Origin of the sequence: Sphaerotilus uruguayifluvii (assembly GCF_013294065.1) — a bacterium.
GTDB lineage: Bacteria > Pseudomonadota > Gammaproteobacteria > Burkholderiales > Burkholderiaceae_C > Sphaerotilus > Sphaerotilus uruguayifluvii.
In genome coordinates this window covers 57,335-113,392 of the sequence record NZ_JABSNM010000004.1, presented here as the reverse complement: position 1 = coordinate 113,392, position 56,058 = coordinate 57,335, and the positions used below count along the sequence as shown (strand labels likewise).

General features: G+C 72.8%; 48 protein-coding genes (2 of these 48 only partly in view). 28 read left to right on the top strand and 20 right to left on the bottom strand.

All coding sequences use genetic code 11. The annotated features are described in order from the left end of the window. The 4 genes in view from wecB to HNQ01_RS05995 are tightly spaced (at most 16 nt apart) and all read right to left on the bottom strand, a layout consistent with a single transcriptional unit that may run on beyond the window. Positions 1-345, bottom strand: partial view of a non-hydrolyzing UDP-N-acetylglucosamine 2-epimerase gene (gene wecB / locus HNQ01_RS06010; RefSeq protein ID WP_286180519.1) — the start only. The gene continues 852 nt to the left of window position 1, outside the view; 345 of the gene's 1,197 nt are visible here — the first part of the coding sequence; it begins with the start codon at positions 343-345; its stop codon lies beyond the left edge, outside the window. A gap of 16 nt (positions 346-361) precedes the next feature. After that, positions 362-2,359 (bottom strand): polysaccharide deacetylase family protein, encoded by a 1,998-nt coding sequence (locus HNQ01_RS06005; protein ID WP_173804466.1) that lies wholly within the window; start codon positions 2,357-2,359, stop codon positions 362-364. Beyond that, positions 2,356-3,963, bottom strand: coding sequence for a bactofilin family protein (locus HNQ01_RS06000; protein ID WP_173804465.1), 1,608 nt, complete (start codon positions 3,961-3,963; stop codon positions 2,356-2,358). Before HNQ01_RS06000 ends, HNQ01_RS06005 begins: the two co-directional genes overlap by 4 nt. After that, the gene (locus tag HNQ01_RS05995; protein ID WP_286180518.1) at positions 3,960-5,414 is read right to left on the bottom strand and encodes a glycosyltransferase family 2 protein; all 1,455 of its coding nucleotides are present in this window, start codon (positions 5,412-5,414) and stop codon (positions 3,960-3,962) included. The genes HNQ01_RS06000 and HNQ01_RS05995 overlap by 4 nt, the downstream gene beginning before the upstream one ends. 299 nt (positions 5,415-5,713) lie before the next feature. Here HNQ01_RS05995 and HNQ01_RS22560 point away from each other — a divergent pair, with 299 nt between their 5' ends. Further along, positions 5,714-8,071: a putative bifunctional diguanylate cyclase/phosphodiesterase gene (locus tag HNQ01_RS22560; protein WP_173804463.1), complete on the top strand. Its 2,358-nt coding sequence runs from the start codon at positions 5,714-5,716 to the stop codon at positions 8,069-8,071. Positions 8,072-8,320: 249 nt separating this feature from the next. Further along, positions 8,321-8,953 (top strand): hypothetical protein, encoded by a 633-nt coding sequence (locus HNQ01_RS05985; protein ID WP_173804462.1) that lies wholly within the window; start codon positions 8,321-8,323, stop codon positions 8,951-8,953. Here the strand turns inward: HNQ01_RS05985 and HNQ01_RS05980 are convergent. After that, positions 8,936-9,298 (bottom strand): carboxymuconolactone decarboxylase family protein, encoded by a 363-nt coding sequence (locus HNQ01_RS05980; RefSeq protein WP_173804461.1) that lies wholly within the window; start codon positions 9,296-9,298, stop codon positions 8,936-8,938. The genes HNQ01_RS05985 and HNQ01_RS05980 overlap by 18 nt on opposite strands. Before the next feature lie 210 nt (positions 9,299-9,508). On the opposite strand from HNQ01_RS05980, the gene HNQ01_RS05975 reads away from it, so the two are divergent. Further along, entirely contained in the window at positions 9,509-11,926 is a 2,418-nt protein-coding gene (locus tag HNQ01_RS05975) for a YgiQ family radical SAM protein (RefSeq protein ID WP_173804460.1), read from the top strand. A gap of 37 nt (positions 11,927-11,963) precedes the next feature. Here the strand turns inward: HNQ01_RS05975 and HNQ01_RS22350 are convergent, their stop codons facing one another. Beyond that, entirely contained in the window at positions 11,964-13,061 is a 1,098-nt protein-coding gene (locus HNQ01_RS22350) for a hypothetical protein (RefSeq protein ID WP_173804459.1), read from the bottom strand. 119 nt (positions 13,062-13,180) lie between these two features. Here HNQ01_RS22350 and HNQ01_RS05965 point away from each other — a divergent pair, with 119 nt between their 5' ends. The 4 genes from HNQ01_RS05965 to minE all read left to right on the top strand — a co-directional run bounded on the left by HNQ01_RS05965 (position 13,181) and on the right by minE (position 17,147). Then, the gene (locus HNQ01_RS05965) at positions 13,181-15,094 is read left to right on the top strand and encodes an ABC transporter ATP-binding protein (RefSeq protein ID WP_353621640.1); all 1,914 of its coding nucleotides are present in this window, start codon (positions 13,181-13,183) and stop codon (positions 15,092-15,094) included. A 94-nt stretch (positions 15,095-15,188) separates the two neighbouring features. Further along, positions 15,189-16,001: a septum site-determining protein MinC gene (minC, locus tag HNQ01_RS05960; protein ID WP_173804457.1), complete on the top strand. Its 813-nt coding sequence runs from the start codon at positions 15,189-15,191 to the stop codon at positions 15,999-16,001. 62 nt (positions 16,002-16,063) lie between these two features. Next, on the top strand, positions 16,064-16,879 hold the full coding sequence (gene minD / locus HNQ01_RS05955) for a septum site-determining protein MinD (protein ID WP_173804456.1): 816 nt from the start codon (positions 16,064-16,066) through the stop codon (positions 16,877-16,879). Between the two features lie 4 nt (positions 16,880-16,883). Further along, positions 16,884-17,147: a cell division topological specificity factor MinE gene (minE, locus tag HNQ01_RS05950; RefSeq protein WP_037482075.1), complete on the top strand. Its 264-nt coding sequence runs from the start codon at positions 16,884-16,886 to the stop codon at positions 17,145-17,147. Here the strand turns inward: minE and HNQ01_RS05945 are convergent. After that, positions 17,138-18,547, bottom strand: a complete 1,410-nt coding sequence (locus HNQ01_RS05945) for a CapA family protein (protein WP_286180517.1) — start codon at positions 18,545-18,547, stop codon at positions 17,138-17,140. The genes minE and HNQ01_RS05945 overlap by 10 nt on opposite strands. 86 nt (positions 18,548-18,633) lie before the next feature. On the opposite strand from HNQ01_RS05945, the gene HNQ01_RS05940 reads away from it, so the two are divergent. Together HNQ01_RS05940 and bamE are read left to right on the top strand one after the other, a co-directional pair. Next, on the top strand, positions 18,634-18,936 hold the full coding sequence (locus HNQ01_RS05940) for a hypothetical protein (RefSeq protein WP_173804455.1): 303 nt from the start codon (positions 18,634-18,636) through the stop codon (positions 18,934-18,936). Beyond that, on the top strand, positions 18,933-19,439 hold the full coding sequence (bamE, locus tag HNQ01_RS05935; RefSeq protein ID WP_173804454.1) for an outer membrane protein assembly factor BamE: 507 nt from the start codon (positions 18,933-18,935) through the stop codon (positions 19,437-19,439). Before HNQ01_RS05940 ends, bamE begins: the two co-directional genes overlap by 4 nt. Before the next feature lie 39 nt (positions 19,440-19,478). Here bamE and HNQ01_RS05930 read toward each other — a convergent pair whose 3' ends face one another. Then, on the bottom strand, positions 19,479-21,839 hold the full coding sequence (locus HNQ01_RS05930; RefSeq protein WP_173804453.1) for a transglycosylase domain-containing protein: 2,361 nt from the start codon (positions 21,837-21,839) through the stop codon (positions 19,479-19,481). A 78-nt stretch (positions 21,840-21,917) separates the two neighbouring features. Here HNQ01_RS05930 and HNQ01_RS05925 point away from each other — a divergent pair, with 78 nt between their 5' ends. Next, the gene (locus HNQ01_RS05925) at positions 21,918-23,096 is read left to right on the top strand and encodes a DNA alkylation repair protein (protein WP_286180516.1); all 1,179 of its coding nucleotides are present in this window, start codon (positions 21,918-21,920) and stop codon (positions 23,094-23,096) included. A gap of 15 nt (positions 23,097-23,111) precedes the next feature. Here HNQ01_RS05925 and HNQ01_RS05920 read toward each other — a convergent pair whose 3' ends face one another. From HNQ01_RS05920 to HNQ01_RS05905, 4 genes are all read right to left on the bottom strand, one after another. Beyond that, a complete protein-coding gene (locus HNQ01_RS05920; RefSeq protein ID WP_173804451.1) occupies positions 23,112-23,498 on the bottom strand; it encodes an ArsC family reductase in 387 nt (128 codons plus the stop codon). An 11-nt stretch (positions 23,499-23,509) separates the two neighbouring features. Next, positions 23,510-24,388, bottom strand: a complete 879-nt coding sequence (queF, locus tag HNQ01_RS05915) for an NADPH-dependent 7-cyano-7-deazaguanine reductase QueF (RefSeq protein ID WP_173804450.1) — start codon at positions 24,386-24,388, stop codon at positions 23,510-23,512. Positions 24,389-24,441: 53 nt separating this feature from the next. After that, positions 24,442-25,647, bottom strand: coding sequence for a glycosyltransferase family protein (locus HNQ01_RS05910; RefSeq protein ID WP_173804449.1), 1,206 nt, complete (start codon positions 25,645-25,647; stop codon positions 24,442-24,444). Positions 25,648-25,816: 169 nt separating this feature from the next. Further along, positions 25,817-27,457: an ABC transporter permease gene (locus HNQ01_RS05905; protein WP_173804448.1), complete on the bottom strand. Its 1,641-nt coding sequence runs from the start codon at positions 27,455-27,457 to the stop codon at positions 25,817-25,819. Positions 27,458-27,556: 99 nt separating this feature from the next. On the opposite strand from HNQ01_RS05905, the gene HNQ01_RS05900 reads away from it, so the two are divergent. The 6 genes from HNQ01_RS05900 to HNQ01_RS05875 all read left to right on the top strand — a co-directional run bounded on the left by HNQ01_RS05900 (position 27,557) and on the right by HNQ01_RS05875 (position 34,053). Continuing rightward, on the top strand, positions 27,557-28,582 hold the full coding sequence (locus tag HNQ01_RS05900; protein WP_173804447.1) for an ABC transporter ATP-binding protein: 1,026 nt from the start codon (positions 27,557-27,559) through the stop codon (positions 28,580-28,582). A 108-nt stretch (positions 28,583-28,690) separates the two neighbouring features. Continuing rightward, the gene (locus HNQ01_RS05895) at positions 28,691-30,142 is read left to right on the top strand and encodes a S41 family peptidase (RefSeq protein ID WP_173804446.1); all 1,452 of its coding nucleotides are present in this window, start codon (positions 28,691-28,693) and stop codon (positions 30,140-30,142) included. Between the two features lie 17 nt (positions 30,143-30,159). Then, positions 30,160-30,936, top strand: a complete 777-nt coding sequence (locus HNQ01_RS05890) for a HesA/MoeB/ThiF family protein (protein ID WP_173804445.1) — start codon at positions 30,160-30,162, stop codon at positions 30,934-30,936. Between the two features lie 22 nt (positions 30,937-30,958). Then, positions 30,959-31,864: an LOG family protein gene (locus tag HNQ01_RS05885; protein ID WP_173804444.1), complete on the top strand. Its 906-nt coding sequence runs from the start codon at positions 30,959-30,961 to the stop codon at positions 31,862-31,864. After that, positions 31,861-32,802, top strand: a complete 942-nt coding sequence (gene rocF / locus HNQ01_RS05880; protein ID WP_173804443.1) for an arginase — start codon at positions 31,861-31,863, stop codon at positions 32,800-32,802. Before HNQ01_RS05885 ends, rocF begins: the two co-directional genes overlap by 4 nt. A 33-nt stretch (positions 32,803-32,835) precedes the next feature. Further along, positions 32,836-34,053, top strand: coding sequence for a GNAT family N-acetyltransferase (locus tag HNQ01_RS05875; protein WP_173804442.1), 1,218 nt, complete (start codon positions 32,836-32,838; stop codon positions 34,051-34,053). Positions 34,054-34,069: 16 nt separating this feature from the next. Here the strand turns inward: HNQ01_RS05875 and HNQ01_RS05870 are convergent, their stop codons facing one another. From HNQ01_RS05870 to HNQ01_RS05860, 3 genes are all read right to left on the bottom strand, one after another. After that, entirely contained in the window at positions 34,070-35,104 is a 1,035-nt protein-coding gene (locus tag HNQ01_RS05870) for a glycosyltransferase family 2 protein (protein WP_173804441.1), read from the bottom strand. Positions 35,105-35,341: 237 nt separating this feature from the next. Then, positions 35,342-36,886 (bottom strand): oligosaccharide flippase family protein, encoded by a 1,545-nt coding sequence (locus HNQ01_RS05865; protein ID WP_173804440.1) that lies wholly within the window; start codon positions 36,884-36,886, stop codon positions 35,342-35,344. Positions 36,887-36,986: 100 nt separating this feature from the next. Next, positions 36,987-37,970 carry a polysaccharide deacetylase family protein gene (locus HNQ01_RS05860; RefSeq protein WP_217427420.1) on the bottom strand — a complete coding sequence of 328 codons (984 nt, stop codon included), beginning with the start codon at positions 37,968-37,970 and terminating at the stop codon, positions 36,987-36,989. Positions 37,971-38,322: 352 nt separating this feature from the next. Here HNQ01_RS05860 and HNQ01_RS05855 point away from each other — a divergent pair, with 352 nt between their 5' ends. Genes HNQ01_RS05855 through HNQ01_RS05840 form a run of 4 tightly spaced genes read left to right on the top strand, consistent with a single transcriptional unit; the run spans position 38,323 to position 42,497 of the window. After that, a complete protein-coding gene (locus HNQ01_RS05855; protein ID WP_173804439.1) occupies positions 38,323-39,693 on the top strand; it encodes a glycosyltransferase family 2 protein in 1,371 nt (456 codons plus the stop codon). 52 nt (positions 39,694-39,745) lie between these two features. Beyond that, positions 39,746-40,354, top strand: a complete 609-nt coding sequence (locus tag HNQ01_RS05850; protein WP_173804438.1) for a Spy/CpxP family protein refolding chaperone — start codon at positions 39,746-39,748, stop codon at positions 40,352-40,354. Positions 40,355-40,395: 41 nt separating this feature from the next. Continuing rightward, positions 40,396-41,115 carry a response regulator transcription factor gene (locus HNQ01_RS05845; RefSeq protein ID WP_173804437.1) on the top strand — a complete coding sequence of 240 codons (720 nt, stop codon included), beginning with the start codon at positions 40,396-40,398 and terminating at the stop codon, positions 41,113-41,115. Continuing rightward, positions 41,112-42,497, top strand: a complete 1,386-nt coding sequence (locus HNQ01_RS05840) for a sensor histidine kinase (protein WP_173804436.1) — start codon at positions 41,112-41,114, stop codon at positions 42,495-42,497. The genes HNQ01_RS05845 and HNQ01_RS05840 overlap by 4 nt, the downstream gene beginning before the upstream one ends. Before the next feature lie 288 nt (positions 42,498-42,785). Here the strand turns inward: HNQ01_RS05840 and HNQ01_RS05835 are convergent, their stop codons facing one another. Then, positions 42,786-43,559, bottom strand: coding sequence for a winged helix-turn-helix domain-containing protein (locus HNQ01_RS05835; RefSeq protein WP_173804435.1), 774 nt, complete (start codon positions 43,557-43,559; stop codon positions 42,786-42,788). Positions 43,560-43,715: 156 nt separating this feature from the next. Here HNQ01_RS05835 and HNQ01_RS05830 point away from each other — a divergent pair, with 156 nt between their 5' ends. Continuing rightward, positions 43,716-44,432, top strand: coding sequence for a UPF0149 family protein (locus tag HNQ01_RS05830; protein WP_173804434.1), 717 nt, complete (start codon positions 43,716-43,718; stop codon positions 44,430-44,432). Here the strand turns inward: HNQ01_RS05830 and HNQ01_RS05825 are convergent. Together HNQ01_RS05825 and HNQ01_RS05820 are read right to left on the bottom strand one after the other, a co-directional pair. After that, complete coding sequence (locus HNQ01_RS05825; RefSeq protein ID WP_173804433.1) at positions 44,407-45,465, bottom strand: acyltransferase family protein; 1,059 nt, start codon at positions 45,463-45,465, stop codon at positions 44,407-44,409. The genes HNQ01_RS05830 and HNQ01_RS05825 overlap by 26 nt on opposite strands. Before the next feature lie 55 nt (positions 45,466-45,520). Continuing rightward, positions 45,521-46,801: a class I SAM-dependent methyltransferase gene (locus HNQ01_RS05820; protein ID WP_173804432.1), complete on the bottom strand. Its 1,281-nt coding sequence runs from the start codon at positions 46,799-46,801 to the stop codon at positions 45,521-45,523. Between the two features lie 141 nt (positions 46,802-46,942). Between HNQ01_RS05820 and HNQ01_RS05815 the strand changes: the two genes are divergently transcribed. The 4 genes from HNQ01_RS05815 to HNQ01_RS05800 all read left to right on the top strand — a co-directional run bounded on the left by HNQ01_RS05815 (position 46,943) and on the right by HNQ01_RS05800 (position 50,919). Further along, positions 46,943-47,803 (top strand): CsgG/HfaB family protein, encoded by an 861-nt coding sequence (locus HNQ01_RS05815; RefSeq protein WP_286180514.1) that lies wholly within the window; start codon positions 46,943-46,945, stop codon positions 47,801-47,803. Further along, positions 47,800-48,285: a hypothetical protein gene (locus HNQ01_RS05810; RefSeq protein WP_173804431.1), complete on the top strand. Its 486-nt coding sequence runs from the start codon at positions 47,800-47,802 to the stop codon at positions 48,283-48,285. Before HNQ01_RS05815 ends, HNQ01_RS05810 begins: the two co-directional genes overlap by 4 nt. A gap of 116 nt (positions 48,286-48,401) precedes the next feature. Next, complete coding sequence (locus HNQ01_RS05805; protein WP_173804430.1) at positions 48,402-50,249, top strand: putative nucleotidyltransferase substrate binding domain-containing protein; 1,848 nt, start codon at positions 48,402-48,404, stop codon at positions 50,247-50,249. Positions 50,250-50,262: 13 nt separating this feature from the next. Further along, positions 50,263-50,919 (top strand): 3'-5' exonuclease, encoded by a 657-nt coding sequence (locus HNQ01_RS05800; protein WP_173804429.1) that lies wholly within the window; start codon positions 50,263-50,265, stop codon positions 50,917-50,919. A 16-nt stretch (positions 50,920-50,935) separates the two neighbouring features. Here HNQ01_RS05800 and HNQ01_RS05795 read toward each other — a convergent pair whose 3' ends face one another. Then, a complete protein-coding gene (locus tag HNQ01_RS05795) occupies positions 50,936-51,937 on the bottom strand; it encodes a Bug family tripartite tricarboxylate transporter substrate binding protein (RefSeq protein WP_173804428.1) in 1,002 nt (333 codons plus the stop codon). Between the two features lie 124 nt (positions 51,938-52,061). On the opposite strand from HNQ01_RS05795, the gene HNQ01_RS05790 reads away from it, so the two are divergent. The 3 genes from HNQ01_RS05790 to HNQ01_RS05780 are packed head-to-tail and all read left to right on the top strand — an operon-like array spanning position 52,062 to position 55,115. Further along, complete coding sequence (locus HNQ01_RS05790) at positions 52,062-52,751, top strand: response regulator (protein ID WP_173804427.1); 690 nt, start codon at positions 52,062-52,064, stop codon at positions 52,749-52,751. Next, the gene (locus HNQ01_RS05785) at positions 52,738-54,141 is read left to right on the top strand and encodes a sensor histidine kinase (RefSeq protein WP_353621639.1); all 1,404 of its coding nucleotides are present in this window, start codon (positions 52,738-52,740) and stop codon (positions 54,139-54,141) included. Before HNQ01_RS05790 ends, HNQ01_RS05785 begins: the two co-directional genes overlap by 14 nt. Next, a complete protein-coding gene (locus HNQ01_RS05780) occupies positions 54,138-55,115 on the top strand; it encodes a tripartite tricarboxylate transporter substrate-binding protein (protein ID WP_173804426.1) in 978 nt (325 codons plus the stop codon). The genes HNQ01_RS05785 and HNQ01_RS05780 overlap by 4 nt, the downstream gene beginning before the upstream one ends. A 115-nt stretch (positions 55,116-55,230) precedes the next feature. Here the strand turns inward: HNQ01_RS05780 and HNQ01_RS05775 are convergent, their stop codons facing one another. After that, positions 55,231-56,058, bottom strand: partial view of a cation acetate symporter gene (locus tag HNQ01_RS05775; RefSeq protein WP_173804425.1) — the 3' end only. Its footprint extends 987 nt past the window's final position; only the last 828 of its 1,815 coding nucleotides appear in the window; the start codon falls outside the window, past its right edge — the gene reads right to left on this strand; the stop codon is at positions 55,231-55,233.

Below are 56,058 nucleotides of genomic sequence, written 5' to 3'. Positions count from 1 at the left end.
GTAGAAGGCCGCCTGCGCCGAGGCCAGCGTGCTGGTGGTGTCGCCATGCACCAGCACCGCGGCCGGGCGGGTGCGCTCGAACACGGCGGCCAGCCCCTCGAGCAGCAGCGCGTTCAGGTGCGAGAGCTCGCCGCTGCGGCGCTCCAGCGTGACCTCGTGCTCCGGCTCGATGCCGAAGAACTCGTAGAGCGGCTGCGCCATCTCGCGGTGCTGGCCGGTGTGCACCCAGGCCACCGGCAGGCCGCGGCGGCGCAGCTCGGCATGCAGCGGCGCCATCTTGATGATCTCGGGACGGGTGCCGACGGAGATGAGGATCGGTGCGGTCATGTCGTGGGGGTCTTTCATCGTGGGATCGGGGACGTCAGGTCGGCGTGCTCGCGGCGGAGGCCGGGGAGGGCGCCGAGGAGGGTGTCAGGGTCGGTGTCGGGGCGGGCGCGGTGGCGTCGGGCCCCGGATCCGCGGGCAGGGCCGGCACGACCGCCTCGGGCGCGAGCCGCAGCTGCAGCGCGATGCCGCGGCCGGCACGCACCCGCCAGGCGGCGCCCTGGCGCTCGATCTGCGCGCTGCCGCTGAGCAGCACCGGCGGCTGCGGGAAGCGCGCCACCGGCAGCAGCCAGGTCATGCCCTCGAGGGATTCGGGGTGGCGCGCCTGCAGCAGCCACTGCGAGCCCTCGGCACGCACCGACCAGACGGTGTGCAGCCGGCGGTTGGCGAAGCGGCTGTACTGGTCCATCGTCGTCCAGCGCAGCCGGCCGGCCTCGGTCAGCGCGCGGCTGTGCGCCAGCCATTCGCGGAAGGCCTGCGGGTACATCACCAGCCCGAAGGGGTGGAAATAGACCAGCCTGAGCGTGCCCTGGTCGGCGCAGAAGTCCGACACCTCGTCGAGCCAGTCGGCGACGACCTGCTCGGGCGCGCCGCTGGCGCGTGCCTCCTCGAACGAGGCGTGGATGCCGAAGCTCAGCACCGGATAGCTCCAGATGTCGGGCCGCGGGCGCAGGCCGTCCTGGAAGCTGCGCGTCGGCGCCATGCCGGTGTCGCCGGTGAAGTAGTAGGAGCGGATCTCGCGCTGGCGCAGCCAGCCCGTCACCCAGGCCGGGTGGTTGCCCACCGGCGCGGAGTACTCGCGCACCGGCCGGCCCGAGACCTGCGACAGCAGCAGCGAGTTGCGGTCGATCATCGCGGCGGCGGCCTCGCGCTCGATCGTGCCGACATGGGTGCCGAACCAGTTGTGGATCCAGCCGCCGTGGCTGCCGATCTCGTGGCCCTGCGCGGCCAGGCGCCGCACCCAGTCCTGCGCCTGCGGGTTGCCGGCCAGGTCCATGCCGCGGCCGTCGCCGGGCTGGTCGACGTCCGGGCCGACCGTCAGGTGGATCGAGAACGGGCCCAGGCCGCGCTCGAAGGCGCCGAGCTCGGCGGCGCGCTCGAGCGCCGGCAGCGCCTTGCGGTCGTCGATGTGCCAGTTCATCACCACCGCACCGATGCCGTCGGGCATCGGCGAGAGCTGCGGCAGCCCGGCCAGGTCGCGCGCGAAATGCTGCAGGAAGCCGCTGAGCAGCATGCCGTCGGTGGCCAGCTTGAGCCGGGTCAGCGGCAGGTTGACGAACAGCACCTGCCCGGCGCCGACGCGGCGCTCGCCGGCGACCAGGCTGCCGTCGGGCGCGCGCATCAGCACCGCGCCGTCATAGGCACCGCGGGTCACGAAGCTGGCGTAGCGCATGCGCCCGTAGCGGTAGCCCGCCAGCACCGGCAGCAGCTCGCCGTCGGGGCCGGGATCGGGGCGGTGGCGGCTGTAGGGCAGGTCGCCCGCGCCGCGCACCAGCTTGCCCGGCGGCAGGCCGAGCAGGCCGATGCGCTGGGGCGGCACCTGCACCTCGGCCTCGCGCAGCATGCCGGTGCCGAGCTCGCGGTACAGCGCGTAGTCCACGCCGGCCAGGTCCGACAGCCGCGAGCGCTCGTCGCTGTAGCGGCCGTCGACGTCCTGCAGGCCCGCGTCATGCACCAGCATCAGTCGGTCGCCGGCGCGCACCCGCTCGCGCAGCGTCTGCACCAGCGCGTCGCCGAGGCGGCGGTGCAGCGTGTCGGGCAGGATCAGCGCGTCGCCGCGGCCGCCGTCGCGCTGGCGCATCAGCGCCGAGGCGCGGATCGGCTCGAGCGGCAGGCCGAGCTCCTCGGCCGCGTTCTGCCAGACCGCCTGCGGGGCCGGATCGTCCTCCGGGGCATCGGGCAGCACCAGCAGCAGCCGCGGCAGCGCCGGGCCGCCCGGCGCCGGATCGCGCAGGAACCAGGCCGCGGCCGCGGTCGCCGCGACCAGCACCAGCACGGTGGCGGCCTGGCGCCAGTTCAGTCGGGGCGCGCTCATGCCGAGGCCCTCCCGGGCAGCGGCGCCAGCGGCGTGCGCTCGTCGAGCGTGTCCGTGCCGTCGTCGTCCAGCGCGGTGCGCTCGTGTGCCGCGCCCTCGGTCTCGACCTGCAGCATCGCCGGCGCGTCGCCGCTGCGTCCGGCCCAGACGGTGCCGTGAACCACCACGCCGAGCGCGACCTCGACATGCGGCGCGCAGACGGTGGCCGGCCGCCCGGGCGCACCGACGATGCAGCCCGGGCCGAGCACCACCGCCGTCTCCGACATCACCGAGCCGCCGACATGGCTGCCCGCGCCCAGCACGATCTCGCCCGGCGCCACCAGCGTGCCCTCGACGCGCGCGCCGGCGCCGAGCGCCAGGTCGCCGTAGGCCTTCAGGCTGCCGTGAACGAGGCTGCGTGCGCCGATCTCCAGGTCGCCCTGGCAGACCAGGTCGCCGTCGTGGTGGCTGCGCGGCGGCAGCGCCAGCGAGCCGGTGGCCAGGCCGCGCCGGGCGATGCTGTCCCAGCGCACCGGCTCGTCGTAGCCGATCACCACCGGACCCGGCGGCGAGGTGTCGATGCCGACGCGCTGGCTGCCGGCCCAGACGGTGCCGTGCACCACCACGCCCTTGCCGATGTCGACCCGGGGCGCGCGCACCGTCGCGTGCATGCCGGGGCGGCCGACCACGCTGCCGGCGCCCAGCACGATCGCGCTCTCGGAGATCAGCGAGCCCTGCACCTCGGCGCCGGCGGCCAGGTAGATCTCGCCGGCCGCGGCCAGGCCGCCGGCCAGCACCGCGCCGGCGCCGATCTGGATCGTGCCGCTGGCGCGCAGCCGGCCCTGGCCGCGGCAGCCCTCGCCGATCGAGACATGGCCGTCGCAGTCGATGTCGCCGTCCCAGTGGCGCAGCGCCGCGGCGACCAGCATGCCCTCGACGCGCGCGGGCTGTCCGGGCGCTCCGGCGCGCAGCCCGTCGCCGGGGCCGAGCGCGGCGGGCAGGCCGTCGCGGTCGGCGGGCTGGCGCGCGTCGACCGCTCCGGCGAAGCGGATCACCGGCGCGTGCAGCAGCGAGAAGCTGACCTCGCGGCCCAGCAGCAGCGACTGCGTCGCGCTGGTGCGCCCGGCCAGCACCGCGCGGTCGCCGACGACCACCCGGCCGCCATGCGCCCAGCGCAGCACCCGCACCCGCTCGGGCAGCAGCAGCGCGGTGTGCGCCCGCAGCGCGCGATAGGTGTGGCCGGCGGCCGCCTGCATCGTGCCGGCGCAGGAGATCTCCGCCAGGCCATGCAGCCGCTCGGGCAGCCGGCAGTCGCCGTCGCTGTGCCAGATGCGCCGGCTGCGGCCGCTGCGCACCTCGCGCTCGTCGAGCGGCCAGGGGGCGTGCGCCGCCGTCTCGGGCAGGTGCACCAGCGGCACGCCGCCGAGCTCGATCAGGCCGCGCTCGATCGCGTCGTCGAGCCGTGCGCCGAAGCGCCGGGCCATGTAGTCGGGCTCGAGCGCGTCGGCCTCGTCGATCGGCAGCGGCGTGACGTCGCTCGGGCGGCGCCATTCCTGCAGCGCCGGCAGCAGCGGCAGGACGATGACCAGCAGCGTCAGCGCCACGAGCAGCAGGGTGATCTTCATCGCGGAGCTCCTGTCGGGCCGGCGGTCTCGGCGCCGGCGGCCGCGCGCGGCGAGGCGGCGCGGTAGCGCGCCGTCTTGTCCCATTTCAGCTGCGGCGTGCCGAGCCGGTCGAGCACGACCTGCTCGAGCACGCCGCGCGAGATCGCCACCGCGCTGACGATGAAGCCGAGCCAGTTGAAGGCCAGCAGCCGCACCCGGTTGCCCGAGCGGTCCATGTGCGTGGCCGCGGCGATCTCGTAGAAGGCGGCGAAGTTGCCCAGCGCGCCCTGGGCCATGAAGCCCATCACCAGCAGCGCCGGCGCGCTCCACTCGATCGAGACGGTGAAGTACATCAGCAGGCTCACCAGCCAGCCCAGCAGCAGCACCGGCGCCATCATGTACACGCCCAGCAGCAGCGCGCCGTCGATGCGCTCGCGCCAGCTCAGGTCGGTCTGCGCCAGGCAGCCCGCGGTGTGGCGCCACATCGCCTGGTTGTGGCCCTTGGCCCAGCGCTTGATCTGGCGCGTGCGCACCGCCCAGTTCTGCGGCACCTCCTCGTAGCACTCGGCGCGGTTCTGGTAGATGGTCTTCCAGCCGCCCAGCAGCAGCCGGTAGGTCAGGTCGGTGTCCTCGGCCAGCACGTCGTCGTGCCAGCCGCCGACCGAGCGCAGCGCCGCCAGCCGGATGCCGCCCACCGTGCCGCCGTACTGCGGCACCAGCCCGAGGTTCATGCGCGCCTGCTGGTCGACCTGGTAGCCGCCGGAGCGCTCCAGGTCCAGCAGCCGGGTCAGCAGGTTGGCGCCGCAGTTCTGCGGCACCACCCGGCCCATCACCGCGCCGACCTCCGGGTCGAAGAAGGGCGCCATCAGCCGCCGGATCAGCCCGCGCGAGGGCAGGTAGTCGGCGTCGAAGACGATGATGAAGTCGGTGTCCACCGTCTCGGTGGCGTCCTTCAGCGCCGCGGCCTTGCCCGGCTTGCCGTCGGTGCGGTGGAAGGGACGGATGCGGCCGGGATAGCGCTCGACGACCTCGTCGATGATCTCGCGGGTGCGGTCCTTCGAGCGGTCGTTGACCGGCACGACCAGCATGCGCTCGGCCGGATAGTCCACGCCCATCAGGTTGACCAGGCAGTCCTCGATGACCGCCTCCTCGTTGTGCGCGGCCACGAAGATCGTCACCCGCGGCCAGTCGGCGCTGACCAGGCTGGCGTAGGGGTGGCGCTGGCGGCCGAACATGCGGTTCAGCGTGAAGCCGTAGTGGCGCACCGTGTAGACGGCCATCATCGCGACGATCAGCAGCATCAGCGCCAGCAGCGTCCAGCCCCAGGCCGGGCCGAGCAGGCTGCCGACCGACAGCGACCAGCCTTCCCCGGCGGCCCGGGCGGGCGGAAGCGCGGCCAGCAGCAGGGCGGCGGCGGCGAAAGGTCGACGTGGCCGGCACGCACGAGGGGCCGGAGCGCGGGTGTGGGTCATCATCGGGACGGCAGGGCCGGTGTGTCCGGCTCGGATCGGAGGTCGGGTGGCGTCGCCCGGCGGGGCCGTGCGAAGGTTTCTGTTTGTAAGAATAAGCTCAAAAGAGTATCAGTTTGTTATCACTCTCCGGCTGTTAAGGCTCCGCAGGCGACCGAAGCTGAAAGACAGGGGGGCAATGCCGTCCATATCGCCGGATCGGCGTGGGGTCTTGAGCCTGGGGTCAGGGGGAGCCGGGGCGGGCGCAGGGCCTCTGGTGCGCTGCGGTTTCAGTTCGGGCGAGGCCGGCCGACAATCCAGCGGTGAGTCGCCCTCTGCCGTCCGATGTCCCGTCCGTCCTCCCGCTGTCGCGCCTGTCCGGCGCAGGGGTGATGCCGCTGCTGGTGCTGCTGTGCGGCGCGGCGCTGTCGCTGGGGGCGTGGTGGACGCTGGCACGGGCGCGCCAGGCGGCCGACGAGCGTCATCTGGAGGCCGATCTGCGGGTGCACCACGAGCGCCTGCTGCGTGATGCCGAGCGCCTGATGATGGTCGCGAGCAGCTTCCAGGGCCTCTACCTGGCCAGCCAGGAGGTCTCCGGCCGCGAGTTCGCCGCCCATTTCGACATCCTGCGCATCCAGGCGACGATGCCCGAGGTGCTGGCGGTGCGCTACGAGCCGGTCCTGCCGGTCGATCCCGGCCGGCCGGGCCTGCGCTACGGGCCGGCGCTGCACGAGCGTCCGGCCGGGCTGCAGGCGCTGCCCGGCACCCCCGACGAGGCGACCGAGGCCCCGGCGCGGCAGGTCGCGCGCGACCTCGACCTGGTGCGGCTGGAGCCGCCGGCGGCGCGGCCGGACGGTCGGGTGCTGCTGCATGTCGAGGCGCCGGTCTACGGCGGCGGCGAGGGCGATCCGGGCACGCCCGAGCTGCGCCGGCGCCTGCATGTCGGGCGCGTCCATGTCGTGGCCGATGCGCAGCGGCTGCTGGGCTTTCGGCCGCTGCCGTCGCCGGCCGGCGCCGACCTGCTGCGCCTGGACGATCTCGGACCGGCGGGCACGCCGCCGCAGGCGCCGCAGCGCCTCGCGCAGGCCGGCGAGGCCGTCGGGGCGCGGCGGCTGCTCGGAGAGAAGATGATCGAGGTCGGACAGCGGCGCTGGCGGCTGGGCCTGGAGCGCGGTCTGGCGCCGGCCGGCCTGGCCGGGGCGCCGCTGCTGGCCGGGCTGGCCGGCCTGCTGCTGACGCTGGTGGCCGCGCGCCTGGTCCAGCGGCTGCAGCAGCGTGCCGACCGCAGCGAGGCCGAATGTCGCCGGCTCGGCGAGATCGGCCAGCATGCCGCCGCGACGATGCAGCGCATCGCCCGCCACGACGCGCTGACCGGCCTGCCCAACCGCGAGGCCTTCCAGGAGCATCTGGCCGAGCGGCTGGGCTGCTGGGCCGGCCCGGACGAGCAGTCCGGCCTGCTGGCGCTGCTGCTGCTCGACCTGGACCGCTTCCAGACCATCAATGCCACGCTCGGGCTGGAGGCGGGCGACCAGGTGCTGCTGCAGGTCGGCGAGCGCCTGCGCGAGCAGGGCGGGGGGCGCGCGCTGATCGCCCGGCTCGGCGGCGACGAGTTCGCGCTGCTGCTGGAGGGCCTGCCCGACGAGGCCAGCGTCGAGGCGCTGGCGCAGCAGCTGCTGCACGCGCTGTCGCAGCCGCTGCAGGTCGACGGGCATGCGCTGCGGCCCGGCGCCAGCATCGGCATCGCCTGCATCGCCAGCGGCGCGCCGGCGGCCGCGCTCGACGATCCGGCGCTGATGACCCGCGCCGACGCGGCGCTGCACCAGGCCAAGCGCGACGGCGGCGCCCAGCACCGCATGCACCGCACCGCCGCCCCCTCGGCCGAGGATGCGGACCTGCTGCAGCTCGAGGCCGATCTGCACCATGCGCTGGCCCGCGGCGAGCTCGAGCTGCATTTCCAGCCCCAGTTCGACGCGCGCACGCTGAGCGTGGTCGGCGCCGAGGCGCTGCTGCGCTGGCGCCATCCGGTGCACGGCATGGTGCGCCCGGACCGCTTCATCCCGCTGGCCGAGGCGTCCGGCCTGATCGTGCCGATCGGTCGCTGGGTGCTCGACGAGGCCTGCCGCCAGGCGCAGCAGTGGTCGGCGCTGGCCGGGCGCGAGATCGACGTCGCGGTCAATGTCTCGGCCCGGCAGATGATCGACGACCACCTGCCCGGCGAGGTGGCCGAGGCGCTGCGGCGCCATGGCCTGGCGCCGCGGCGCCTCGAGCTCGAGATCACCGAGGGCATCGCGGTGCGCGACGTCGACCAGGCCCGCGGGCTGCTCGAGCGGCTGCATGCGCTGGGCGTCGGCGTCGCGATCGACGACTTCGGCGTCGGGCATTCCAGCCTGGCCTATCTGCGCGACCTGCCGGTGCGGCGCTTCAAGATCGATCGCGGCTTCCTGCGCGGCGTGCCGGCCGATGCCGGCGGCGCGCGGCTGGTCGCCGCGATGGTGTCGATGGCGCGGGGGCTGGAGGTCGGCGTCGTCGCCGAGGGCGTCGAGCGCATCGAGCAGCTCGACTTCCTGGTCGAGCAGGGCTGCGAGGTGGTGCAGGGCTTCCTGCTCGGGCGCCCGCTGCCGGCCGACGACTTCCTCCATCGCCTGCTCGACGATGCCTTCGGGCACCGCGGCCGCTCCTGAGCGGACGTGTCATGGACACGTCGGAGTTGCGACAGATCGTCATTCCCTGAAACGAGGGGTGACGGCCGTGCATTTTTCCTGATCAGGCGGGACCGCGTGCACTGCAACCCCCTCATTCAAGGGGTGATCGGAAAGAATCCACGCCAATTTTGCCGGTACGGTTCATCCCAGGGGAACACGGCACCTGCCCCGATCGAGAGCTCCTCCGATGAGCCTGCAGGTGCCTGCGCAACGACCTGAGGACCGATCATGACGAGCACGAAGACAAGCAAGAAGATGGCGCTGGCGGCGATGCTGCTGGCCTCGGCCCTGGCGCTGCCGGCCCTCGCGCAGACCCGCCATGCCGCGACGATCACGCTCGACGGCAACTGGTACCTGCAGGCCGGACAGGTGCTGAACCAGTCCTCCGACGGCATCGCGCTGACCGGATTCTGGTATTCGATGGGCGCGCCGCAGGCCGGCAGCGCGGTGTGGGAGCGCTACGAGAGCGGCAGCCAGGCGCTGGATCCACTGGCCGGCTCCGACACGCACTACTCGACCGCCTACTGGGGCGGCCTGAACCTGGATCCGGGCCGGATGCTGCGCTTCGGCGGGCTGGACCTGGACCGCGTCGAGACCACCGCGCCGCTGTCGATCGACAACCAGTCGATCGACAGCGGGGGCGGCTCGCTGGCGCATGCCTATGTCGAGGTGATGTTCAGCGACGGGCTGCGCGGCCGGGTCGCGCTGGCGCAATGGTCCTGGGAGCGCACCCAGGTGCTGACGATCGACGTGCCGGCCGCACCGGTGCCCGAGCCGGCGCCGGCGGCGATGCTGGGCGCCGGCGTGCTGGCGCTGGCCGCCGGCGCGCGCCGGCGTGCCGCCTCAGGCGCTGGCGACTGAGGTCGGCGCGAACTGCTCCCAGGCCTGCAGCGCCTCGGCGCAGTACATCAGCGACGGCCCGCCGCCCATGTAGACCGCCACGCCGAGCATTTCCTCGAACTCGGCGCGCGTGGTGCCCAGGCGGATCAGCGCCTTGACGTGGAAGCCGATGCAGCCGGCGCAGCGCTGGCTGACCGCGATCGCGGTGGCGATCAGCTCCTTGTGCTTCTCCGACAGCGCGCCGTCGGCCATCGAGGCCGCGGCCATCGCGCCGAAGCCCTGCATCGTGCCCTTCTGGTTCTGGCGGAAGCCGGCGAGCTGGCGGCTGATGTCGCGGGTGAGGTCGGGATAGTGGGTCTCGGACATGGCGGGCGGGGAACCGGCGCGGCGGTTTCTGGGGTTGATATACCTGTCATGGTATGTGGAGGGCGTTGACCGGCCTTGATGACGGTCAAGGCGGTCGAATCCGTCGCCGCCTGTGGCCTTCGGCGATGCGGCTGGCGGTGCGGGCCGGACTGCGGCGACAATGGAGGGTTTCCCCTTCGCCCCGCCAGATCCGCCGAGAGGGCCCGACCCGTGACCGCCTCCACCCTGACCGCGCCGCCCAGCCCCCCGAAGCTGCTGAACCAGTACCGTCCGTACTGGCCGAAACGCTTCGGCACCGCGCCCTTCCTGCCGATGAGCCGCGCCGAGATGGACCAGCTCGGCTGGGATTCCTGCGACGTCATCATCGTGACGGGCGATGCCTATGTCGACCATCCGAGCTTCGGCATGGCGGTGATCGGCCGCACGCTCGAGGCCCAGGGATTCCGCGTCGGCATCATCGCGCAGCCCGACTGGAACTCGGCCGAGCCCTTCCGGGCGCTGGGCCGCCCGAACCTGTTCTTCGGCGTCGCCGCCGGGAACATGGATTCGATGATCAACCACTACACCGCCGACCGGAAGATCCGCTCGGACGACGCCTACACGCCCGGCGGCGTGGCGGGCAAGCGCCCGGACCGCGCCACGCTGGTCTACACCCAGCGCTGCCGCGAGGCCTTCAAGGACGTGCCGGTGATCGCCGGCGGCATCGAGGCGTCCTTGCGCCGCATCGCGCACTACGACTACTGGCAGGACAAGGTGCGCCGCTCGATCCTGGTCGACGCCAAGGCCGACCTGCTGCTCTACGGCAACGCCGAGCGCGCCATCGTCGAGATCGCGCACCGCCTGGCCGCGCGCGAGCCGGTCGAGCGCATCACCGACGTGCGCGGCACCGCCTTCCTGCGCCGCACCGACGACCCCAGTGCCGCCGGCTGGTTCGAGCTGGACTCGACCGAGGTCGACCGCCCGGGCCGCATCGACGCCTTCATCAACCCGTACCAGACCACCGAGGAGCAGGCGGCCGAGCAGGGCACGACCTGCGCGAAGGAGTCCGGCGGGGTTCCGGCGGCCGACGGCGCGCAGCCGATCCGCATCGTGCCGTCGGCGCGGGCGCTGTCGGGCCGCATCCAGCTGCCGCCGCGCGAGCGCACCGTGATCCGGCTGCCGTCCTACGAGCAGGTCAAGTCCGACCCGGTGCTCTACGCCCACGCCAGCCGGGTGCTGCACCTGGAGACCAACCCCGGCAATGCCCGCGCGCTGGTGCAGCGCCACGGCGAGCGCGACGTCTGGATCAACCCGCCGCCGATCCCGCTGACGATGGCCGAGATGGACCAGGTCTTCGACCTGCCCTACGCGCGCAGCCCGCACCCGAGCTATGCCGACGAGACGGGCGGCCATGACGGCGCGACCAAGATCCCGGCCTGGGAGATGATCCGCTTCTCGGTCAACATCATGCGCGGCTGCTTCGGCGGCTGCACCTTCTGCTCGATCACCGAGCACGAGGGCCGCATCATCCAGAGCCGCTCGGAGGACTCGATCATCCGCGAGGTCGAGGAGATCCGCGACAAGGTCAAGGGCTTCACCGGCGTGGTGTCCGACCTCGGCGGCCCGACGGCCAACATGTACCGGCTGGGCTGCTGGTCGCCGCAGATCGAGGCGGCGTGCCGCAAGCCGTCCTGCGTCTACCCGGACATCTGCACCAACCTGCGCACCGACCACGCGCCGCTGATCCGCATCTACAAGCGCGCGCGCAACCTCAAGGGCATCAAGAAGATCCTGATCGGCTCGGGGCTGCGCTACGACCTGGCGGTGAAGTCGCCCGAGTACATCCGCGAGCTGGTGACGCACCACGTCGGCGGCTACCTGAAGATCGCGCCCGAGCACACCGAGAGCGGGCCGCTGTCGAAGATGATGAAGCCGGGCATCGGCACCTACGACCGCTTCAAGGCGCTGTTCGAGAAGTTCAGCGAGGAGGCGGGCAAGAAGCAGTTCCTGATCCCGTACTTCATCGCCGCCCACCCCGGCACCCGCGACGAGGACATGATGAACCTCGCGCTGTGGCTGAAGGAGAACGGCTTCCGCGCCGACCAGGTGCAGACCTTCTACCCGAGCCCGATGGCCACCGCGACGGCGATGTACCACTCCGGCCTGAACCCGCTCAAGGGCATCAGCCGCGACGCCGCGCGCGCCGAGAATGTCGACATCGTGCGCGGCGAGCGCCGTCGCCGGCTGCACAAGGCCTTCCTGCGCTACCACGACCCGAACAACTGGCCGCTGCTGCGCGAGGCGCTGAAGGAGATGGGCCGCGCCGACCTGATCGGCAACGGCAAGCATCACCTGATCCCGACCTTCCAGCCCGCCACCGACGGCAGCTACCAGAGCGCGCGGCGCAAGAACTCGACACCGGTCGGCGTCAAGGCGGCGCCGAACCGGCCGGTGGCCAAGGCGGGCGCGAAGAGCGGCGCCGCGCCGTCGGGGCCGAAGATCCTCGTGCCGGGCAGCCGGGGACAGGCTGCGCCCGCGGCCAAGGCGGTCAAGGCGGCCAAGGCCGCGCCGAAGCCCGGCACGATCCTGACCCAGCACACCGGCCTGCCGCCGCGTGCCACCGGCGCGGCCAAGCGCCGGCCGCGCTGAGATCGCCGGGCCTTGCCGGCCGCCCGGTCCGCGACGTTCAGCCCTTGACCAGTCCGGTCATCGTCACCACGTCGAAGTGGCTGCCCTTGACCGTCTTCAGCTCGGTGACGAGGCGGCTGTTGTTCCAGCGCTCGTCGGGCGCGCCGCTCAGGTAGAAGGCGCTGCCGTGGTCGGCGACGAGCATGCCGTAGGTCTTCAGCGCGGTCAGGATGGCCTTGGCCTCGTTGCTGAAGGTGGTCGGGATCACGAAGGTCGACTTCAGGCGCAGCCGCGCGCCCATCGGCGGCAGCGCGGTGCTGGTGCTGCTGGAGGCCCAGTGCGTCGCCGGCGGCACATAGGCCTTGCGGGTCTTCGGCACGGTGAAGCGCAGAGCGTGGCGGATGCCGCCGGCGCCGCGGCTGGCCTCGTCGTAGCGCACCAGGCCCGGCAGGATCGGCAGGCCGGCGGCGCAGGCGCTGGTCCAGCCGGCCTTGGCGGCCGGGCGGATCGTCAGGCTGTCGAGGCTGAAGACCGCGCCGCAGTCGGCCGACCAGCTGCCGTCGGCATTGGGAAAGGCGCGGTAGAGCTCGTACAGGCGGTTGTTGTCGCGGTCGACGACGATGACATGGCGGTCGCCGTCGCTGGCCGAGCCGCCCTCGATCGGCGCGGTGCGCGGCACGGGGTAGGGGCCCGGCTCGCTTTCCTCGGGCGTCGAGGTGAAGCGGATCGTCACCCTGGCCTGGCTGCCCGAGACCACCACGTAGGGAATGCCGATCGGGCCGCCGTCCCAGAGCCCCGCGCCGAAGTCCGGGCGCAGGCTGGCGGTGCTGCCGATGCTGGCGATGATCGCCGCCGAGTTCGGGTCGATGCTGGCGCTGGTGATCGCGGTGTTGAGCGCATGTCCGGCCGGAAAGGCGATCGCGCCGTTCAGCGAGGCGTTGTTGCCGAGCGTGGCGCCGCGCAGGTTGCCGTAGACCGGCGTGACGGTGGTCTGCGCCTCGGCGCGGGCCGGCCACAGGCCGGGCGCGCTGCCCAGCGCGGCCAGCGCCACCAGCAGCTGGCGCCGCTGCGAGGCGGTGTGCGTCAGGGCTTCGACAGGGCCGACGGCGATCGGGGCATCGGTCGGGGCGACGGAGGTGGGGGCGGTGTTCTTCATCATGGAAATCATTGTTCCGGCACCCGCCGCAAGTGTCTGTGTTCATGGCGTCGGGGCCGGTAAGGACCGTTTCCCGGTCGCACAATCCGCCACTGGCGCGTATCAGAGAGAACCAAGACGTGTTTTTCGTTTTTCGGGCCGTCTTCCAGGCCTTCGAGCGGCTGGTCGACCCGTTTCCTGCCGAGGAGATCGCTCCGCCGCGGCCCCGGCTGTGGCGCTTCGTCTGGGACAGCAGCGCCGGCATGCGCGGCCACATCCTGGCGATGGCGCTGTGCACCGCGCTGATCGGCGCCTTCGAGGCCTGGATGTTCGGGGCGCTCGGCGGCCTGGTCGACACGCTCGGGCGGGCCGATCCGGCGCGGCTGTGGTCCACCCACCGCGCCGAGCTGATGCTGCTGCTGGCGGTCGTGCTGGGCAGCGTGGCGCTGGTGGCGCTGCAGACGATGCTCAAGCACCAGTCGCTGGCCGGCAGCTTCCCGATGCGGCTGCGCTGGAACTTCCACCGGCTGATGCTCGGCCAGAGTCTGGCCTTCTATCAGGACGAGTTCGCCGGCCGCGTCGCCGCCAAGGTGATGCAGACCGCGCTGGCGGTGCGCGACACCACCTTCATCCTGACCGACATCCTGGTCTTCGTGACGATCTACTTCGTGACGATGACGCTGCTGGCCGGCGGGCTGGACCGCTGGCTGCTGCTGCCCTTCGTCGCCTGGCTGCTGCTGTATGCGAGCTCGGTGGCCTGGTTCGTGCCGCGGCTGGCGCGGGTCGGGCGCGCGCAGGCGGACGCACGCTCGCTGATGACCGGCCGGGTCAGCGACGCCTACACCAACATCGCCACCGTCAAGCTGTTCTCGCACGCGCGGCGCGAGGCCGACTTCGCCCGCGGCGCGATGGGCGACTTCCTGGTCACGGTGCACCGGCAGATGCGCCTGGTCAGCCTGTTCGAGATCGTCAACCACCTGCTGAGCATGGGCCTGATCGCCGCCACCGCCGGCATGACGCTGTGGCTGTGGAGCCAGGGCCAGGTCGGCATCGGCGCGGTGGCGGCGGCCACCGCGATGGCGCTGCGCCTGAACGGCATGTCGCACTGGGTGATGTGGGAGATGACCGGCCTGTTCGAGCACATCGGCACGGTGCAGGACGGCCTGGCGACGCTGTCGCAGCCGCGCCGGGTGGTCGACCGTCCGGACGCGGCCACGCTGGCGGTGCCGCGCGGCGAGATCCGCTTCGAGCGCGTCAGCTTCGGCTACGGCGAGCCGGGGCAGGGCGAGCCGCTGATCCGCGACATGGACCTGCACATCCGTCCGGGCGAGCGCATCGGCCTGGTCGGGCGCTCCGGCGCGGGCAAGTCGACGCTGACCAGCCTGCTGCTGCGCTTCCACGACCTGCACGGCGGGCGCATCCTGGTCGACGGCCAGGACATCGCCGCGGTCACGCAGGACAGCCTGCGCGCGCAGATCGGCATGGTCACGCAGGACACCTCGCTGCTGCACCGCTCGGTGCGCGACAACATCCTGTACGGCCGCCCGGACGCGGGCGACGCCGAGATGATCGAGGCCGCGTGCCGCGCCGAGGCCGACGGCTTCATCCGCCAGCTCTCCGACCCGTCCGGGCGCAGCGGCTACGACGCGCAGGTCGGCGAGCGCGGCGTCAAGCTCTCGGGCGGGCAGCGCCAGCGCATCGCCATCGCGCGGGTGATCCTGAAGGACGCGCCGATCCTGCTGCTCGACGAGGCCACCAGCGCGCTCGACTCCGAGGTCGAGGCGGCGATCCAGGCCAGCCTGGATACGCTGATGCAGGGCAAGACGGTGGTGGCGATCGCGCACCGGCTATCGACCATCGCGGCGATGGACCGGCTGGTCGTGCTCGACCGCGGCCGCATCGTCGAGCAGGGCGACCACGCCACGCTGCTGGCGCAGGGCGGGCTGTATGCGCGGCTCTGGGCACGCCAGAGCGGTGGATTTATCGGCGAGGATGAAACTGGATGTATCGAACAACCGGATTTATCCGGTAATTCGGCCTCAAGTTCTGGCTAACGCGGTCGGTCGGACGCATGGCCCGTGGGTACACTCTTTCCCGCAGGATTCTTCATAAATCACTAACCGAACGGTACCGCCGCCTCGCTCTCCAATGGCCGCACGATCCCCGGCAACTCCCTCGACCCAGTTCGACCTGAAGAGCGCCTCGCTGGCGCTGGTCGCGCTGGTGCTGCGCACCACCCGGCTGGAAGAGCTGGAGGCGCAGTTCGAGGCACGCATCGCGCCTTCGGCCGACTTCTTCAACCGCGATCCGGTCGTCATCGACCTGACGCATGTGCGCGAGCAGGCCGAGCCGCTCGACTTCGCCGGCCTGGCCGAGCTGCTGCGGCGCTACAGCATGGTGCCGGTGGCGGTGCGCTCGGGCTCGCCCGAGCAGATCGAGGCGGCGCTGGCCGCCGGCCTGTGCGAGGCGCCGGCCGCTCCGGCCGACCTGCCGCATGTCCGGGTCGAGCCGCCGGCGCCCGAGCCCGAACCGGCGCCTGAACCCGAGCCCGAGCTGCCGCCGGAGCCGGTCGCTGTCTCGGGCGACGACGGTGCCGGCGAGGACGAGGGGGCGCTGCCGTCGGTGACGGCGATGCTGGTGGTCGACCGGCCGCTGCGCTCGGGCCAGCAGGTCTACGCGAAGAACGCCGACCTGGTGGTGCTGGCGCTGGTCAGCCACGGCGCCGAGGTGATCGCCGACGGCAGCATCCATGTGTATGCGCCGCTGCGCGGCAAGGCCATCGCCGGCGCGACCGGCGACATCAGCGCGCGCATCTTCTCGACCTGCATGGAGCCGGAGCTGATCTCGGTGGCCGGCATCTACCAGACCACCGACCCGCCGCTGCCGGTCGAGGTGCGCGGCAAGGCCGCACAGGTCCGGCTCGACGGCGACACGCTGGTCATCGAGGCCATCAAGGCCTGAAGCCCGCAGGGCTGCAGGCAGGACAACGACAACAGACAAAGACGAAGAAAGGACCACGACGGATGGCCAGGATCATCGTAGTGACCTCCGGCAAGGGTGGAGTCGGCAAGACCACGACCAGCGCGAGCTTCGCCTCGGGGCTGGCGATGCGGGGGCACAAGACGGCCGTGATCGACTTCGACGTCGGTCTGCGCAACCTCGACCTGATCATGGGCTGCGAGCGTCGGGTCGTGTACGACCTGATCAACGTGATCAACGGCGAGGTCAATCTCCACCAGGCGCTGATCAAGGACAAGCACTGCGAGCACCTCTACGTGCTGGCGGCCTCGCAGACCCGCGACAAGGAGGCCCTCAACAAGGAGGGCGTCGGCCGCGTCTTCCAGGAGCTGGCCGAGCAGGGCTTCGAGTACATCGTCTGCGACTCGCCCGCGGGCATCGAGACCGGCGCGATGATGGCGATGCACTTCGCCGACGAGGCCCTGGTGGTGACCAATCCCGAGGTGTCCTCGGTGCGCGACTCGGACCGCATCCTGGGCATGCTCAGCTCGAAGACGCTGCGCGCGATCGAGGGTCGCGAGCCGGTCAAGGAGCACCTGCTGATCACCCGCTACAACCCGAGCCGGGTGCAGGGCGGCGAGATGCTGTCGCTGGCCGACATCAACGAGATCCTGCGCATCACGCTGATCGGCGTGGTGCCGGAGTCCGAGGTGGTGCTGCAGGCCTCCAACCAGGGCGTGCCGGTGATCCACATGAACGGCAGCGACGCCTCCGAGGCCTACAAGGACGTCGTGGCGCGCTTCCTCGGCGAGGACAAGCCGATGCGCTTCATCGACGTGGTCAAGCCGGGCTTCTTCAAGCGGCTGTTCGGCGCGAGGTGACCCGATGGGGTTTCTTTCCTTCATGCTCGGCGAGAAGCAGAAGTCCGCGACGGTGGCCAAGGAGCGGCTGCAGATCATCCTGGCCCACGAACGCAGCTCGCGCAGCTCCAGCCCCGACTACCTGCCGGCGCTGCAGCGCGAGCTGCTGGCGGTGGTGACCAAGTACGTCGCGATCCACCCGAACGACGTCAAGGTCCACCTCGAGCGCCATGACAACCTCGAGGTGCTCGAGGTCAAGATCGAGCTGCCCGAGTCGCCTCAGCGCTGAGCGCCGGCCTGGCAGCGCAGAACCGTGCCGACGCCGCGTCGTCCGCACGGTGTCCAGGCCTGCAGGTCGGGATGCGGCGTGCCCTGCAGGTCGAGGTCGGCCTGCACCGTGTCCCAGTCGCGCACGCCCTGCGCGTCCACCGTCATGCGCAGCAGCCAGCCGCGGCGCGCCGGCGCGAAGTCCTCGAAGCCGTCGAAGACGAAGTTGCCCAGGCTCCAGACCACCGGCCGTCCGGCCACCAGGTCGGCGCCCTGGGTGACATGCGGGTGGCCGCCGACCACCGCGTCCGCGCCGGCCTCGATCATGCGCCGCGCCAGGCGGCGCTGACGCTCGCCCGCTTCCGGCTCGCGCTCCCAGCCCCAGTGCATGAAGGGAATCACCACGTCGGCGCCGGCCTGGCGCGCGGCGCGGATGTCGGCCACCACCTGCAGGTCGTCGCTCCAGGCCACGCCGGGCGTGGACGGGCCGGCGCGGAAGCTGCGCGGCTTGAACTCGTCGTAGGCCAGCAGCGCGATGCGCAGCCCGGCGCGCTCGATCCACAGCGGCCGGTGCGCCTCGCGCAGGTCGCGCCCGCCGCCGAAGGGCGCGATGCCGGCCGCGCGCACCCGCTCCAGCGTCTCGACGAAGGCGGCCGGGCCCTGGTCGCCGGCGTGGTTGTTGGCCACCGACAGCGCGTCGAAGCGGCCCTGCAGCACCCGCACCACCGCCGGGTCGGCGCGGAAGCTGAAGATCTTGTTCGGCAGCGGCGTGCCGCCGGCGGCGATCGGGCACTCGAGGTTGCCGATGCGCACGTCGGCCTGGCGCAGCAGCGCGTCGAAGGGCGCCAGCGGATCGCCGCCCGCCGCGATCAGCCGGCCCGGCCCGTCGTCGAGCATCAGGTCGCCGGCGAAGACCAGGCGCACCGTGGCGTCGGCGGCCGGTCGGCGGCCCGTTCGCGCCGGCTGAGGGCGAGGCGCCGCCGGCAGCGGCGTGGCGGTGCGTTCGCAGGCGTACTGCAGCTCGCCGTCGCGCAGCGGCTCGTGCACCCGCTGCCAGCCGGTGAAGCCGCCGTCGGCCGCGCGTGCCGAGGCACGCTCCGGCAGCCGGAAGCGGCCCTGGTGCAGCGGCAGCGGCGACCGGTCGGCATCGCGGTCGGCATCGGTGTCGACGCGCAGCTCGACCGTGCGGCCGTCGCGCTGCAGCACCGCACGCCACAGGAAGTAGGAGCCGACCGGCTGCGCCGGCGTGCCCAGCGCATCGGCGCGCTCGTCGAGCTCGACGACGCGGGTCTCGCCGCCGTAGTCGACATGGCAGCGCACCAGCGCCCCGGCGCCGGCCGCCGCGGGCAGCAGCAGTGCCGCCATCAGCGCCGCCCACCGGGCGCCCGGCCGGCTGCTGCGGCGCGATACCGGGCTCGGCATCGGCACAAGCGTGGTACGTCGGCGGATAATGGCGTCGGTCATGAAATCCGTCATGAAGTCACCGAGGTCGTCAGGGAGAGTCGGCAGTGAAGGAACGAGAACAGGGCACATCGCGGCGGCGCCCGTCTGCAGGGCGCCGGGATCCGGGGGACAGCTCCTACCAGGCCTGGCAGCGGGTGCAGCCGGTCTCGACGGCCGACGTGCCCGCCTGGCTGCGCATCTTCGCATCGCTGCTGCTGGTCGTGCTGGCCGGGGTCGTCGGCTGGCTGGGCTGGAGGGCCTGGCAGCGCGGCGGCGAGCTGCCGCTGCCGATGCAGCTCGAGCCCACCCGGGCCGGCGTGCCGGCCTCGGCGCCTGCTTCTGCCGTGGTTCGGAGCGTGGCCCGATGAGCCGCTCGCGCCGGATCGTGCGCGCCGGCGCCGGCCTGGGTGCGCTGCTGCTGGCCCTGGGTCTGGTCGCCTGCGACGCGCGTCGCGACGAGCGGCTGCAGCCGGGCACGGCCACCGAGGTCGACGTGCTGCGCGAGCTGGGCACGCCGCTCGACATCCACCGTCAGCCCGACGGCACGCGTGTTCTCGAGTTCTCCGGCCAGCCCGAGGGCACGACCAACCATTTCGCGACGATCGGCGCCGATGGCCGCCTGGTCGCGCTGCGCCAGACGCTGCAGCCGGAGACCTTCGCCCAGGTGCATCCGGGCATGACGGTCGAGCAGGTGCAGGCGCTGCTGGGCCGTCCGGCGCTGAAGGACGCCTATGCGCTGAAGAAGGAGGAGGTCTGGGACTGGCGCTGGCGCGACGGACCGACCCGCAAGGTCTTCCGGGTGACCTTCGACTTCGACGGCCGCGTGACCGGCGCCGCGGCGCTCGACGATCCGCGCGACCTGTACCGCTGATCCGCCGTCCCGGCGGTCCGCGGCGCGCGAGCGGCGGAACTACAGCGCCGGTGCGGCCGAGGCGGCGGCGGGTGCGGCCGTCAGCGCCGGTGGCTCGGCGGCGGTCTGCAGCGCCGCCGGGCCGGGCGGCGCGAAGCCGATGCGCGGGGCCTCGCCGTCGGCCTGCTCGCTGTAGCGCCAGGTCTCGCCCTGGCGCACCAGGCCCGGAGGCGGCTGCGGCGGCCACACCGGCACCTCCGCCAGCACGCCGGCCATGTAGGCGCTCCAGATCTCGCGCGCACGCACGACCGCCACCGGCTGCGGCACCAGCGCGGCCGGCCCCGCCGTGCCGTCCGGCCCGATCCAGGCCACCGCCGCGACCTGGCTGTGCACGCCGGCGAACCAGCTGTCGCCGCTGCCGGCGAGGCTGCAGCCCTGGCCAAGCAGGTCGGCGCGCAGCGGCGGCGCGGTCTCGCTGTCCGGCAGGGCCGTGGGGCCGGCGCCGGAGAGCATCGTGCCGAGCAGGAAGATGTTGCGCGGCTCGACCGCCGGCCGGTCGGGATCGTGGGGCGGCAGCGGCGGCGGGCGGTAGATCACCACGCCGGTGGCGTCGGTGACCCGGTCGATCAGCACCGGCGTGACCGGATCGGCGCCTGCACGCGCCAGCACCGTCCAGGCCCGTGCCAGCTCCAGCGGCGTGGTGGTGGCCGAGCCGTCGAGCAGCTCGGCGGCGTCGGCCGGCATCCGGCCGGCATCGAAGCCGTAGCGCATCAGCCAGCCCGGCAGCCGCTCGGCACCCAGATGCTGCGCCAGGCGCAGCGCGGCGCGCGGGTGGCTGGCGCGCAGCAGATCGGCCGGCGCGATGCCGGGATCGGCCGGCGCGCTGGCGGCGGGGCCGGCCGCGGTCACGGTGAGCTCGCTGCCCAGGCTGGCGTCGCTGATGCGGGCATCGGGCGTCACGCCGGACGCCAGCGCGGCCGACAGCACGAAGGGGCGCAGCATCAGCCCGGCCGGCCGGCGCGCGCCGGTCGCGTGATCGGTGCCGGCGCGGCCCGGATCGAAGCCGCCGACCAGGGCGCGCACCCGTCCGCTGGCAGTGTCGAGCGCGACGAAGGCGCCCTCGACCTGCGGCCACTGCGCGACGCTCCACTGCAGCCGTCCGCCGATCTCGCGCCGCTCCAGGCGCACCACCGCGCCGCGGCGCACCGCCAGCGCGTCCGGGGCCTGGGGCTGCAGCGCCGCATGGATGCGCTGCACGCCCTCGGCGCCGAGCTCGACCGCCTCGCCGCTGGCCAGGCGCGCGCTCAGGCCGTCGGCGCGCGTGGCGGTGACCAGCGCGACGCGCAGGTCCTCGTCGTCGGCGTGGTCGCGCAGCAGCTGCGAGGCGGCCTGGCCGAGCGCGGCCGGCGCGACCTCGGGCAGCGTCTCGTGGCCTTCCGGACCGCGCCAGGGCTGCTGGCGCTCGTGCTCGAGCAGGCTGCGGCGCAGCGCCGCATGGGCGGCGCGCTGCTCGGCGGCGGTCACGGTGGTGTAGATGCGGTAGCCCTGCGTGTAGACCGACTCGCCCAGCCGCGCCACGACCTGGCGGCGCACCAGCTCGGCCAGGTGCTCGGCATGGACCTCGGCCTGCAGCGGCAGGCGGATCGCCAGCGGCTCGGCCTCGGCCTCGGCGCGGGCGACCGCGTCGATCAGGCCGGCCTGCTGCATGCGCTGCAGCACCAGGCGCTGGCGGGCCCGCGCGCGGGCCGGATTGACGACCGGATTGGCGTAGGACGGGTTCTGCGGCAGCCCGGCCAGCATCGCGGTCTCGGCCAGCGTCAGCGCCTGCAGCGGCTTGCCGAAGTAGGTCCGCGCCGCCGCGGCGAAGCCGTAGCTGCGCTGGCCGAGGTAGATCTGGTTCATGTACAGCTCGAGAATGCGGGCCTTGTCGAGCCGGTGCTCGATCTGCAAGGCCAGCAGCGCCTCGCGCAGCTTGCGCTCGAGCGTGCGGTTCGGCGTCAGGAAGAAGGTGCGCGCGACCTGCTGCGTGATGGTCGAGCCGCCCTGGCGCAGGCCGTCGCCGACGAGGTTGGCGCGCAGCGCGCGGGCGATGCCGATCAGGTCGACGCCGGGATGACGCTCGAAGCGGCGGTCCTCGACCGCCAGCACCGCCTGGCGCAGCAGCGGCGGAATGCGCTCGATCGGCACGAACTCGCGGTGCTCCTCGCCGAACTGGGTGATCGGCACGCCGTCGAGCGTGTAGACCTGCAGCGGCTGGCGCGGCTGGTAGTCGAGCACCCGGTCGAGCGGCGGCAGCTGCGGCCACAGCCGGGCCAGCGCGACCGCCAGCGCCGCGCCACCGGCCAGCATCAGGACCAGCAGCAGCGTCAGTGTGACGCGCAGGGCTTTCGGGCAGGACAGGACGACGGACTTCTTCGTCACGAAAGGCACTCGGGATCGCAGGGCGGGGTCGGGAACCTACTGTAACCCCGCGGCATGTCGCACTGACCCTGCCAAGGCATGGGTCGCTATGCTGCGATCATGGCCGAAGCTCTCAGGAACCTGCTCGACGAAGTGGCCGTCGGACAGCTCGGATTTCATCTGGCGCGGGTGCTGCCCGGGCTGGACCGCCACGCCTTCGAGGCCGAGGCCCGCGCCGGGCTGCACGCGCTCGAGCTCAAGGCGCGGGTGCAGCATCTGTCGGCGGTGCTCGAGCGCCATCTGCAGCGGGTGCGGGCGGACGACTTCGCGGCTGCCTGCGACGCGCTGGAGGCGGCGCTGGCGCCGCCCGGCACGGTGCCCTGGGGCGAGGCGCCGCGCGGGCCGGCCGATCCGGCCGCCGGCCTGGCGGGCTGGGTGGTGTGGCCGCTGACCGACTGGGTGGCGCGCTGCGGCCTGCATGAGCCCGATCGTGCACTCGACGCGCTGCACGCGATGACGCAGCGCTTCACCGCCGAATGGGCGGTGCGGCCCTTCATCGAGCGCCATCCGGAGCGGACCTGGGCGCGGCTGGCCGCCTGGTGCGAGGATCCGAGCGAGCATGTGCGCCGGCTGGCGAGCGAGGGCAGCCGGCCGCGCCTGCCCTGGGGCCGGCGGCTGCAGGGGCTGATCCGCGATCCCGCGCCGACGCTGCCGCTGCTGGCGCGGCTGCAGGACGATCCGAGCGCCTATGTGCGCCGCTCGGTCGCCAATCACCTCAACGACATTTCCCGCGATCATCCGGAGCAGCTGCTGCGCTGGCTGCAGGCGCATCTGCCGCAGGCGCCGGCGCCGCGCCGGGCGCTGCTGCGCCACGCCAGTCGCACGCTGATCAAGGCCGGCCACGCGCAGGTGCTGGCCGCCTGGGGCCAGGGCGAGCCGCTGGCCGGCCGCGCGACGCTCACGCTGCGGCCCGGCGCGATCGCGCTGGGCGAGGCGGTGGAGCTGCGCGTCGGGCTGCAGTCGCAGGCCGGGTCGGCGCAGCCGCTGGTGATCGACTATGCGGTCCACCATGTGAAGGCGGACGGCCGCACCTCGCCGAAGGTCTTCAAGGGCTGGACCCTGACGCTGGCGCCTGGCGAGGCGCGGGTGCTGGTGCGCCGCCATGCGCTGCGCGCGATCAGCACCCGACGCCACCATCCCGGCTGGCACCGGGTCACGCTGCAGGTCAACGGGCAGACGCTGGCCGAGGCCGGCTTCGAGCTGCTGACCGGCGGTTGATGTGCGGCGGCGGGCTCAGCGCGCCAGCCGCGCGGCGAAGTCCGCCGCGTCGAAGCCGACGCTGAAGCGGCCGTCCGGCCAGCGCACCAGCGGCCGGCGGATCACGCTGGGCTGGGCCTGCATCAGCGCGATCGCGGCGGCCGCGTCGGTCACGGCGGCCCGCTCGGCCTCGTCGAGCCGGCGCCAGGTGGTGCCGCTGCGGTTGAGCAGCCGCTCCCAGCCCAGCGCGTCGCTCGCCGGCCCGAGCAGGTCGGCGGGCACGCCCTGCTTCCTGAAGTCGTGGAAATGCACCTCGACGCCGGCGACCGGCGCCTGCGCGGCCAGCCAGGCGCGTGCCTTCTTCACCGTGTCGCAGTTCGGGATGCCGTGCAGCGTCAGCACGCGGGCCGCGGGGGTCTGCATCGCCGCTTCCCTCACTGGCGCGCGGTGCGCACGTTGGCCGGCAGCGTCGCCGGATGGCTGGTGCGCCAGGGGCTGATGTCCAGGCCGCCGCGGCGGGTGTAGCGCGCGTAGACCTGCAGCCGCACCGGCTGGCAGCGCTCCAGGATGTCCGTGAAGATGCGCTCGACGCACTGCTCGTGGAACTCGTCGTGCTCGCGGAAGCTGATCAGGTAGCGCAGCAGCCCTTCCTGGTCGATCTGCGGGCCGGTGTAGCTGATCTGCACGCTGCCCCAGTCGGGCTGGCCGGTGACCAGGCAGTTGCTCTTGAGCAGGTGCGAGGTCAGCGTCTCGGTGACCGGCTGCTCGTCGAAGGCGGCGATCAGCAGCTCGGGCGCGGGCGGGCCGTAGCGGTCGCAGTCGATGTCCATGCGGTCGAGCAGCACGCCCGACAGCTCGTGGATCGGCTGCGCGTCGAAGGCCTCCGGCAGCACCAGCCGCACGCCCACGCGGGCGCCGGCGGCCGCGCTCAGGTCGTGCACCAGCATCTCGCGCAGCCGCTCGGGCGACTCCACCCGGGTCATGTTGAAGCTGTTGAGGTAGAGCTTGAAGGACTTGCTCTCGATGATGCAGGGCGAGTCGCAGGGCACGGTGATGGTGGCGATCGCCACCTGCGGCTTGCCGCGCGGCGTCAGCCACGACAGCTCGTAGGCGGTCCACAGGTCCGCGCCCATGAAGGGCAGGCGTCCGGCGGCGATGCGCTCTGCGCTCAGGCCGATCTCCTCGCGCTTCGGGGTGCGCGAGATCGGGTACAGCAGCTCGGGCGCGTAGGTGGCGCGGTAGCTGGCGGTCTTGCCCAGCAGCGAGCCGCTCGGATCGCGGGCCGGGGACGGGGAGGAGGGGGTGTCGCTCATGGCCGAGATGGTAGCGGGGCGCGGCCCCGCCCCGATCGGCCGGCTCGGCCCGCTCAGGCCGCCTGGTCGATGCCGCGGCTCAGCGGAGCCGGGCGCGTGCCGATCGCCGCGCGGCCGTGGCTGGCCGGCTGGCCGGCGGGGGCCGGGCGGCCGCGGCCGAGCAGCCCGGAGAGGAAGTCCGTCAGAGCGGCGCCATGCACCTCGGCCGCATAGTGGCGCCGGGCCTCCCAGGCCGCACGGCGCAGCTCGGCGACCTGCTCGCGGTCGCCGAGCTGGCGGGCCAGGTCGGCGATCGAGGTGAACTCGATCAGCGCCGGGTACTTCGCCAGATAGGCCTTCGAGGCGCGGTAGCCCTGCGCCGGCAGCGCGATCGGCACGCCGGCGGCGACGCTGGAGATCATCCGGTCGGGCACCGTCAGGTCGAAGCGGTCGGCACGGCGGCAGCGGCCGGTGTTGTACATGATCAGGCTGGCGTCGTGGCCGGCCATGCGGCGCAGCAGCTCCGGCTGCGTCGCCGGCTCGAAGGGCCGGCGCAGCGGGTGGCCGTCGGAGGTCTCGGGCGAGCGCACATGGTGCAGCTCGATGCCGGCGTCGAGCAGCGCCTGCATCGGCTCGCGCAGGTCGTCGGCGGCATGGATGGTCGGGTGCGACAGGTCGGTGCGGCCGACGAAGATCAGGTTGGCCGCGTCCGAGGCGGCCGGCGGCTGCGCGCCCGCCTGCTGGAAGCTCGCCGGCCAGCACGGCGGCAGGATCAGCTCGTCGACCGGCTGCGGCGCGTCGGCCAGCAGCCGGTGCGCATGGAAATGCTCGCGCATCGCCTCGCTGGGAAACAGCACCCCGTCGAGATGGCGGGCGGCGCGCCGGATGAGCCAGTGCTGGCGCGTCACGCCGAGGGAGTCGAGCGACAGCGGATAGCACAGCACCATCAGCACCAGGCGGATGCGCGGCCGCAGCTGGCGGATCGCCACCAGGTCGGCCAGCGGGTTCGTGCCCCAGTAGGCGATCACCACGTCGGTGTGGTGCGCGTCGAGATGGCGCACGAGCGCCTCGCGGAAGATCGGGTCCTGCGTGCCGCGGAACTGGTCGAGCGCACGGCGCAGGCGTCGGCCCGCCGTCGCGGGCCGGTCGTGGAAGTAGCAGCTCGAGTCCGGCATCCAGGACAGCGCCTCGGCATGGCCGCGCAGCATGGCCTCCAGGCTGGCGCGGTGGTCGATGTCCGGACCCAGCAGGGTCACGCGGGGGGCATGCGGGAGGCTCATTCGCAGGTCTTCTGAGGTTGGCGTTCCGGAGTTTTCGGAAGGTGTCCAGGGATACTCCAGAGGAATTCTTGAGGTAATTTCAGGTTCCAGAATCCCGCGAAAAGGCGGTCCGACCCGATGTGTTCCGGGGCCCGTGACCTGCTGCACGGGCCGGAGCGCCGTCCTGCGATCAGATTGAGGTGCTGTCTCCTCGCCGCATCGCCCGCGACAGCAGCATCACCGGGGCCAGCCCGACGAGCACCAGCGCCAGCGAGGGCAGCGCCGCCTCGGCCAGGCGCTCGTCGCGCGCGAGCTGGTGCGCGACGACCGCCAGCGTGTCGCTGTCGAAGGGCCGCAGCGCCAGCGTCGCCGGCAGCTCCTTCATCACGTCGACGAAGACCAGCAGCGCCGCCGCCAGCACGCTGCGGCGCAGCAGCGGCAGGTGGACCCGGCCGAACAGCCGCAGCGGCGCGGCGCCGAGCATGCGTGCGCTCTCGTCCAGGCTGGACGGCAGCCGCGCATAGCCCGAGTCCAGCGACTGCAGCGCCACCGCCGAGAAGCGCACCAGGTAGGCGTAGATCAGACCCAGCGAGGTGCTGGTCAGCACCGTGCCGAGCTGGCTGTCGGGCCAGCGCGCCTGAAGCCAGCCCGAGGGCAGCAGCAGGCCGATGGCGATCACCGCCCCCGGCACCGCGTAGCCCAGCGACACCAGGCGCACGCCTGCCGTCAGCAGCGCATGGCTGCGCAGCCGTGCCGCGAAGGCCATCGGCAGGGCCAGCGCCACGGCCAGCAGCGCGGCGGTGCCCGCCAGCGTCAGGCTGGTCCGGGCCCAGCCGCCGAAGCGGGCCCAGGGCAGGCCGAACTCGCCGTGCAGCGCCTCCTCGAGCACCAGCCGCAGCAGCATCAGCACCGGCAGCACGAAGCCCAGCAGCACCGGCATCAGGCCGGCCGCCAGCGCCGCCAGGGCGGCGGCCCCCCGCAGCCTCGCCGGCCGCGCCTCCGGGCCGGTGCCGGCGCTGCGGGTGACGGCGAAGCGCATGCGCGCCTGCGCGCGGCGCTCGGTCCAGACCAGCAGCGCCACGACCAGCAGCAGCAGCGTGGCCAGCTGCGCCGCCGCATGGCGGTCGCCGAAGGACAGCCAGGCGCGGTAGATGCCGGTGGTGAAGGTGCTCAGGCCGAAATAGGCGCCGACGCCGTAGTCGGCCAGCGTCTCCATCAGCGCCAGCGCGACGCCGGCGGCCAGCGCCGGACGCGCCATCGGCAGCGCCACGCGCAGCACGCGCCGCCACGGCCCGGCACCGAGCAGCCGCGCGGCTTCCATCAGCGCCACGCCGCGCTCGAGCAGCGCGGTGCGCACCAGCAGGTAGACATAGGGATAGAGCGTCAGCACGAACAGCAGCACCGCGCCCCACAGGCTGCGGATGTCCGGCCACAGCGCGCCGGTGGCGCCGGTGGCCGCGCGCAGCCAGGTCTGCAGTGGACCGCTCGACTGCAGCGTGTCGGTGTAGACGTAGGCCAGCACGTAGGCCGGCATCGCCAGCGGCAGCAGCAGCGCCCACTCGAGCAGGTCGCGGCCGGGAAAGCGCAGCAGCGTCACCAGCGCCGCCGCGCCGCCGCCCAGCAGCGCCACGCCCACGGCCACCGGCACGGCCAGCTGCAGCGAGGCCAGTGCGTAGCTCGGCAGCACGGTGTCGAGCTGATGCGCCAGCGTCGCAAGCGCGGTCGCGTCGAAGCTCAGCCAGGACGAGGCGAGCGCCAGCAGCGGCAGCGCCAGCAGCAGGCACGCGGGCATCAGCAGGCCGGACAGCAGGGAAGGGCGGCGCAAGGTCATGTGATCAGAAATGATTTGCATTGGCAGTCGCGGTTATGATAGTTCCAATCGCTTTTCCCGGCCCTGCCGCGCCCCGCCCCGTTGCCGTCCGTTCACGCCATGTTCCTGCACGTCGACCAGCTCAGCGTCCGCTATCCCGGTGCCCCGCGCGCCAGCGTCAGCGAGGTCTCGCTCGGGCTCGAGCGCGGCGGCATCGGTGCGCTGCTCGGGCCCTCGGGCTGCGGCAAGACCTCGCTGCTGCGCGCGATCGCCGGGCTGGAGCGGCCGGCGGCGGGGCGGGTGGTGCTCGAGGACGAGCCGGTCGCCGACGCGGCCCGCGGCCTGCATCTGCCGCCCGAGCGGCGCCGCATCGGCATGGTCTTCCAGGACTACGCGCTGTTTCCGCACATGACGGTGGCCGAGAACGTCGCGTTCGGCATCGCGCATCTGCCGCGGGCCGAGCGCGAGCGCCGCGGGGCCGAGCTGCTGGCGCTGGTCGGCCTGGCGGAGACGGCGCACCGCCTGCCGCACCAGCTCTCCGGCGGGCAGCAGCAGCGCATCGCGCTGGCGCGGGCGCTGGCGCCGCGGCCGCGCCTGCTGCTGATGGACGAGCCGTTCTCCAGCCTGGACGTCGACCTGCGCGAGCGCCTGGCCCAGGAAGTGCGTGCGATCCTGCGCCAGACCGGCACGACGGCGCTGTTCGTCACCCATGACCAGATGGAGGCCTTCGCGGTGGCCGACGCGGTCGGCGTGATGCAGGCCGGCGAGCTGCAGCAGTGGGCGCCGCCTGCCGAGCTCTACCGCCGTCCGGCCACCCGCTTCGTCGCCACCTTCGTCGGCCAGGGCACGCTCGCGCCGGCCAGCGCGGTGCTGCCGCGGCAGGCGGGCATGGCCGGGCGCGACGTGCTGCTGCGGGCCGACGAGGTGGTTCATGACGCGGCCAGCCCGCTGCGCGCGCGGCTGCGTGCCAAGGCCTTTCGCGGCGCGGAATTCCTCTACACGCTGGAGCTCGCCGGCGGCGAGCAGCTGCTGGCGCAGGTGCCGGCCCACCATGACCATGCGATCGGCGAATGGATCGGCATCCGTGCCGCGGTCGACCGCCCCGTGACTTTCCCGCGGGACTTGAAGGGCGCGGCAGCGGCCTGATCTCGTTCCGGATGTCGGGTGCGTCCTATACTGGCCGCACGATGTGATGTGCACCGGGACGGTCGGCCAGCGAGCCTGCCCGGCGCCGCGACGCGAAAGGTGTCCGAGATGGGAAGCAAGTTGAAGGTGGCAGGTTGGGTGGCGGTCGGTGCGTTCGCCGGTGCCCTGGCGACGATGCAGCTGCAGGCGACCGCGCGCAGCGCGATGTCGCCGCTGCCGCTGGAGGACATGCAGCAGCTCGCTGCGGTCTTCGATCTGGTCAAGCGTTCCTACGTCGAGCCGGTCGACGACAAGAAGCTGATCCGCGACGCGATCACCGGCATGGTCTCCGGGCTCGACCCGCATTCGGCCTACTTCGAGGGCCAGGCCTTCAAGGAATTCCGCGAGGGCATCAGCGGCAAGTTCACCGGCGTGGGCATCCAGATCGAGATGGAGGAGGGCCTGGTCAAGGTCGTCTCGCCGATCGAGGGCTCGCCGGCCTTCCGCGCCGGCCTGCAGACCGGCGACCTGATCACCCGCATCGACGACACGATGGTCAAGGGCCTGAACATGGACCAGGCCATCAAGCGCATGCGCGGCCCCAGCGGCACCAAGGTCGTGCTGACGGTGTTCCGCAAGGCCGACAACCGCACCTTCCCGGTGACGATCGTGCGCGAGGAGATCAAGACCAAGAGCGTGCGCTCGAAGGTGGTCGAGCCCGGCTACGCCTGGATCCGCATCAACCAGTTCCAGGAACCGACGCTGCGCGACTTCACCGAGCAGCTGCGCGAGATCTACCAGAAGGAGCCGCAGCTCAAGGGCCTGGTGCTGGACCTGCGCAACGACCCCGGCGGCCTGCTCGACACCGCGGTCGGCGTCTCGGCGGCCTTCCTGCCGAAGGACGTCGTCGTCGTCTCGACCAACGGCCAGATCCCGGAGTCGCGCAGCGTGCTCAAGGCCGCGCCGATGTTCTACTCGCGCGACGGCAGCGACCTGCTCGCCAGCCTGCCCGCCGCGCTGAAGACGGTGCCGATGGTGGTGCTGGTCAACGAGGGCTCGGCCTCGGCCAGCGAGATCGTCGCCGGCGCGCTGAAGGACCACAAGCGCGCGGTCATCATGGGCTCGCAGACCTTCGGCAAGGGCTCGGTGCAGAGCGAGATCGCGCGCCTGCCGATGCCCAACACCTCGCTGAAGATCACCACCGCGCGCTACTACACGCCGTCGGGCCAGTCGATCCAGGCCAAGGGCATCCTGCCCGACGTGCTGGTCGACGACACCGCCGAGGGCAGCCCGTTCGCCGCGCTGCGCATGCGCGAGTCCGATCTCGACAAGCACCTGGCCAACGGCGACGAGAAGAAGGACGCCGCCCGCGAGAAGGCCCGCGAGGAGGCGCTGAAGAAGCTCGAGGAGGCCTCCAAGGCCGCCGGCACCAAGGACGGCGCGAAGCTGCCGAAGCTGCCCGAATACGGCGCCAGCGACGACTTCCAGCTGCAGCAGGCGCTCAACCGGCTGAAGGGCCGCCCGGTCGTCGCGTCGAAGACGCAGACCGAGCGCAAGCTCGAAGAGCCGAAGGCCAACTGAGACAGGGCGGCCGGACGATGGACGACGATCAGCTGCTGCGCTACAGCCGCCACATCCTGCTCGACGAGATCGGTGTCGAGGGCCAGCAGCGCCTGCTCGACGGCCATGCGCTGGTGATCGGCGCCGGCGGTCTGGGCTCGCCGGCGCTGCTCTACCTGGCCAGCGCCGGCGTGGGCACGATCACGGTGGTCGACCATGACACGGTCGACCGCACCAACCTGCAGCGCCAGATCGCGCACACCGAGGCCCGCGTCGGCTCGCCGAAGGTCGAGTCGGCGGCCGCCGCGATCGCGCAGATCAATCCGGGCGTGACGGTGCGCACCGTCGCGCGCCGCGCCGACGCGCAGCTGCTGGCCGAGCTGGTGGCCGCAGCCGACGTGGTGCTCGACTGCAGCGACAACTTCCCGACCCGCCAGGCGGTCAACGCCGCCTGCGTCGAGCAGCGCCGCCCGCTGGTGTCGGGCGCGGCGATCGGGCTGGACGGCCAGATCGCGGTCTGGGACGCGCGCGGCGAGGACCTGCCGTGCTACGCCTGCCTGTTCCCGCCGACGGCCGAGGTGCCGGAGGTGCGCTGCGCGACGATGGGCGTGTTCGCGCCGCTGGTGGGCATCATCGGCACGATGCAGGCCGCCGAGGCGCTCAAGCTGCTTGCCGGCTTCGGCCAGCCGCTGGCCGGCCGGCTGCAGATGCTCGACGGCCGCCGCATGGAGTGGACCGAGATCCGGATCGGGCGCGACGCGGCCTGTCCGGTCTGCTCGGCGCGTGTTTCATCGAAGGAACCGGCAAGGTCGTGACCGGGCGGCTATGCTGTCAGGCATGGACAAGCCCCATCCCGAACTGACAGCACGCAACTTCCCGTCGGCCCAGGAGGAACTCCAGGCCGCACAGCCGCCCTCGCTGTACGGCGGTCCGGAAAGCGCCTACCGGCTGGCCTTCGCCGACAGCGCCTTCCTGCTGCGCGAGGAGCTCCGGCCGGTGCGCATGCAGCTCGAGCTGCTCAAGCCCGAGCTGATCCAGACCGAGCTCGGCATCGAGTCGACGATCGTGATCTTCGGCAGCGCGCGCATCCTGCCGCCCGAGACCGCCGCCGAGCGTCTGGCCGAGGCCGAGGCGGGCGGCGACGAGGCCGCGGTCGCGCGCGCGCGCCGCCAGGTCGACATGAGCCGCTACTACGACGAGGCGCGCCGCTTCGGCTCGCTCGTCACCCGGCGCTCGCGCACGCTGGAGACGCCGATCTACGTCGTCACCGGCGGCGGCCCCGGCATCATGGAAGCGGGCAACCGCGGCGCGCACGAGGTCGGCGGCAAGAGCATCGGCCTGAACATCGTGCTGCCGCACGAGCAGGCGCCCAACCCGTACATCACGCCGGAGCTGTGCTTCCAGTTCCACTACTTCGCGCTGCGCAAGATGCATTTCGTGATGCGCAGCATCGCGCTGGTGTGCTTCCCCGGCGGCTTCGGCACGCTCGACGAGCTGTTCGAGACGATGACGCTGATCCAGACCGGCAAGAGCCGCCGTCGCCCGATCCTGCTGTTCGGGCGCGAGTTCTGGACCCGCCTGATCGACTTCGACTGGCTGATCGAGACCGGCATGATCAGCCCGGGCGACGTGAACCTGTTCCGCTTCGTCGAGACCGCCGAGGAGGCCTGGGAGCATCTGTCGGCCCACTATGGCTTCGACCTGCCCGACACCACCACCGGCGCCTTCGCGGAGGACATGTGAGCACGGGCCCGAGCGTGCGCGAGGTCGCGCTGATCGGCGTGCCGACCGATGTCGGCGCCTCCGACCGGGGCGCGTCGATGGGGCCGGAGGCGCTGCGGGTGGCCGGTCTGCGCGAACGGCTGCAGGCCCACGGCCTGGTGGTGCATGACCGCGGCAACCTGTCCGGCCCGGCCAACCCGTGGCTGCCGCCGGTCGACGGCTACCGCCATCTGGCCGAGGTCGCCGAGTGGAACCGCAAGGCGCACGAGGCGGTGCATGCCGAGCTGGCCGCCGGGCGGCTGCCGATCATGCTGGGCGGCGACCACTGCCTGGGCATCGGCTCGATCAGCGCGGTGGCGCGCCACTGCCGCGAGACCGGCCGCAAGCTGCGGGTGCTCTGGCTCGACGCGCATGCCGACTTCAACACCTCGGCGATCACGCCGACCGGCAACATCCATGGCATGCCGGTGGCCTGCCTGTGCGGCTTCGGCCCGCCGGAGCTGACCGGCATCGGCGGCCAGGTGCCGGCGATCTCGCCGAAGTGGGTGCGCCAGATCGGCATCCGCAGCGTCGACGCCGGCGAGAAGCGCTTCGTGCACGAGCAGGACCTCGAGGTCTTCGACATGCGCTACATCGACGAGATGGGCATGCGCCACGCGATGGAGCTGGCGCTGGCCACGCTCGACGAGCGCACGCACCTGCATGTCAGCTTCGACGTCGACTTCCTCGATCCGGACATCGCGCCGGGCGTGGGCACCACCGTGCCCGGCGGCCCGACCTACCGCGAGGCGCAGCTGTGCATGGAGATGATCGCCGACACCGGTCGGCTGGCCTCGCTCGACATCGTCGAGCTCAATCCGGCCTGCGACGTGCGCAACCGCACCGCGGCGCTGGCGGTCGACCTGGTCGAGAGCCTGTTCGGCAAGAGCACGCTGATGCGCAAGTCGTCGCGCGGATAAGGCGATGACATCCGGGACTGCGACAATCGGCGCATGAGCCATCGCCGTCCCTCCGCCTCCTCCTCGCCCGCCTCGCCTGCATCGCGGGCTCCGCTGCAGATCTCGCTGCTGCCCGTGTCCGATCCGGCCTTCCGTGCGGCGCTGGCCACGCGCTGGCGTGCGCTGGAGGCGCGCTGCGAGGGCAGCTTCTTCACCCGCTGGGCCTGGATCGGCACCTGGCTGGCGCTGCTGCCTGACGAGGTCCGGCCGCGGCTGCTGCAGGCGCGGCGCGGCGAGCGCGATGTCGGCCTGGCGCTGGTCGTCGACGGGCCCGGCCGGCAGCGCTTCGGCCTGCCGTTCTGCCGCACCGCCTGGCTGCATGCGACCGGCCGGCCCGAGCTCGACATCCTGACGATCGAGCACAACGACTTCCTGGTCGCCGCCGACGACGCCGAGGGCGCGGACGCGGTCCGTGCGGCGATGCTGGCGCACTGGGCCGGGCGTCTGCGCGGCGTCACCGAGATCGTGCTGCCCGGCCTGGCCGGGCCGGGCTGGCCGGCCGGCTGCGAGACGCGGCTGGCCTCGCGCCGGCTCGAGCGCGAGGACTGGGTGCGCCGCTCCTACGCGGTCGACCTGAAGGCGGTGCGCGCCGCCGGCGGCGACTTCCTGAAGCTGATCAGCTCGAACTCGCGTTCGCAGATCCGCCGCAGCATGAAGGAATACGGCCAGCTCGGGGCCCTCACGCTGACGCCGGCGGCCTCGACCGCGCAGGCGCTGGACTGGCTCGAGCGCCTGGCCGCGCTGCACCAGGCGCACTGGACCGGCCGCGGCCAGCCCGGCGCCTTCGCCAACGACTTCTTCTTCCGCTTCCACCGCACGCTGGTCGAGCACCACCACGACAGCGGCGCGATCCAGATGCTGCGGGTGGCGGCGGGCGAGCACGACCTGGGCTTCCTCTACAGCTTCATCCACCGCGGCCGGGTGTGCTTCTACCAGTCGGGGCTGGAGTACGGCCTGATCGAGAAGCATGCGCGGCCCGGGCTGGTCGCGCATGTGCTGGCCGCTCAGCACAACGCCGCGCTCGGCCACGAGGTCTACGACTTCATGGCCGGCGAGTCGCGCTACAAGACCACGCTGGCCACGCTCGACGAGCAGATGACCTGGACGACGCTGCGCACCTCGGCGCTGCGCTTCGAGCTGGAGGCGGCGATGCGCCGCCATCGCCAGCGTCGCGCCGGCGCGACGGCCGCCGAGGAAGTGGCGGCCGACTGAGCCCGGGCCGGGCCGCTCAGCCCGCCGACTGCGGGCTGGGCAGGCCGCGGCGCTGGCGCAGCGCCGACAGGGCCCAGCGCGGCGTCAGGATCTTCAGCAGCACCCGCAGCGTCGAGCCGTCGAGGCGGCCGAAGCGGGTCGCGCTGCGCAGCAGCATCCGGGCGGCCTCGAGCCGGTCGGTCTCGACCAGCGCATCGGCCGCGTCGATGCAGAAGCGGCCGAGTCCGCCGAGAAAGACCGGCAGCTGCTGCAGGTAGAACTCCGGATCGCGCTGGCAGATGCGCTCGGCCACCAGCAGCGTGTCGACGGTGGCGCGCACCCGGTGGCGCGGCGAGGACATCTGCGTCGCCGACAGCCGGTAGTCGATCAGCGGATGCTCGACATAGGCCACCGGCGCGACCCGCGCCGCCCGCGCGATCCAGTCCCAGTCGCACATCGAGCGGGCCTCGTCCTCGAAGCTGCCGACCTGCTCGAGCAGCTCGCGGCGGAACATCAGCGTCGGCGGGTGCAGGAAGTTGCCGTGCGCCAGCGTGGCGTAGGCCATGCCGTGGCTGACCGGCACCAGATGGCCGTCCTGGCGCGCCAGCGTGCTGCGCTCGGGAAGCAGCGAGCGCACGCCGTCGGCCGAGCGGCCGATCAGCGCGTAGTAGTGGCGCGCGTGGTCGGGCAGGATCTCGCCGCTGCGGTCGTCGAAGGCGTCGAAGTCGCCGGCGCACAGCATCACCTCGGGCAGGCGGCGCAGCACCTCGGCCTGGATCTCGAGCCGGTCGGGCCGGCACAGGTCGTCGGCGTCGAGCAGCGCGATCAGCTGGCCGCGTGCGGCGCCCACGCCGGTGGCGCGTGCCCGGGCCAGACCGCCGTTGGGCTGGCGGATCGCGCGCACCCGCGAGCCCATCGAGGCCAGCAGCGCGGCGGTGCCGTCGGTCGAGCCGTCGTCGACGACGACGATCTCGAGGGCCGGCCAGCTCTGCGCGAACAGGCTCTCGAGCGTGGCCTTCAGCGTGTGCTGCGCGTTGTAGGCCGGGATGACGACGCTGATCAGCTCATGCATCGATCCGTCCTGCTGTGGTGACATGTATCCGCTCCAGCCGCCGCCCTGAGGACGGCTCATTCTTGTTTCAATGGCCGGCACATGATTTCAGACCGAGGACAAAAAGGGAAGGTTTCCCATTTCGATTCTGCTGAAAGAAAAGGTAACGCAAAATGGGTACCTTGAGGTTCCCCTGTCCGTGGGGGAGCAGCCGGACCCGGCCGGAATCCTTCCGGATCGGGTGCTGCAAGGGCGTGGTCAGACATGGCGCGCCCAGGGCACCAGCAGGAAGGCCAGGCGCTTGAAGGCCGGCACGCGCTGGCCGAGCTGGCCGAGCATCGCCAGGTCATGCTGGTTCCAGACCTTGAAGACCAGCGTGCCGGCCAGGTAGGTCAGCACGTAGAGCACGCCGACGAGCAGGTGGTGCATCGGCGTCGGATGCTCGGTCAGCGCCAGCGCGCCCATCGACAGCGCGAACGCGCACAGCGCCGAGGCGCTCATGCGCAGCAGGTCGCCCAGCGGCAGCGGCATCTTCAGCACGACGCGCACGCACGCGAAGGTGAACAGGAAGACCGCGGTGGTCGAGAGCATGTGCGCGTAGATCGCGCCCTGCAGGCCGTGGGTCGGCACCAGCCACAGCGCCATGCCGGCGCTGACGACGATCGCGAAGCCGGACTCGGCCGCGCGCAGGCGCTGGTTGTCGGTGACGGTCAGCAGCGCGCCGAACGCGGCATACGACAGCGTCAGGCCGCGCACGATCACCATCATCTGCAGCGCGAAGGTGGCCGGCGCATAGCGCTCGCCGTAGGTCAGCTCGATGACCGGCGTGGCCCAGTAGAAGCCGATGCCCGTCAGCAGCAGCCCGAGGAAGTGGAAGTAGCGCACCGAGTCGCTGCCGATGCGGTTGACGCGCTCCTGGCCGCCGGCACCGTAGGCGTTGGCCAGCATCGGCATCAGCACCGTCGTCAGCCCGGACGACAGCAGCTCGACGCCGCCGCGCGCCAGCGTCGCGGCGATGGTGAAGAAGCCCACCGCCTCGGCACCGGCGAGCCGGTTCAGCAGGTAGGTCTCGACCGCCTTGTTGCTGAAGGCCGCCACCAGCGTGGAGATCATCGTCCACATCAGGTGCGGGCGCACCCGCTCGAGCAGGCCCGGCTCGACCTCGCGGCCGCCCTTGCGGATCTCGGCCTGGCGCAGCTGGCGCGCGGCCATCATCGGGTGCGCGATCGACACGAACAGGAACAGCAGCATGTAGCCGCTCAGCGGCGCGCCCATCAGCGCCAGCACGCCGGCGCCGGCGAGGTTGACCAGGGCCAGCAGGCTGACCGAGCCGGCCTCGATGCCGAAGCGGCCGTAGCCCTTGGCCACCGAGATGCTGAAGAGATACCAGGCCTTCGAGAACGAGGCCAGCAGCGCCACGCCGGCGAACAGCGCCAGGTGGCCTTCCCAGCCGGCCGGGCGCAGCACCGGCAGGGCCGCCAGGAAGATCGCGCCGACGACCGCCAGCGACCAGCCCTGGCGTTTCTGGAACCAGCGGTGGACAGCCTGCGCGTCGACCCGGCTGTCGCGGCCGAGCGACTCGGAGACGAAGCGGATCGCCGAGGTCGTCAGGCCGTGGTTCATCAGCAGCACCAGCATGCCCGACAGCCACACGAGATAGGCATAGCGCCCGTAGTCCGCCGGGCCGAGGCCGCGCGCGATCAGCATGCTCGTGACGAGACCGGCGGCATAGACGACGTAGGTCGAGCCGGTCGACAGCAGCGCCGAGCGGAACATCGCCTTGGCGCCGAACTGGTTGCTCATTCAGGATCCTTGTGCTGGGGCACCGGCCATCCGCGTGCCCGCGACCCGGCCCGCCCGAGAGGGTGGGGCGGCCGGCGCGCGCCGATGGTAGCAAATCGGGTCAGCGCGCGAACTGCGGGTGGCGGTGGGTGGCCATGCGCATCATCCGGGCGACGAATTGTGCCGCGCTGCGCTCGCGCGGCATGAAGCGCGGCAGCTGGAACGGGTCGGCCTGGTCGGTGGCGACGCCGACGGCGGTCGAGACCGCGGCCTCGAAGCCGGCCTCGCGCACCATGTCCGCGTGCACTGCGGCGTAGTCGAGGTCGGGCTTGCCGTTCGGGTAGGCGAAGCACAGCGGCGTGCGCCCGGTCAGCGTCTGCAGGCGGTCGCGGTTCTCGGCGATCTCGCGGCGGGCCTGGTCGGCATCGACCTTCGCGAGGATCGGGTGCGTCACGGTGTGGCCGCCGATGTCGACCAGTCCGCTGTCGGCCATCGCGCGCACCTGATGGTCGTCCATCATCAGGTCGTTGGGCAGCGTCGTGCCCGCGCGCCGGCACAGGTCGGCGCAGAATTCGATCCGGCGCTGAGGCTCCAGGTACTTGATCGCCCGGGTCAGCTCGCCGATCAGCGAACGGCGCGACGGGATGTCGGAGACCAGGCGCTGGCCCAGGCCGACCTCGGAGAGGTCGATCGTGCCGTGGTCGAGCCGGCGCACCGTCTCGACCACGGTGTCGTTGAACATGCAGCCGCCGTTGAGGTAGCCCGAGGCGACGAAGACGGTCGCCGGCAGACGGTATTCGCGCAGCAGCGGCAGCGCCAGATCGTGGTTGTCGCGGTAGCCGTCGTCGAAGGTGATGCAGGCCGCGCCGGCCGGCAGCCGGCCTTCGCGCAGCATCTCGGCCGCCTCGTGCAGGCGCAGCACCTTGAACGCGCCGGCCAGCGCGCGGAACTGCTCGGCGAGCTGGCGCACGTCCGGCACGTCCGGCTGCAGCGGATCCGGCTCCCTCAGTACGCGGTGGTACATCAGGATGGGCAGCATGTTGGTCCCGGTCGGATAGCGGGCCTGGACAAACCAGCGGGCGATCGGGCGGGCAATGGCGACCATTTTCAGGAAACTCCCATGGGCCCCGCTTGCCAGGCGCGGGGCATCGATATTGTCTGTCCAGCAGGCACGGCGTTCCGGACGAATCGGAGCAAGGCCCCCATGTCAGGGCGGAAAGAAATCCACAAACACGAAACCTGAAGGCCGATTTTCACCGGACTGCATCCGAACCGGCAATTCTGTTACCAGCAGTCAAACTCGGCGGTCCGCCACCGGAGGTCTCGTCAGGCACCGAGGGGCCTCCTGATCTTCCCTGATCGTGATCAAGATCACGGTCCCGTAAGGTACCGCGACCGGTCGAGTGTGTTCAACTGTTGAGGATGTCACGAAATGATGGCTGTTTTCTGAAGAAAGAATGCTGCCCTCCCACCAGAAAGGCACGCCGATCATGCCCGAAGTCTCGATCATCCTGCCGACCTACAACCGGGCCGACGTGATCGGCCGGGCGGTGGTGAGCGTGCTGCGCCAGAGCATGCCGGACTGGGAGCTGATCGTCGTCGACGACGGATCGACCGATGGCACGCTCGAGCGGCTGGCCGGGCTGGACGGCCGCATCCGGCTGCTGCGCCAGGACAATCAGGGCGTGTATGTCGCACGCAACACCGGGCTGGCGGCCGCGCGCGCCGAGCTGATCACCTTTCTCGATTCGGACGACGAGTGGCTGCCGCATTTCCTCGAGATGACCACCGGCTTCCTGCGCGCCCATCCGCAGCGCGACTGGGTCAGCACCGAGTTCCTCGAGGACCTGGGCGACGGCGCGCCGCCGGTGCGCCACGACCGCGACGACATCGCGCAGATCTACTGCCGCTTCGCCCGCTCGATCGGCAGCCGCGAGCTCGACCTGCCGACCGGGCTCGATGACGACTACCTGCGCGTCTACTCGCGCCGGCGCCAGGCCGGCGCCTGGGCGCGCGGCGCTCTCGACGCGGCCGGCCAGTCGCAGGCCTGGGTCTACGAGGGCGACATCTTTCGCGCGATGCGCTGGGGCTACCTGAACTGGCTGCCGGTCACGGTGCTGCGCCGCTCGGCGCTGGAGGCGATCGGGCCGTTCACCACCGCCACCCGCAGCGCCGCCGACTACCATTTCCTGGCGCGGCTGGCGCGGCATTCGGAGGCCTCGATGATCGCGCTGCCCGGCGCCGTCAAGCACGAGCGCGCGGCGGGCAACCGCCGGCTGGCGCAGGACCATCTGGCCACCGGAGCCGGTGCCTGGCGCTTCGAGCTGAACAAGCTGCGCTACTTCGACGAGCTGCATGTCATGCCGGCACCGCAGGACGCGTCGACCGCGCTGCTGCGCCGCCACTACTGCCTGTCGGCGGCGCTGCGCGGCATCGCCGCCGGCCAGCGCCGCGAGGCGATCGCGCTGCTGCGGCAGGCGGCGGCGCCGCGACCGCGGCTGTGGACCGCCTGGCCGGTGCTGGCGCTGGCGCACGCGCTGCCCGGCGACCGGCTCTGCGCCGGGGTCTGGAACCGCTCGCGCCGCGTGGTCGACGTGCTCGGACGGCTGCTGGGCGGGCGGCTGTCGCCGCGCCGGCTGCTGCAGCGCCTGCTGCTGCGCCTGCCCGGGCGCGGGCGCGATCTGGCCGTGGCCGACGAGGCCGGGCCGGACCTGACCGAGCAGGCGCTGGCGGACTGGCGTCGCCAGCCGCAGCCGGCCGCCCGCCCGCCCGAACGACATGAAACGAAACACGACGATACCTGGGCGAAAGGACGCCGCAGCATCTGACCGGCACGATGGACCCATGTTCAATGCAGTCTCATCCCGGAAGGAATCTTCGATGCGTACCTGGATCCAGCGCTCCCTGATCGGTGTCTCCGGTGCGGTGCTCGTGTTCGGCCTGAGTGCCTGCGGCAGCGCGCCCTTCGGCGGCGACGGCCCCGGAGACCGCGGCCACGGCCCGGACGGCGACGGCCCGCGCATGGGCATGATGGAGGGCCACCGCCACGACGGCCCGCGCAGCGAGGCCGACATGCAGAAGATGCGCGAGCGCATGGTCGAGCGCGTCACCGCGCAGCTCGAGCTCGATGCGGCCCAGAAGGAGAAGTTCGTGCGCCTGCTCGACACGATGCATGCGCAGCGCCAGGCGATGGCCGGGGGCGCGGCGGCACGCGGCGAGCCGGGCCGGCCCGGCCCGGGCGGCCCGGGCGGCATGCTGCCGCCCGAGCAGATGAAGGAGCTGGTGAAGGGCGAGCGCTTCGACCGCACCCGCGCCCAGGCGCTGGTCGACGAGCGCACCCAGGCCGCACGCGCCGCCGCGCCGCAGGTCATCGCCGCGATGGGCGACTTCTACGACAGCCTGAAGCCGGCGCAGCAGGTCAAGGTGCGCGAGTTCCTCGACCGCGCGCCGATGGGCCGGGGCTTCTTCGGCGGCCACCGCCACGGCTGAGCCGGCGTCGGCGGGCCGATCGAGCCGCTACGATGCCGCCCATGCCCCGCCTGCTGCTGATCGACGACGACGAGCACCTGGCCGCGCCTCTGGCGGCCTACCTGAAGCGCTTCGACCTGACGCTCGAGGCCGCGACCCGTCCGGAGGACGGGCTCGCGCGCCTGCGACGCGAGCCCTTCGACGCGCTGATCCTCGACGTGATGATGCCCGGCCTCGACGGCTTCGAGCTGTGCCGGCGCCTGCGCCGCGATGTCGATCCGCGGCTGGCCGGCCTGCCGGTGCTGATGCTGACGGCGCGAGGCGACGTGACCGACCGGATCATCGGCCTGGAGCTGGGCGCCGACGACTACCTGCCCAAGCCCTTCGAGCCGCGCGAGCTGGCTGCGCGGCTGCAGACCATCCTGCGCCGGCGTGCCGCGGCCTCGACCGCCTCGCCGGCCGCCGCTGCGGCGGGGGCATCGCGCCTGCTGCGCTTCGACCGCCTCGAGATCGACCTGGACCGCCGCCAGGTGCGGCGCGACGGCGCGCCGGTCGAGCTGACCGGCACCGAGTTCGAGCTGCTGGCGCTGCTGGCCGGCGAGCCGCAGCGCGTCTTCTCGCGCGACGACCTCCTGTCGCACCTGCGCGGGCATGACACCGGCATCTACACCCGCGCGATCGACATCCTGGTCAGCCGCATCCGCCGCAAGCTCGAGCCGCTCGACTGCATCCGGACGCTGCGCAACGCCGGCTACGCCTTCGCGGCCGGGCCGGCGCCATGAAGCGGCCGGCGGCGCTCGACCGGCTGGGCGTGCGGCTGCTGCTGCTGTTCGTGCTGCTGGCGCTGGCGATGACGGTGGTGTTCATGTCGGGCATGCAGCATGCGATCGGCGGCGGCTGGCGCGGCCTGGTGCGGCCGCTGGTGCGCGACTATGTCGACCGGCTGGCCGAGGAGATCGGCTCGCCGCCGGATGTCGGCCGCGCGCAGGCGCTGGTGGCGAGGCTGCCGCTGTCGATCCGCATCGACGGGCCGCAGGTGCAGTGGGATTCGCACCCCGGCCTGCAGGGCCGGCCGGAGCGGCCCTTCCCGCCGCGACCGCCCTGGCATGGTGCCGGCGGCCTGCGCTGGATGGCCGATCCGCAGGCCGACGACGACGACGGCTCCGAGCGCGGCTGGCTGCTGGTGACGCGCATGACCCCCGACGGCCACCGGCTGCGCTTCGGCCTGGCCGACGTGCCCTGGCGGCACCGGCCGCGCTCGATCGGCGGCCTGACGCTGGCGCTGCTGCTGGGGCTGACGCTGGCGGCCTATGCGCTGATCCGGCGCTGGCTGCGCCCGCTCGACGACATCCGCGCCGGCGCGCAGCGCTACGGCCGTGGCGAGTTCGATGCGCCGATTCCGGTGCGCGACCGCGGCGAGCTCGGCCGCCTGGCGGGCCAGATCAACACCATGGCCGGCGACCTGCACGGCATGCTCGAGGCCAAGCGCGCGCTGCTGCTGGCGATCAGCCACGAGCTGCGCTCGCCGCTGACGCGCGCGCGCCTGAATGCCGAGCTGGTCGAGGCCGGCGCGTCGCGCGAGGCGCTGCTGCGCGACCTGGGCGAGATGGGCGCGCTGATCGGCGACCTGATCGAGGGCGAGCGCCTGGCCGCCGGCCACGCGGCGCTGCAGCGCGAGCCGGTCGAGCTGGCGCTGCTGGTCGAGGCGGTGGCGGTCGAGACGGCCGAGGCGGCCGGCCTCGACGAGTCGGCGCTCGCGCGCGCGCTGGACTTCGCGCTCGAGGGCGTGCCGGAGCGGCTCGATGTCGACCCGGCGCGCTGGCGGCTGCTGGTGCGCAATCTGGTCGGCAACGCGCTGCGCCACGGCGCCGCGCCGGTGCGGGTGAGCCTGGCACGCGAGGCCGGCGAGCTGGTGCTGACGGTGCGCGACCACGGCCCCGGCGTGTCCGACGAGGCGCTGGCGCATCTGGGCGAGGCCTTCTACCGGCCGGATGCCGCGCGCGGGCGCGGGCAGGGCGGTGTCGGCCTGGGGCTGCATCTCTGCCGTCTGGTCGCGCAGGCCCATGGCGGGCGGCTGCAGCTGCGAGCGGCGCGGCCGGGGCTGGAGGTGCAGGTGCGCATGCCGTGGCCGGAGCCGGCCGAGGAGGGCGATCTCAGGCGCTGACGCTCAGCGAGCTGCTGCCGGTCGGCGGCGGGCCGCCTGCTCCGCCCATGCCGCCCATGCCGGCGACGAGGACGACAGGCTGCTGGTCGTGCTGCTGAGATTCACGTTCATGATCGGCATCCTTGTTCCGAGTTGCGGATCCCCGGCCGGGGGCTCGGGGTGCTGTCAAGGATGGACGCCGCAGGTATCGGCGCCTTGTCATGCAGGTTTCGCGCGGCTACATCGATCCTGCCGTCTGCACGGTGGCGACCGCGCTTTTCCGGCGTTGGGCCGTCGCGTCGTCGCGACTCAGAGCGCGTTCATCGCGCCGAACAGATAGCCCACGCCGCGAATGGTGCGGATGCCGCGCGGCTGGCGCGGATCGTCGCCCATCTTCTGGCGCAGCCGCGACACCAGCAGGTCGATGCTGCGCTCGCCGCTCTCGCTTTCGGGCGCGCGGCCGAGCGCGGCCTCGAGCAGATGCTCGCGCTCGAGCACCGCATTGGGATGGTCGAGAAAGGCCATCAGCAGCCGCGCTTCGGCCGGCGACAGGTCGACCTCGAATCCGCCGGGCACCGACAGCCGCCGTGCCGAGGTCTCGTAGCGCCAGTCGCCGAAGGCGATGACCCGGCCGGCGTCGTTGGCCGGCACCGGCATGCGCAGGCCCTGGCTCTGGCGCCGGCGCAGCACCGCCGCGACCCGGGCGATCAGCTCGCGCGGCGCGTACGGGCGCGACAGGCAGTCGTCGGCGCCGGCGTCGAGCGCCTCGATGCGCGCGCGCGCGTCCGTGCTGTCGACCAGGCAGATGCGGGCCGGCCGGCAGGGCAGGCGGGTGATGTCGTCGATCGTCGTCTGCTGCTCGCTGCCGTGCAGCAGCACGTCGACCTCGTCGTCGACGAGCCGGGACTGGACCTGCGCGAGACCGTGCGCGACGCTGACGCGGTGCCCGTAGCCGCGCATCAGCGTCTGCAGCCGGGTCGTGTCGCTGTAGGGCAGGCCGGCCAGCAGCAGATGCCAGGAGGCCGGAGCGGCTCCCGGCGTGACCGGGGGCAGCGCGAAGTCGTGCGTGACGGTGCGTTCCATGGCGATCGAGCCTAGCGAGACGTTTGCGTGACCATGCCTCGAACAGGGCGGGCTGCACCGCCCGGTTTACCTGCGCTTACCTTTGCTTCACCGGAGGCCGCCGCTGCGTTACGCTCGCGCCCCTTCCGTCACCGCTCGATACCGGATCTGCAGCCGATGAACAACGCCGTCACCCCGTCCGTCCCGCCCGATGCCGCCGCGCTGGCGGCGCTGCAGTCCTTCCTGGCCTCGCTGCCGGCCGGCGCGATGACGCTGGAGCGGCTCGACGGCTTCCTGTGCGCGCTGAACTGCGCCGCCAGCGCGCCGGGGCCGTCGGTCTGGCTGGCGCGCGTATGGGGCGAGTCGGCCGAGGCCCAGGCCTCCTTCGACGACGAGGGCCAGGCGCGCGCGATCGTCGGCACGCTGATGCAGCTGCACGAGTCGATCGGCGCGGCGCTGGAGCGCGGCGGCCGCGGCGGCGAGTCGCACCTGCCGCGCATCGCCGACCGCGACGACGGCCTGCCCGGTGGCAACGACTGGGCCGCCGGCTTCGTGCTGGGCATGCAGATCGCGCCGGAGGGCTGGCAGCCGCTGCTGGCCGACGACGAGGCCGGCCAGGCGCTGGTGCCGGTCATGATGCTGCATCACGAGCACGACGAGGACGAGGCGCTGCGCCCGCCGCCGATCGATGCCGCGATGCGCGCCGAGCTGCGCGAGGTGCTGGCCGATGCGCTGCTGCAGCTGCACCAGCAGCTGGCCCCGGCGCGGCGCGATCTGCAGCGCAGCGAGCGCCAGGCGCTGACCTTCCGCCGCAGCGGCGCCAAGGTCGGCCGCAACGATCCGTGCCCCTGCGGCAGCGGGCGCAAGTTCAAGGCCTGCTGCGCACGCGCCTGAGCGGCAGCAGGGCGGCGGCCAGCAGGGCGCTGCGCCGGGTCAGCGCCTCCACCAGCAGCGGCACCGCCAGCCCGGCCGTGAAGCCGCCGAGCGCCGCCAGCGCCGGGCTGCCGGTGCGGCGCAGCAGGTGGTAGTGGACGAAGGCCTGGCTGAAGCCGTGAAAGATCAGGATCGGCAGCGAGGCCGTGCCGAGCCGGGTCCATGGCCGCTGCGCCCGGGCGCGCACCAGCAGCGCGGCCAGCAGCAGCGCCAGGCCGATGCCGGCCAGCGCCAGCAGCAGGGTGCGCGGCAGGTCGGCGGCCTCGCGGCGGTTCATGTCCAGACCGCCGCCGGAGCCCGCCAGCAGCAGCGCGAAGCCTGCGGCGCAGGCCAGCGCCAGCGCCAGCAGCTGGTGCGTCGGGCGCTGCTGCAGCGTGGCCGGCAGCCGGCGCGCCGCGTGGCCCAGCAGCACGAAGCCCAGCGACAGCGGCAGCAGGTCCAGGCTCCACGGCCAGCCTGCCGTGCCCGCCGGTGCGGCCTGCATGATCCGCAGGCCGGCCGGCAGCAGCGCCAGCGCGAGGGCGGCGCAGGCGGCGCCCGTGATCCGTGCGGCCAGCACCGCGGCGAGCACCGACACCAGGAACAGGTGCGGCAGGAACCACAGCGGCTCCCAGCGCAGCGTCGCGCCGGTGGCCCGCAGCACGCCGGCGAGCGACTCGGCCAGCGGCTCGGGCTGCCAGCCGCCGGTCAGCGCCGGCGGCAGCAGCCGCACGACGGCCTCCACCGTCAGCGCGACCACGAGGAAAGGCTTGAGCAGCGCGTCGGCCCGCGAGGCCAGCACCTGGCGCAGCGGCTGCTCCGGCCGCGGCAGGAACAGCCCCGACAGGAACAGGAACAGCGGCATGTGCATCGCGTAGATGGCACGGAACAGGAGGCCCGGCTCGTGCAGCACCTGCGGGTTGTGGCCGAGCACGACCAGCACGATGCCCAGGCCGCGCGCGACGTCGACGGTGGCATCGCGGCCGGCGGGCGGGGGGAGGGACGGGGTCGTCATGGCGGGGCGCAGCATAGGCAGGCCGCCCGCCGGCGTCCACGCCGCTGGCCGGATGTCACGCAGATCCGGAACGGGTCGATACCAGTTTTTCCAGAGTCAGCCCGCGAATGCCGTAGAAGTCCTTGATCGCGGCGATCTGCGCGCGCACCGCCTCGGCGTGGCCGGCCGGCGTGTGGCGGCGGCGCACCGCCAGCAGCATCTTGTTCTTGTTGGTGTGCTCCAGCGAGATGAACTCGAACACCTGGGTGTCGTAGCCCGCGGCGTCGAGCAGCAGCGCGCGCAGGCCGTCGGTGACCATCTCGGCCTCCTGACCCAGGTGCACGCCGTGCTGCAGCACCGGGCGCAGGAGCGCGGGCATCGTCATCTGCGGGCGCACCTCCTTGTGGCAGCACGGCGAGCACAGGATGACGGACGCCCCGGCGCGCAGGCCGTAGTCGATCGCGTAGTCGGTGGCGATGTCGCAGGCGTGCAGCGCGATCATCACGTCCAGGCCGGCGGGCGTGTAGTCGCGCACGTCGCCGGCGTCGAAGCGCAGGCCGCCGAGCTGGTGGCGCTCGGCGGCGGCGTTGCACAGGTCCACCAGCGGCTGGCGCAGCTCCACGCCGGTGACCTCGGCGCGGCGGCCCTGGCCGGCCAGCCAGTCGTGCACCGCGAAGGTCAGGTAGCCCTTGCCGCAGCCGAAGTCGTGCACCCGCACCGGTTCGGCCGGATCGCGTGCGCCCAGGCCGGCATCGGCCAGCGCCGAGGAGAACACCTCGACGAAGCGGTTGATCTGGCGCCACTTGCGCGACATCGCCGGGATCAGCCGCTGCTGCGCGTCGGTCACGCCCAGGTCGTGCCAGAAGGGGCGCTCCAGCGACAGCAGGCGGTGCTTCTCGCGGTTGTGCTCGTCGGCGGTGGCGTCCGCGGCGTCGGGGCCCTCGTCGTCGGCGGGCGTGCTGTTGCGGCCCACCCGCAGCAGGCTGCGGTCGCGGCCGCCCTTGGTCTTGACGGTGAACTGCGCCTCCTGGGTGCGGGTGTGCAGGTGCGCGTTCTCGAAGCCGCCTGCGGCGATCAGGCCGTCCAGCAGCGCCGGCACCTCGGCCAGCGGGTGGTTCTTGGTGATGTCGCGGGTGGCGTGGCGCCAGACCAGCTGCAGGTGCGGCTCGCCGCGCAGCATCACCGGGCGGGCCAGCACCTTCTCGAGATCGGCCTCGGGGCCGCGGTAGCGGCCCAGCGTCAGGCGCACGAGCTGGCGCGCGGCCAGCGCGGTCTCGATCAGGCGGAAGAAGCGCTCGCGCGCGGTCGGCTCCGGCGCGGGCTGCGGCGCGGCGCCGGGAATCAGGTCGGTGAACATGGGGCGGATTGTCGACGATGGCGGCGGGTGACTTTGGTCGCTTGTCCGCCGGCGACCGGCGGGCATCATCGGACGGACCGGTCCGCGAGGTCCGGTGCCGGACCGGCGCGGCCGATCCGGCGTGTCTCCGGGGAAATCTTCATGACGACGTTGATGACGATGGCGGCACGTGCCGCGGCCGCCGGTGCGGTGGCGATGCTGTCGGGCTGCCTGGCGACCACGCCCTCGGTCGGGGGCAGCAGCGGCTCGGCGGCCACCGGCGCGGCCGCTGGCGGCAGCGCCGAGGGCGCCAGCTCGAGCCTGGAGCGCTGCGCCGAGCCGCTGGGCACACTGCGCATCGAGGAGAACACCAGCGCCGGCTGGTACACGACCTACAGCAGCCGCTACCGCACCGGCTCGACGGTGCCGGCGCTGCGGCTGCTGGTGCAGCAGTCGAACTGCTTCGTCATCGTCGAGCGCGGCCGCGGCCTGCAGGGCATGACGCAGGAGCGCCAGCTCATCCGCGGCGAGGAGGGGCGCGCCGGCAGCAACTTCGGTGGCGGCCAGATGGTCGCCGCCGACTACATGATGAGTCCGGAGGTGATCCTCTCGGACAAGGGCGGCACCCGGGCGGGCGGGGTGCTGGCCGGCATCGGCGGGCTGGCCGGCACGGCGCTGAGTGCGGTGGCCGGCTCGATGTCGACCAACGAGGCCTCGACCATCCTGCTGCTGGTGGACAACCGCTCCGGCGTGCAGATCTCCGCCTCCGAGGGCTACTCGAAGAACATCGACTTCGGCCTGTCGGGCTGGGGCTTCGGCGGCGGTGCGGCCGGCGGGGCCGGTGCCTTCACCAGCACGCCCGAGGGCAAGGTGCTGATGGCCGCCTTCGCCGATTCGTACAACAAGATGGTCGTGGCGTTGCGCAGCTACAAGGCGCAGACCGTCAAGGGCGGCCTGGGCACCGGCGGGCGCCTGGGCGTGCAGGGCGGCTCCACCGACGCGGCGCGAGGGATCAAGAAGTGAGCCGGCGAGCCGCGGGTGCGGCGGCGGGGCTGCTGGCCGGGCTGGCCGGGCTGGTGCCGCCGGCCGGTGCCGCCGAGTTCCATCTCTACCTGCTGTGCGAGGGCCGGGTGGCCTCGCGCGGGGTGGCGCACGACGCGCAGCTCCATCTGGCGCTGCGCGACAACAACATGACCGCGCTGATCCAGCGCTCCAACCTGCTGCCGGTGGGCGAGCGCATGCGCTACACCGCGTCGGAGACCGCCTACACGATGAGCTACCGCACGCCGGCGGCGGGCTCGCGGCTCCACGCCGACTGGTTCGGCACCCGGATCTTCGTCTGGATGCCCGACCTGCGCCGCCTGGCCGAGACGCGGCTGACGATCGACCGCCAGAGCGCCGAGCTGCGCGGCGAGCTGCTCAATGCCGACGGCGACACGCTGGGCCAGCTGCGCATGCAGTGCGAGCCGCGCGCACCGGAGGACCTGCCGCCGCCCCGGTTCTGAAGCCGCGCGGCCCGGTTTCCGCACATCCCGCTTGTCTTGACGAGGCGCAGGCTCCGTGCAAGCCGTGACGGACAGAATGGTCCGCAACGACAGGCCACAAGAGGAGACATCGCCCCGTGCCCAGCGCATTCAACTTTGCCGCGTCCCCCTTCGACTGCCTCGATGCCGACGAGCGCGAGCTCGTGCGGCGCAGCGTCGACATCGAGTATTTCCGCGAAGGCGCGGTGATCCTGGCGCCCGGCCAGGAGCCGACCCACCTGTTCGTGCTGATCAAGGGCCATGTCCAGCAGTGGGACGGCGACGAGCAGCAGGGCAGCTACGGTCCGGACGACTGCTTCGACGGCCGCGCGCTGGTGGCCGGCCAGGCCAGCAGCCGCTTCCTGGCGGCCGAGGAGGTGGTGACCTACCGGCTCGCGAAGAAGGCGGTCTCGGCGCTGATCGCCTCGAACGCGACCTTCGGCGCGCTGCTGTTCGCCGACCTGTCGAACAAGCTGGGCGCGCTGGCCGAGCGCAGCAGCCAGCACGAGCTGCAGTCGCTGACGATGGCGCGCGTCGACCAGGCCTTCCTGCGCCCGGCGCACTTCGTCGACGCCGAGGCCTCGATCACCGAGGTCGCGCGCGTCTTCCAGGAGCAGCGCACCACCAACGTGCTGGTCGAGGACCGCGCGGGCGCGGCGCCGCGGCTGGGCATCTTCACCGTCACCAGCCTGCCCAAGGCCATCCTGCACGGCACGCCGCTGGACCGGCTGCCGGTGCGCGAGCTGGCGAACTTCGACCTGGTGACGGTGCGTCCGGACATGCCGCTGTTCGACGCGCTGGCGCTGATGATCCGCCACCGCATCCACCGCCTCGTGGTGGCCGAGGGCGAGGGCCGGGAGCGGCGCATCGTCGGCTTCCTGCAGCAGCTCGACCTGCTGAGCTACCTCTCCAACCATTCCTACCTGATCACGCTGCAGATCCTGCAGGCCGAGAGCATCGAGACGCTGAAGGAGGCCGCCGGCCAGATCACCCGGCTGATCGGCGTGCTGCACCGCAGCGGCACCCGGGTCGGCATGATCGCGCGGCTGGTGCAGGAGATCAACGCGACGCTGTTCGAGCGTGCCTGGCAGCTGATCGCGCCGCCGGAGCTGATCGCCAACAGCTGCCTGTTCGTCATGGGCAGCGAGGGCCGCGGCGAGCAGCTGCTCAAGACCGACCAGGACAACGGCCTGGTGCTGCGCGAGGGCTGGACGCCGCCGCCGGGGCTGGACCTGCAGGCGGTGTGCGACCGCTTCTCGGCCGCGCTGGCCGACTTCGGCTACCCGCCCTGCGCCGGCGGCATCATGGTCAGCAATCCGGAGTGGCGCGACGGCGAGCAGGCCTTCGCGCGGCGGGTGCGGCGCTGGCTGATCGAGCCCTCGCCGGACCACCTGATGGCGCTGGCGATCTTTCTCGACGCCCATCCGGTCTGCGGCGACGCCACGCTGCTGCACGGCCTGCGCGAGCAGGTCTGGTCCTTCGCCAGCGACAACGCCGGCGTGCTGGCGCGCTTCGCCGGCGCGGTCGATGCCTTCTCGCAGCATGGCAGCGGCTGGTGGGGCCGCATCCTGGGCCTGGGCGAGGGCGGGCGCGACCAGCTCGACCTGAAGAAGGCCGGCATCTTCCCGCTGGTGCACGGCGTGCGCAGCCTGGCCTTCGAGCACCGCCTGACCGAGACCGGCACGGTGGCGCGGCTGGAGGCGCTGATGGCGCGCGGCCACCTCGAGCCGCGGCTGGGCGCCGAGCTGATCGAGAGCCTGCACTTCTTCATGGGCCTGAAGCTGCAGGCGGGCCTGCAGGAGATCGAGCAGGGCCGCAAGGCCGGCTCGGGCATCACCGTCGAGCGGCTCAGCAGCCTGGACCGCGACCTGCTGAAGGACACGCTGGCGGTGGTGAAGCGATTCCGCACGCACCTGCACCACCATTTCCGCCTCGACATGCTCTGACAGGAACCGCCCGATGCTGCCCGACCTGATGACCCGTGGCTGGCGCACGCTCTCGCGGGAGTGGATGCGCTGGCATCTGGCCGACGAGAGCCTGCGCTTTCTCTACGACCCGCCGCCCGAGAACGAATGGGTCTCGGTCGACTGCGAGACCACCGGCCTGGACCGGCGCCGCGACGAGATCATCTCGATCGGCGCGGTGCGCATCGTCGGCGACCGCATCCTGACCAGCGAGGCGCTGTCGCTGCTGGTGAAGCCGACCCGCGCCATCTCGGCCGACAGCGTGCGGGTGCACCGGCTGCGCGAGCAGGACGTCGCGCAGGGGCTGGAGCCGGAGGAGGCGATGCGCCGGCTGCTGCACTTCGTCGGCGCGCGGCCGCTGGTGGGCTACTACCTCGAGTTCGACGTGGCGATGCTCAACCGGGTGATGTACCCGATGCTGGGCGTGCGGCTGCCGCAGCGCCGCATCGAGGTCTCGGGGCTCTACTACGACCACAAGTTCCGCCAGCTGCGCGGCCACGAGCAGGACCGCAACATCGATCTGCGCTTCGACACGCTGATGGACGACCTCGGCCTGCCGCGGCGCGACGCGCACGACGCGCTCAACGACGCGGTGATGGCCGCGATGGCCTTCGTCAAGCTGCGCCATTTGGTCGGGATCGGCCCCGTCTGAGGCCGACCCGCCGGAGTCAGTCCGGCTTGATCTTCGCGCGGGCGATCACCGGCTTCCAGCGCTTCTGCTCGGTGTCGATGAACCTGGCGTACTCGGCCGGCGTGCCGCCGACGGCGATGGCGGCGTCGTGGCCCAGGCGCTCGAGCGTCGCGGGCTCGCGCACCGCCTTCGCGGCGGCCGCGGCCAGGCGATCGAGGGCGGGCTGCGGCAGGTTGCTCGGCGCGTTCAGGCCATACCACTGCGTCATCTCGAAGCCGGGGAAGCCCTGCTCGGCCACCGTGGGCACGTCGGGCAGCTGGCTGATGCGCTGGGTGGTGCCGGTGGCGATGCAGCGCAGCTTGCCGGCGCGGATGAACTGCAGCACCGCCGACGCGCCGATCGAGGCCGCATCGAGCCGGCCCGCCATCAGGTCGGTCAGCATCGGGCCGGTGCCGCGGTAGGGCACATGGGTGATGAAGGTGCTGGAGGCCATCTTCAGGTACTCCATCGCCAGGTGGCCGGCGCTGCCGTTGCCGGCCGAGCCGTAGTTGAGCCGGCCGGGGTTCTTCTTCGCGTGGGCGATGAACTCGCTCATGTTGCGCACCGGCAGGTCCGGATGCACCAGGTAGAGGCTGGGCACCTTGGCCAGCAGCGAGACCGGGCGGAAGTCGCGCGCCAGGTCGTAGGGCAGCTTGTCGAAGATGAAGGGGTTGACCGCCATCGTGCCGATGTGGCCGAGGATGATCGTGTGCTGGTCGTCGGCGCGCGCGACCTCGCCCATCGCGACGTTGCCGGCGCCGCCGGGCCGGTTGTCGACGAAGACCGACTGGCCGAGGATCTTCTGCATCTCCGCGGCGGTGGCGCGGGCGATGATCTCCGAGCTGCCGCCCGGCGCGAAGGGCACGACGAAGCGGATCGCCTTGTTCGGCCAGGCGGACTGCGCGCGCAGCGAGGCGGGCAGGGCCAGCGCGCCGGTGGCGGCGGCGCCCAGGCGCAGCAGCGCGCGGCGGTCGATCCGGTCGGTCGGGGAGGATGTCATCGGGAGTCTCCGGTGCGATGTTCTGATGGCGCCATGCTGCCGCAGCCGACCTCTCAGCCACCTTTCAGCCGCGGGGGGCCGACCCGGATCGGCGCGGCGGGCGCCCCCGCCGATAATCCGGCCGATGCACATCCTGCTGGCCGAAGACGAACACGGGCTGGGCGAGTGGCTCTCGCGGGCGCTGGCGCAGTCGGGCTTTCGCGTCGACTGGGTCGACGACGGGCGGCTGGCCGAGCGCGCCGCGCTGGACGGCGACCACGACGCGCTGGTGCTCGACCTCGGCCTGCCCGGGCGCGACGGCCACGAGGTGCTGCGCCGGCTGCGCGCGGCCGGCGCCACGCTGCCGGTGCTGGTGCTGACCGCGCGCGACTCGCTGGCCGAGCGGGTCGGCACGCTGCACGAGGGCGCCGACGACTTCCTGCCCAAGCCCTTCGCGCTGGCCGAGCTGGAGGCGCGGCTGGGCGCGCTGATCCGGCGCTCGCGCGGGCGCTCGCAGCCGCGCCTGGCCTGCGGGCCGCTGCAGTTCGACACCGCGGCGCGCCAGTTCACGCTGGCGGGCGAGCCGCTGGCGCTGTCGCCGCGCGAGCACGGCCTGCTGCGCGCGCTGATCGTGCGCAGCGGCGAGCCGATGGGCCGCGCGCAGCTGCTCGAGCGCGTCTTCGGCGACGAGGAGGACGTGCAGCCGGCCGCGCTCGACGTGCTGATGCACCGGCTGCGTCGCCGGCTGGAGGGCTCGGGCGTGCACATCCGCACCTACCGCGGCCTCGGCCACGCGCTGGAGCCGGATCCGGGGGCGGGCGGTGCTGCGCCCTGACGCGACGCTGCGCGCACGGCTGCTGGGCTGGCTGCTGCCGGGCGTGGCGCTGGTGCTGGCCGCCAGCCTCGCCTTCACCCGGCTGGAGGCGGAGCAGGCGGCCGATGCCGCCTATGACCGCTCGCTGCTGGGGGCGATCAAGGGGCTGGACCTCAACGTCTCGACCGCCTCGGGCGGCCTGGCGGTGGAGCAGCCCTATGCGCTGTTCGAGTTCTTCCAGCTCGCCGGCAACGGGCCGGTGCATTTCCGCGTCGCCACCGACGACGGTCGCGTCGAGATCGGCACGCCCGAGCTGCCGCTGCCGCCGCGCCCGCTGCGCGCGGGCGAGCCGCAGTTCTACGACGCCGAGCATTTCGGCGAGCCGGTGCGGGTCGGCGCCTACCTGCGCGCGCTGGACCGGCCGGTGGGCGGCGCGCGCCAGGTGGTGATCCAGGTGGCCGAGGGCGTGCAGGCGCGCGAGCGCTTCACCCGCACCTTCGTGCGCCAGGCGCTGTGGCGCGATGCCTCGCTGCTCGGGCTGCTGGCGCTGGCGGTGGCGGGCGTGTCGGCCTGGGCGCTGCGGCCGGTGCGCCGGCTGGCCGAGGCGGTGCGCGCGCGCTCCGGCGACGACCTGCAGCCGCTGAGCCCGCAGGGCCTGCCGGCCGACCTGCGCCCGCTGGTCGAGGCGATCAACCGCCAGCTCGAGCGCAGCGCCGGCCTGCTGGCGCAGCGCCGCCAGTTCGTCGACGACGCCTCGCACCAGCTGCGCACGCCGCTGACGACGCTGCGCGCCCAGCTCGACTACCTGCGCCGCGAGCCCGACCCGGCGCGTCGCGACGAAGCGCTGCAGGCGCTGTCGCTGGAGCTCGATCACGCCACCCGCGCGACCGGTCAGCTGCTGGCGCTGGCGCGGGCGGACGCCGGCGCGCAGGCCGCCGAGCCGCTGGACCTGGGCGCGCTGGCCCGCGAGGTCGCGCTGGCGCTGCTGCCGCTGGCGCGCGAGCGCGGCATCGACCTCGGCGCCGAGCTTCCGGAGGATCCCGGGCCGGACGCGCGAGTCGCGGCGGTCTGCGGCGACCGGCTGCTGCTGCGCGAGGCGCTGATGAACCTGACGCACAACGCGCTGGTGCATGGGCGCGAGGGCGGCTGCGTCACGGTCGAGGCGGGCGAGGATGCCGGTGGCGCCCTGGCCTGGATCGGCGTGCGCGACGACGGCCCCGGCCTGGATCCGGCGGTGCAGGCGCGGCTGGGCGAGCGCTTCGTGCGCGGGCGCGGCAGCCGGGGCTCGGGCCTGGGCCTGTCGATCGCCGCGGCGGTGGCGCGGCGCCACCGGGGCCGGCTCGAGACCGGGCCGGGCGAGGGCGGGGCGGGCCTGTCGGTGCGGCTGGTCTGGCCGCAGGAGCGCGCATGAGCGCGCCCGGCCTGCGGACGGCGGCCGCGCTGGTCCTGCTGATGCTGAGCGGGGTGGCCGCGGCGGCGCCGGTCGAGCGCTGCGTCGCCCCGGCGCAGCCCGGCGGCGGTTTCGAGCTGACCTGCCTGCTGCTGCGCGAGGCGCTGGCGCAGTCGGGCGAGCCGCCGCTGCCGGTGCTGCACCAGCCCGGCGGCATCGGCGCGCTGGTGTTCGACGAGGTGGCGCGCGGCCTGCGCCCGCCGGGCGCGGAGGCGGTGGCCTTCTCCACCGGCACGCTGCTGAACCTGGCGCAGGGGCGCTTCGGGCGGCACGGGCCCGACGAGGTGCGCTGGCTGATGCCGCTGGCGCTCGACCACGGCGTGGTCGTCGTGCACCGCGATGCGCCGTGGCGGGACCTGTCGGCGCTGCTGCGGGCGCTGCGCGAGCAGCCCGCGTCGGTGGCCTTCGGGGCCGGCGGCACGATCGGCAGCCAGGACTGGATGAAGGCGGCGCTGCTGGCGCGCACGGCCGGCGTCGGTCCGCGCGCGCTGCGGCTGGTCGCCTTCGAGGGCGGCGGCGACGCGATGCGGGCGCTGGTCGGTCGCCATGTCCAGGTGCTGGCGGGCGACGCGGCCGAGGTGGCGCGCCAGCTGCGCCAGGGCGCGCCGCTGCGGGTGCTGGCGGTGCTGGCGCCGCAGCGCCTGGGCGGCGTGCTGGCGGGCGTGCCCACCGCGCGCGAGCAGGGCACCGATCTGGTCTGGCCGATCCTGCGCGGCGTCTATGTCGCGCCGGGGCTGGCCCAGGCCGACGCGCTGGCGCATCAGCTCGAGCGGGCGCGCCGGCAGCCCGCCTGGCGCGAGACGCTGCGGCGCTTCGATCTGTCGATGCCGGACGAGCCGCCGGCCGGCACCGCGCCGCGGCAGCTCGTCCAGGCCGAGATCGACCGGCTGCGCCAGGCGCTCGAGCAGCTGCGCCGTCCGCCCGAGGCCCGCTGAACGCGCTGGGTGCCGCGCTGCGGGCCCGGAAACGACGACACCCGGCCGGAGCCGGGTGTCGCGGGGGCCCGGGCCGGAGGCCTGCGGACCTCCGGCGGGACGGGCGGATCAGGGATCAGTGACCCGAGGCACCGGCGGCACCGAGGCCGGTTTCCGAGCGGATCTGCTGCGCCTCGAAGGCGGCACGTTCCTGCTGGGCCTGGGCGCTGCGGTCGAGCAGCGAGAAGATCCAGATGCCGACGAAGGCGATGGTCATCGAGAACAGCGCGGGCGAGCTGTACTGGAACCAGGCCGAGCCCTTCGGGTTGCCCAGCGTGGCTTCCCACACCGAGGGCGACACGATGGTCAGGCCCACCGAGCTGATCAGGCCCAGGAAGCCGCCGGTGACGGCGCCCTTGGTGGTGCAGTCCTTCCACAGCACGCTCATGAAGAGCACGGGGAAGTTGGCCGAGGCGGCGATCGCGAAGGCCAGCGAGACCATGAACGCGATGTTCTGCTTCTCGAACGCGATGCCCAGCACGACGGCCAGCACGCCCAGCGACAGCGTCGTGATGCGCGAGACCTTCAGCTCGGAGGCGCTGTCGGCGTTGCCCTTCTTGATCAGCGTGGCGTAGATGTCATGCGACACCGCCGACGCGCCGGAGAGGGTCAGGCCGGCCACCACCGCCAGGATGGTCGCGAAGGCCACGGCCGAGATGAAGCCGTAGAACACGTTGCCACCGACCGACTTGGCCACCAGCACCGCCGCCATGTTGGCCGTGCCCGCGCCGCCCTTGATGACACCCTTGGCGGTGTCGGCGAACTCGGGGTTGGTCAGCACCAGGGTGATCGCGCCGAAGCCGATGATGAAGATCAGGATGTAGAAGTAGCCGATCCAGGTGGTGGCCCAGAACACCGACTTGCGGGCTTCCTTCGCGTCCGGGACGGTGAAGAAGCGCATCAG

Excerpts from the sequence above, each read along its gene's own strand:
- HNQ01_RS06005 (WP_173804466.1), bottom strand. The coding sequence starts at position 2,359 with ATGAGCGCGCCCCGACTGAACTGGCGCCAGGCCGCCACCGTGCTGGTG.
- HNQ01_RS06000 (WP_173804465.1), bottom strand. The coding sequence starts at position 3,963 with ATGAAGATCACCCTGCTGCTCGTGGCGCTGACGCTGCTGGTCATCGTC.
- HNQ01_RS05995 (WP_286180518.1), bottom strand. The coding sequence starts at position 5,414 with ATGACCCACACCCGCGCTCCGGCCCCTCGTGCGTGCCGGCCACGTCGA.
- HNQ01_RS05985 (WP_173804462.1), top strand. The coding sequence starts at position 8,321 with ATGACGAGCACGAAGACAAGCAAGAAGATGGCGCTGGCGGCGATGCTG.
- HNQ01_RS05980 (WP_173804461.1), bottom strand. The coding sequence starts at position 9,298 with ATGTCCGAGACCCACTATCCCGACCTCACCCGCGACATCAGCCGCCAG.
- HNQ01_RS22350 (WP_173804459.1), bottom strand. The coding sequence starts at position 13,061 with ATGAAGAACACCGCCCCCACCTCCGTCGCCCCGACCGATGCCCCGATC.
- minC (WP_173804457.1), top strand. The coding sequence starts at position 15,189 with ATGGCCGCACGATCCCCGGCAACTCCCTCGACCCAGTTCGACCTGAAG.
- minD (WP_173804456.1), top strand. The coding sequence starts at position 16,064 with ATGGCCAGGATCATCGTAGTGACCTCCGGCAAGGGTGGAGTCGGCAAG.
- minE (WP_037482075.1), top strand. The coding sequence starts at position 16,884 with ATGGGGTTTCTTTCCTTCATGCTCGGCGAGAAGCAGAAGTCCGCGACG.
- HNQ01_RS05945 (WP_286180517.1), bottom strand. The coding sequence starts at position 18,547 with ATGCCGAGCCCGGTATCGCGCCGCAGCAGCCGGCCGGGCGCCCGGTGG.
- bamE (WP_173804454.1), top strand. The coding sequence starts at position 18,933 with ATGAGCCGCTCGCGCCGGATCGTGCGCGCCGGCGCCGGCCTGGGTGCG.
- HNQ01_RS05925 (WP_286180516.1), top strand. The coding sequence starts at position 21,918 with ATGGGTCGCTATGCTGCGATCATGGCCGAAGCTCTCAGGAACCTGCTC.
- HNQ01_RS05920 (WP_173804451.1), bottom strand. The coding sequence starts at position 23,498 with ATGCAGACCCCCGCGGCCCGCGTGCTGACGCTGCACGGCATCCCGAAC.
- queF (WP_173804450.1), bottom strand. The coding sequence starts at position 24,388 with ATGAGCGACACCCCCTCCTCCCCGTCCCCGGCCCGCGATCCGAGCGGC.
- HNQ01_RS05910 (WP_173804449.1), bottom strand. The coding sequence starts at position 25,647 with ATGAGCCTCCCGCATGCCCCCCGCGTGACCCTGCTGGGTCCGGACATC.
- HNQ01_RS05905 (WP_173804448.1), bottom strand. The coding sequence starts at position 27,457 with ATGACCTTGCGCCGCCCTTCCCTGCTGTCCGGCCTGCTGATGCCCGCG.
- HNQ01_RS05900 (WP_173804447.1), top strand. The coding sequence starts at position 27,557 with ATGTTCCTGCACGTCGACCAGCTCAGCGTCCGCTATCCCGGTGCCCCG.
- HNQ01_RS05895 (WP_173804446.1), top strand. The coding sequence starts at position 28,691 with ATGGGAAGCAAGTTGAAGGTGGCAGGTTGGGTGGCGGTCGGTGCGTTC.
- HNQ01_RS05890 (WP_173804445.1), top strand. The coding sequence starts at position 30,160 with ATGGACGACGATCAGCTGCTGCGCTACAGCCGCCACATCCTGCTCGAC.
- HNQ01_RS05885 (WP_173804444.1), top strand. The coding sequence starts at position 30,959 with ATGGACAAGCCCCATCCCGAACTGACAGCACGCAACTTCCCGTCGGCC.
- HNQ01_RS05875 (WP_173804442.1), top strand. The coding sequence starts at position 32,836 with ATGAGCCATCGCCGTCCCTCCGCCTCCTCCTCGCCCGCCTCGCCTGCA.
- HNQ01_RS05870 (WP_173804441.1), bottom strand. The coding sequence starts at position 35,104 with ATGCATGAGCTGATCAGCGTCGTCATCCCGGCCTACAACGCGCAGCAC.
- HNQ01_RS05865 (WP_173804440.1), bottom strand. The coding sequence starts at position 36,886 with ATGAGCAACCAGTTCGGCGCCAAGGCGATGTTCCGCTCGGCGCTGCTG.
- HNQ01_RS05860 (WP_217427420.1), bottom strand. The coding sequence starts at position 37,970 with ATGGTCGCCATTGCCCGCCCGATCGCCCGCTGGTTTGTCCAGGCCCGC.
- HNQ01_RS05855 (WP_173804439.1), top strand. The coding sequence starts at position 38,323 with ATGCTGCCCTCCCACCAGAAAGGCACGCCGATCATGCCCGAAGTCTCG.
- HNQ01_RS05850 (WP_173804438.1), top strand. The coding sequence starts at position 39,746 with ATGCGTACCTGGATCCAGCGCTCCCTGATCGGTGTCTCCGGTGCGGTG.
- HNQ01_RS05845 (WP_173804437.1), top strand. The coding sequence starts at position 40,396 with ATGCCCCGCCTGCTGCTGATCGACGACGACGAGCACCTGGCCGCGCCT.
- HNQ01_RS05840 (WP_173804436.1), top strand. The coding sequence starts at position 41,112 with ATGAAGCGGCCGGCGGCGCTCGACCGGCTGGGCGTGCGGCTGCTGCTG.
- HNQ01_RS05835 (WP_173804435.1), bottom strand. The coding sequence starts at position 43,559 with ATGGAACGCACCGTCACGCACGACTTCGCGCTGCCCCCGGTCACGCCG.
- HNQ01_RS05830 (WP_173804434.1), top strand. The coding sequence starts at position 43,716 with ATGAACAACGCCGTCACCCCGTCCGTCCCGCCCGATGCCGCCGCGCTG.
- HNQ01_RS05825 (WP_173804433.1), bottom strand. The coding sequence starts at position 45,465 with ATGACGACCCCGTCCCTCCCCCCGCCCGCCGGCCGCGATGCCACCGTC.
- HNQ01_RS05820 (WP_173804432.1), bottom strand. The coding sequence starts at position 46,801 with ATGTTCACCGACCTGATTCCCGGCGCCGCGCCGCAGCCCGCGCCGGAG.
- HNQ01_RS05815 (WP_286180514.1), top strand. The coding sequence starts at position 46,943 with ATGACGACGTTGATGACGATGGCGGCACGTGCCGCGGCCGCCGGTGCG.
- HNQ01_RS05800 (WP_173804429.1), top strand. The coding sequence starts at position 50,263 with ATGCTGCCCGACCTGATGACCCGTGGCTGGCGCACGCTCTCGCGGGAG.
- HNQ01_RS05795 (WP_173804428.1), bottom strand. The coding sequence starts at position 51,937 with ATGACATCCTCCCCGACCGACCGGATCGACCGCCGCGCGCTGCTGCGC.
- HNQ01_RS05790 (WP_173804427.1), top strand. The coding sequence starts at position 52,062 with ATGCACATCCTGCTGGCCGAAGACGAACACGGGCTGGGCGAGTGGCTC.
- HNQ01_RS05780 (WP_173804426.1), top strand. The coding sequence starts at position 54,138 with ATGAGCGCGCCCGGCCTGCGGACGGCGGCCGCGCTGGTCCTGCTGATG.